We start from the raw sequence: 57,671 nt of genomic DNA on the forward strand, positions 1-57,671 counted from the left end.
ACATTACGATTTGGCTTGCCTCTGGCATTATTCCCACCATCGTTTATTACGGGTTCACCTATATCGATAGGGTCAATCTGTTATTTGTAACCTTTACTGTAACCGCACTTGTGTCGTCTGTCATGGGAACGGGACTTGGCACGCTCAGTACGATCGGCCTCGCATTTTTCGGTATCGGCATGGGTCTTGGATACCCGGCGCCTATCTTACTTGGAGCCATTGTTTCTGGCGCTTTCGTATCCGATAAGATTTCGCCGGTATCGGCACTCACTAATCTGACAATCGAGATTGTTGACGTATCTTATCGAAGTTATTTTAAAGTCGCAATGAAAACACTTGGTATCACACTTGTGTTGTCGGCACTGGTTTATTTTGTGATGAACGGTTTCGTAGTAAAAAGTGAGGTTGTCTCACTTCTTTCCTACAAGGAGGCGCTTGTATCAAACTACCGCATTTCATTTCTTTTACTGCTGCTTCCGGTGATGATGATCGTACTTGCCATGAGAGGTGTGAACGTGCTTGTTAATATGATGTTCGTCTTTGTGACGGGTAGCGTTATCACCTTGCTGTATCAGGGTGTCCCATTCGACGCGCTCGCAAACGCGGTAGCATTCGGATATAAGGCGTCCACTGACAACGCTTTTATCAATAGTATTTTTAAGGCTGGAGGCATGGTGCCTATGCTCGAAGTGATACTGATTGTTATGGGAGCGGTGTTTCTCAACAGTCTACTGATGTCGTCTAAGCTGCTTGATCCAGTGTTTGAACGCTTGCTTAGGAATACGACAACGCCTTTTAGCCTGATTCTTAAAACAGGACTTATCAGCATGTTTCTGACCTCTATGACATGCGACCAGACCGTCGGAATTGTGGTGCCAGGAGAGACGCTTGCGGATCGTTATGAGTCGATGGGGCTATCGAAAGAGGTTCTGGCAAGAACGATTTCCGACACCGGTACGATTATCGCTCCGCTGCAGTTTTGGAATGTCAATGCCCTGATCATCACAGGTATTACCGGTGTATCCGCTATTGAATACGCACCCTTTGCAGTGCTTTGCTACCTATCGCCCCTGATGACCTTACTCATTGCAAAACATGGCAATTCAAGGGGGTTCGCGCTAAAAAGCGACCAAGTGTCAAAAAAAATATATTTCAATTGAAGAAAGTGAATCCACATATGATAAAAGTTATGAAACAAGCGCTACTTGTCATGCTGCTTCTTTATGTCGGCAATGTCGTAAGTTCGCTGATAAGTCCTCTGGTGAGGCTTCCTGGCAATCTACTTGGAATGCTCATCCTCTTCTTGCTGCTTGCTACTAAAACACTTAAACTCACAGATATCGAGTCGCTCGCAAACCTACTGCTGGGCATCATGGGCTTTTTTTTCATACCGCTTGGAGTGAGTTTGATCAATTCGGCAGAACTTTTGAAACCGGTTTGGTTTCAGTTGTCCATGGTGCTTGTCCTCTCGTGTGTCCTCGTGATGTACGTGTCGAGTAAAGTGACAGATGTGCTAATTAAGCGCACCTCAAAAAAGGAGGTCGGCTAGTGGGTGAAATTTTTGGTATCATTTTAACTGTTTTAGCCTACTTTGTCGGTCTGACGGTTTATAAACGGACTAAGATCGCATTACTTAATCCTGTTTTGACTGCCATTGTCTGCATCATCGCCGTATTGAACGTGCTTGATCTTGATTACGAGTTTTACAACCGAGGCGGGAAGATGATCACCTTCATCCTTGGACCCATCGTAGTACTGCTTGCTGTTCCGCTCTATAAGAATATCGAAAGAATAAAGGGGCATCTTCTACCGGTTTTAGCGGGGGTCCTGGCTGGAATGGTCACCTCTGTGCTATCGGTCGTAGCGCTCTGTGGCTTGTTCGGTCTTGACCTCACCTTTATGAGGTCGCTGTATTCCAAATCGATCACCACTCCTTTAGCGATTGAAGTAACGAACCTTTCAGGAGGTATCGAGGGACTCACCGTAGTCGCAGTGATCATGACTGGAATCATCGGCGCCACACTGGCTCCTTTTGTGATGAAAATCGGCAAGATAGACGATGAACTGGCAAAAGGCATCGGCATCGGTACTTCATCACATGGCATTGGAACTTCAAAAGCCATTGAAATGGGCAGTGAGGCGGGTAGCGGAAGTGGACTTGCGATGGGACTCACAGGTATACTGACTGTACTTGCTGCAAGCTTGATATTCGGACTACTAACGTAAGTTGACAAGGTACCTCTCAAATTATTATTATCTTAAAACGCCACATCATGTGGTGTTTTTTTGTATACTGTAATAGGATGGAAGTCCCAATTTCAAAGAATATTTGAACAGAATAGGTGTCATGGATCAAAATCTACTTTTGATGAAATCGCATCTAAGGAGGCGTTATGTCGAACATTATCGAAATCAAGAATCTGACAAAGTATTACGGTAAGGCAAGGGGAATTGTAGATGTGAGTTTTGATGTCAAAGAGGGCGAGATCTTCGGGTTCATCGGTCCTAACGGGGCAGGGAAATCGACAACGATCAGGACACTCCTGTCGCTTATCTATCCGACTAGCGGGAGCGCGACGATTTTTGGACGCGACTGCATCAAAGACGGGCATATCATCAGAAAAGACATCGGGTATCTGCCTTCAGAGGTCTTTTACTACGACAACATGAAGGTGATCGACCTACTCAAGTATTCGGCTTCGTTTTATGGAAAGACGGATATGGCAAGGATCAACTACCTATCCGAGGTGATGGACCTGGACCTGACACGTAAGATCGACGACCTGAGTTATGGAAACAAGAAAAAGGTGGGCATCGTGCAGGGGCTTTTACATAATCCCAAACTGATCATACTGGATGAGCCCACAAGCGGCCTGGACCCTCTGATGCAGCAAAAGTTTTTTGACCTGATACTGGAGGAGAACAAAAAAGGCGCTACGGTGCTGATGTCCTCACATATCTTACCCGAAGTGCAAAAGCTATGTTCTAGGGTCGCCATCATAAAAGAAGGCAGGATCGTACGCATGGAGGATATCGCAACGCTTAGAAACACGACGTATAAGAAAATCAGAATCGAATTTAAAGACAAGGTGCCTCAGGAGATACTCTCGCTTGAAGGGACCAGCAATATGAGCTCTAAGAACAGCTTGGTTAGTTTTCTCTATAAGGGAGACATCAACAAGGTCGTGCAGGTCATGCACCGGTTTGAACTTGTGAACATCATCGTCGAGGAACCCGACCTTGAGGAGATCTTCATGCACTACTACAGTAAGGAGCTTTAGGATGAACATGATAAGGCAAGAGCTCAAAATGTCTGTGAAAACCATGATAGGCTATAGCCTTTCGATTATTGTTGTCTTTACCGTGTTTCTGTTTTTCTTTGATACCTTTAAGACCGGCGCGATTTTGATGAACACACTTCTTAAAAACTTTCCGCCTGAGTTTAAAGTCGCATTCGGATTTTCGGATGTGGATCTTGCACAGTTCAGCGGATACATGAGCTTTTTATACAGCTATATCGTCTTAATCGGAGCGGTGTTCGGAATGAAGCTTGGAGTATCTGTCTTGTCGGAGGAGGCGCGGGTGAAGACTTCTGATTTTTTGCTATCGAAGCCTGTGAAGCGAATGCAGATCGTGCACATGAAACTGTTGAGCGTGCTTATCTTGATCGTGTCTCAAAACATCATCACCTTTCTTTGCACGTTGGCGGCCGCTGTGATCATCATCGACGAAGGATTCAGCTTTATCGTCTTCACCCTCATGAGTCTTTCTGTGCTGCTTGTTCAGCTGTTTTTTGTGGGAGTGGGACTGTTTATTTCGGTGATAATCTCAAAAATCAAGAACGTGACACCGATCACACTTGGAGTTGTCTTCATGTTCTTTATCATCGAACTTGTGAACCAGTCGCTTCTTGACAGTAAGCTTACCTATCTGACGCCTTTTTCGTATTTTAAAGGGTCGTATATCATCAGTCATCAAGCCTACGACATGAAGTATGTATACCTTGATTTGCTGATCTTCATCTGTTTTACAGCTATAACCTATGTGATCTATCAAAAAAAGGATGTCCACGCGGTTTAGGAGGGCGATATGAACATATTGATAAGAGAATTAAAAGCAAACCTGAAATCGATGCTCATCTGGTCGGGTTCGATGGCTGCGCTCATCTACATGGGCATGATCAAGTATTCAGCCTTTGAAAAAACAGGGGCTGCGGTCAATGAGTTTTTTGAGCAGCTTCCAAAGCCCATACTCAAGATCCTCGGTGTGATCGGGGGAACCGACCTAACCTCGGTGGCCGTGTTTTACAGCATCTTCTTCTTGTATTTTCTTTTACTTGCTGCGGTGCATGCGACCATGCTCGGCACGCTGATTATCGCCAAAGAAGAAAGGGACAAGACTGCTGACTTTTTATTTGTCAAACCAGTGAAGCGGAGCCGTGTGATCCTGTTTAAGGTGGTTGCGGCAATGATAAACATTACTTTTTTAAACCTTGTGACATTTGTATTTTCGCTGATCTCGACCGCTCCATATACAAAAGGGGTTTCGATCACAAATTCCATTTTCTTTATCATCATCGGATTATATGTCTTGCAGATCATGTTCTTAGGAATAGGACTTTTCTTAGGTGGAGTGGTCAAGCGGTCGAAGGTGGCGACCTCGATAGGCTCCGGGATCATCCTGTCCACCTTCCTTTTAAAGGTGATCATCGACTTGAAAAGAAATATCGACTATCTGGATTACTTCACCCCATTCAGGTATTTCAAGCCGAGTGATCTGATGTTCAAGCACAGCATAGATGGGCTGTTCGTCGTGATCGCACTGATTAGTGCTGTAGTATCTGTGACATGCGCGTTTTACTTTTTTAAAAAGCGGGACTTGAGCAGCTGATACTTGAAGGCTAGAAAGTGATACCTTCAAATTATGGAAGCCTCGTAACACATCGAGTTGAAATTCGATGTGTTATGAGGTTTTTTCAGCTTTTTTTCAGATTCCGGAGGTAAAATATTCATAAAACACGGAGGTGGGAATATGAAAAAAACTGTCATCGCATTACTCTATCTTTTAAGCCCGTTTTTGCTGGTTTTCACAATCGGTCACAGCAGTCCTATAAAATACGCAAGCATAGGGCGTGCACTTCCTATGGTTGTCGGTGTGGTGGGATATACGTGGTTGTTGTGGCAATTCGTGTTGAGTGCTAGACCGAAGTTTATTGAAAAGCATTTTGGTCTGGATAAGATGTATCGATTGCACGGTGTAGTCGCCGTGGTCGCACTTTGCCTGGTGCTCGTGCATAAGACCGTCAACGAAAACCTATACGGGGAGACGATTGTAACAAGCCTGGAATCTGTAGCGTTTACCCTATTTGCAGGTGTGAGCGCGATATCGATGATGTTCATGTGGACGAGCGTGTTTTCAAAATTTGAGATACTCCAAAAGGTGATAAAAGGGGTATCGAGTATCAAGGCCTTTGCTTATGAGCGATTGAAGCTTATTCATAACCTAACCATAGTAGGCATGGTGTTCATGCAAATCCATGTTCTGATGTCGAGTTCTGCAAGTTCATCAAGGCTGATCTTTGACTTATACATGTTGTATTTTTTCATTGCGGTGGGGTCATACCTTTATCATAAGTGCATCAAACCATGGTTACTTGAAAAGAGATTGTATGAGATTTCAGACCTAAAGAAAGAGTCGGAAGACATACTGACGATCGTCATCCGACCAAAATCCGGCAGTAGTATGGAGTATCAGCCTGGCCAGTTCGGTTACTTTACGTTGATGTCCGATCGAATGCCTCTTGAGGAACATCCTTTTTCGATTTCATCGTCCCCTTCGGATGGAAGTGAGCTGTCGATCACAGTCAAGGAGCTCGGGGATTTTACGAGGTCGACAAGCAACCTGAAAATCGGAGATCGCGTCAAGGTGGAAGGACCTTATGGAAAATTCAGCTATCTACGATACAAAAACGAGGCTTCGAGCATCTTTATCGCAGGTGGCATAGGGATCACTCCGGTACTCGGCATGATCGATCAGATCAGTTGCACGAACAGGATGAGACCGGTGCTTCTGATCTGGGCGGTAAGAAGCGGAAGCGACCTGATAAGATATGAGTGGTTAAAAAAACTACAGACAGTAATGCCCAATTTTGTTTTCGTACCGGTTGTCTCTTCTGATAGAAACTGGACGGGAAGATCAGGAAGGCTTAACTATGATGTTGTCAAAAACATACTGGCTGAAGTCGATTTTATCGATGAGCGTACTGGGTATTATGTCTGCGCTTCACCGAATCTGACAGATAACGTGAGGCAATACCTAAAAAAACTGGGTACAAGTAAAAAACAGATTCATTATGAGAAGTTTACGGTATAAATAGAATATATGCGGTAATGATAATCTTTTTCAGTAATGCTTTCAGTTTCTTTTCAGATTGACAGAATACACTAATACTATAAAGAAGTGAATGTTAAGAAAGGTGGATGAAGATGAAAAAGAATGTTGGTTTTAGATTGATAGTCAGTATTTTAAGTATTAGTGTGATGTTCTTTGCAATATATCAAGTCGCATTTGCGGCTACTTACGGAGGAGGCATTTTTGGAAGAAGCGATGTCAAGCAATCAGTCGTACTGGACGCTGTGACTTCGGACGCTGCGATTACCTTCACTATTGAATCATTAAACAAGTTTGATGGGATGAACGGTAATCCAGCGTATGTCGCAGTGGACGGTATCGTGTACGATATGACAAAAATCGGTTCATGGAAGAACGGCAAGCATCAGGGTTTGTCGGCAGGAACAGATCTTAGCGTCGAGTTCGCCCAGTCGCCTCATTCCAAAACCATACTCGATCAAGCGGTGGTTGTCGGGAGATTGATCGATCTGGTCAAAGGAAGCGATTTTACGAACACGCCTGCTTCGGTTACTACTGTGGAGGAACCTGTAGATGCGGTGACTTCGGCATCTACTGCTGATAAAGAAGTAGCGCCTGCCAACGGTTCGGCGGATCAGCAAAAGCCCAAGTCTTCAGTAGCTGCTTTTACAATCGATTGGCTAGCCGCTTTTAACGGACAAAATGGAAATCCCGCATATATTGCAGTTAATGGAATCATTTATGATGTAAGTGACCTTGGAGCATGGGACGGCGGAACTCACAAGGGTATTACGGCGGGTAAGGACGTAACGTCTCAATTTGAAGGTTCGCCGCATAGCAAGTCTATTCTTGACCTTGCAAGGGTGGTAGGGAAACTTCAAAGCCCTACGGCTGCACCTATAGTTGATTCACCAACAGCCGCTAGCACGACTACCACTGAGACTACCACTACGACTACAGCAAGTGCGACATGGTCACTTGAAGCACTTGCCAGGTATAACGGAATGAATGGAGCCCGAGCCTATATCGCAGTCAAGGGTACCATTTACGATGTGTCGGGAATTGGCAGTTGGAGCAGTGGAAGCCATAAGGGAATAAAAGCGGGGCAGGATGTCACCGCAGCCTTTTCTTCTTCACCGCATTCAGCTTCACTTCTTAGCCAATTGCCTATCGTTGCAAGACTAGGCGATGTGATGGCTGAAAACGTGATCGCGATAAATCCATCAGTATCCATCGCCAATCCGACGACTATCGGTGTGGACGATGAAGACGATGATGATGACGACGATGATGACGACGATGATGACGACGATGACGACGACGATGACGATGACGATGACGATGACGACGATGACGACGATGACGACGATGACGATGATGACGATTAAAGGAGTATCCAATGCTCATTCTACTAGCGGAAGACGATGTTAAGATAGCAAGGCTTCTAATCCATCTGTTCAAAAAGGACGGATATCAGATCGATCATGCCAAAGATGGCGAAGAGGCTATTTTATACGCACAGTCAAATCATTATGAGGTTGTGGTCTTAGATTGGATGATGCCGAGAAAATCAGGAATAGATGTGCTGAAATCTCTCAGAAGCAGTGCTTATCAAGGTGGTATAATCATGCTCACTGCAAAAGATACGATCGATGATAAGATCGAAGGACTAGAACTTGGTGCGGACGACTATTTGAGCAAACCTTTTGAATATCGTGAATTGCTTGCAAGGGTCAAGGCGCTAGGCAGGAGAAGTACAAAAAAACTTGCGAAAGACATTGTTAAAGTCCAACAGTTTGAACTCGACCGCATACACAAGACCGTGTCTGTCTTAGGTGAGGATTTGGGACTGACAAACCGTGAGTTTCAGTTGTTCAGTCTACTGCTTGAGAACAACCATCAGGTGGTGACAAGAGAGCTTATCATCGACAGGATATGGGGCCTTGATCAAGAGGTCAGTCAGAATAATCTGGATGCTTTTATCAGACTTTTACGAAAGAAAATCGCAAAAGTGGTAGATGGTACGGTAATCGTCAATGTAAGAGGGATAGGATACAAAGTGGAGGTCTGACATGTTTAGGAGACTACAGCTGAAAATGACGGTTTACTATACGCTCATTCTCATCGGAATCCTTGTGGCGACCAATCTAAGTGTCTATTTGCTGATGGTCAATTATAACAATTATCAGATCGCATCAGAAATCAAGTTTATGCTTGAAAGTATTGAAAGTTCCGAGTGGTTATACGAAACAGATACTGATGCGGATGATTTGCCAGAGGCGGATGAAGCGAGTATCAGACCGATGTTCCTCTCAAGTGGCGATGAAACGAGTAATGATAAGGATGACGATGAGGATGACGACGATGAAAAAGAGGATGACGACGGAAAATACGATGACGATCTAGACGTTCCTAAGCAAACCGACAGCGAGCCAGAAATCGAAACTTCAACGGCGATTGATGAAACTCAGACATCGGGCGAGGATGAATCTGGACCCGAATCGATTGAGCAACTCATTCTTCCTAAAACGGAAGATCTGCTGATACCAAAGATCCTTGATTCCTTTTCGTTTTACGCGATTTATGACAATCAGGATCATCTGGTGCGTCGAAAGTCCGACAACGAGGATGTCTTCAATCAGCTGGTGGATAAAAGCATGTTGATTAAAGAAGGGGACACACCAAGTGTTGCTGAGGTTCGATCGGAGCGCGAATTATATTACTTGATTGCCAAGATGCCGATTATCATCCAAAACCAAAGATTAGGACACTACGTCGTATTCAAGGATGTCACCCTAGTGTTCGAGACCTTAAGAAACCTGGTGAAAATACTCATCTATAGCTTTATCGCAGGTGTTATCGTTTCGGTTGGTATAGGATACCTTATCGCTGGCAGAAGCCTTAAACCAATCATTCGGGCTTATGAGTCGAAGCAAGTGTTTTTAGCAAACGCGTCACATGAACTTAAAACTCCGCTGAGCATCATCATGCTGTCGACAGAAACCCTAGAAGGTGAGGTTGATGAAAGCAAGACTTTTGAACGTGGAATCATCACCGGTATAAAAGAAGAGACGATGAAGATGAACGAGCTTGTTAGAAACCTGCTGTTTTTAGCAAGAAGTGACAATCACACAATCGCTTCGGCAAAGGAGGAGCTTGATCTATCGGTACTTCTATCAGGCGAGTCAGATAAGTTTAAACGCTTTGCTACGGCAAAAGCCATAGCGGTGGAAGAAATCATAACCCCTGGTATTAGATATCACGGTGATAAGCGACTACTCGCCCAAGCATTTGGTATTCTCATTGATAACGCAATCAAATACACGAAAGAGCATGGCCAGGTCGTTATCAAAATTGAAAATGTCCAAAGCGTTAAACATGTTAGCGCGAGGGTGACGATCAGTGATTCAGGTATCGGTATTCCAACTGATGAGCTTGCCAATATCTTTGATAGGTTCTATCGACTGGATTCTTCAAGGTCGAAGGAGACAGGAGGACATGGTCTTGGTCTTTCAATCGCTAAGGAGATTATCGAGGATCATGGGGGTAGCATTCGTGTTAACAGTATTGAGAACATCGGTACTACCTTTATGGTCGATTTGTAAAATCACATACTCATTGAATGCGGTCGCAGTTTAAGTTGAATGCGGCCGTTTTTATGTTCAAGTTAAGGGAAAACGTTTATGTTCGTAAATTCATTCGAATTCATTGGAAAATATACGATGTAGTGTTAAAATACTATTTGAAACACTTTAATAACGAACGATAAACGATGTGAATGTTACAATGTTCGCTTAATGGAGGTCTGATATGGAGCAGTGGAATGGTTTTGTAGAAGGTATATGGCAGGAAAGGATCAATGTAAGAAGTTTTATCCAAAAAAACTATGCAAGCTACTTAGGTGACGAGTCATTCTTAGAGGGCATCAGCCATAAGACTGAAGCGGTTTGGAAAAAATGCGAACAACTGCTTAGGGAAGAACTTGAAAAAGGTGTCTTGGATATCGATGTGGAGAACATCTCGGGGATCGACAACTTTGAACCGGGATATATCGATAGGGACAATGAAGTGATTGTTGGTCTGCAAACCGATGCTCCGCTAAAGCGGATGATCAACCCTTATGGTGGGGTAAGAATGGTGCAGACTGCCCTTGAAGCCTACGGATTTGATCATAGTAAAAAGGTGGAGGAGATATTCGGCAAGTACAGAAAAACACATAATCAGGGAGTGTTTGACGCCTATTCTAAAGAAACGCTTCTTGCTAGAAAAACAGGACTTTTGACCGGTCTTCCCGACGCTTATGGAAGAGGACGCATTATCGGCGATTACCGTAGAATTGCTCTTTACGGGCTTGACAGGCTGATCGAGGAAAAAATCAAAGACCATGATAAGCTCAGCGGGGTCTTTAGCGAGGAACTGATTCGCTTAAAAGAAGAAGTTAAGGATCAGATACGCGCCCTTAAGGAGACAAAAAGCATGGCGCTTAAATACGGGATAGATCTCTCTCAACCCGCAAACAATGCCAAAGAGGCGGTTCAATTTGTCTACATGGGATACTTGGCAGCTATCAAAGAAAACAACGGTGCTGCGATGAGTCTAGGCCGCATCAGTTCGTTTTTAGACATCTATTTCGAAAGGGACCTGAAAAAAGGAGCGATCACCGAATATGAAGTCCAGGAGCTGATCGATCAGCTGGTGATCAAACTGAGACTTGCAAGACATCTGAGGACGCCGGATTATAACGAACTTTTTGCAGGGGATCCTACATGGGTGACAGAAGCGATCGGCGGAATGAGCATTCATGGAATCCCTCTTGTGACCAAGACCTCCTTTAGGTTTTTACATACGCTAACCAATCTAGGAGCTGCTCCAGAACCTAATATGACCGTGTTGTGGTCTGAGAACCTTCCGGAGAACTTTAAGAGCTACTGCGCGAAAATGTCGATCGAGACGGCTGCGATCCAATACGAAAATGATGACATCATGCGCGGTGTCTACGGTGATGATTATGGAATAGCATGCTGCGTTTCAGCAATGGAGCTTGGCAAGCAGTATCAGTTTTTTGGAGCAAGGTGCAATTTGGCAAAATCGCTGCTTTACGCCATTAACGGTGGAGTGGATGAAATGACTGGGATCAAGGTGATCGAAGGCGTTAAAAAACTCCATGCCGACAGGCTTGATTATGAAACGGTGAAAGATAATTTCTATAAGGTGATCGATGAGGTTGCAAAGCTCTATGTCAGCACGATGAACACCATTCATTATATGCACGACAAATACGCATACGAAGCCGGTCAGATGGCGCTGCACGATACCGATGTAGATCCGATCATGGCATTTGGGGTCGCCGGCATGTCTGTGGTGGCAGACTCCTTAAGCGCCATAAAATACGCGGCTGTAAAGCCAGTGGTGGTCGACGGGGTCACGGTCGACTTTGAGATTGAAGGAGCGTTTCCTAAGTTTGGCAATGACGATGACAGAGTGGACGATATCGCAGTAGAGGTGCTTAAAGTATTCATAAGATCCCTTAGAAAGCATAAGGCGTATAAGAACGCAGAACACACACTTTCGGTGCTTACAATCACGTCGAATGTGGTGTATGGCAAAAAAACAGGTGCCACCCCAGATGGAAGAAAACAAGGTGATCCTTTTGCCCCTGGTGCGAATCCGATGCATGGAAGAGATGAGAATGGAGCGCTTGCCTCCCTCAATTCGGTGGCTAAACTTCCGTACAGAAACGTCTGTGAAGACGGTATCTCGAATACGTTCACAGTGGTGCCGGGTGCGCTTGGAAAAACTCTTGATGAAAGAAGGGTCAATCTTTACCGAATTATGGACGGTTACTTTGCCCAAGCGGCGCATCATTTGAATGTGAACGTGTTCGATAAGGAAATGCTGATTGATGCGATCGATCATCCTGAGAAGTATCCGAACTTGACGATCAGGGTTTCAGGATATGCGGTCAACTTCAATAGACTATCCAGGGAGCAGCAACTTGATGTGATCAACAGAACGTTCCATAGGAGCGTATGATAGGCAGGAGGGGACGCTGTGGGAAGAATACACGCGATTGAGTCGATGGGGCTGCTTGATGGTCCTGGCATTAGGGTGGTCGTATTTTTTCAGGGGTGCGAGTTGAGATGTGACTACTGCCATAATCCGGATTCATGGAACATGGATGGCGGGACAGAATATTCCTATGAGGAACTGGTAAAAAAAGTGAAAAGGTATCAGCCGTATTTCAAACGTTCTGGCGGTGGTGTGACCTGTTCTGGAGGCGAGCCTCTTTTACAAGGGGAGTTCTTGTATGAATTTTTAAAATCCTGTAAAGAGGCCGGTATACACACAGCGATAGACACCGCCGGCTACAGTTATGACTCAAGATGGATCGCTAAAATCCTTGAACAGACCGATTTGGTGATTCTCGATATCAAGCATACCCATGAAGAGGGGTTTTGTGAACTGACAGGAGGCGCTTATCCGGTTCTCTTAAAGTTTATCGATTTGCTGAACGAGGGTGGGTCAAAAGTGTGGGTCAGGCACGTCGTAAGACCGGGTGTATCCGATGCTTCAGAACATCTAAAAAGTGTGGAGCACCTTGCGTACAGGCTCAAGAATCTTGAAAGGATCGAGTGGCTGCCTTACCATACGATGGGACTTGAAAAGTATGAAAAGATGGGAAGAACCTATCTCAAAAAATAAAGACAGCCGAAATCCATTAGGAGATCGGCTGTTTTTCATATTTCTCTCAAGTCCTGTAAAAGTTTTGTCTTCTCCTGAGTCTTGGCGTCTTTCATTTTAATGACTTTTGCAGGCGAACCGGCCACCACGGCACCAGCTGGCACATCAGAAGTTACGACAGCGCCTGCTGCCACAACAGAGCCTTCACCGATACGCACGCCTTCAAGGATAACCGCGTTAGCGCCTATCAGTACGTCGTTTTCGACAATCACCGGTGTCGCTGAAGGTGGTTCGAGAACTCCTGCAAGTACTGCGCCCGCACCGACGTGGACGTTTGTGCCTACAGTGGCCCGCGCGCCTAGCACGGCATTCATGTCAATCATCGCACCTTCGCCTACTGATGCCCCTATATTGATTACCGCTCCCATCATGATTACTGCACCAGTACCGATATGGACTCTGTCTCTGATGATCGCGCCTGGTTCGATCCTTGCATTGATGGATTTAATGTCAAGTGTAGGAATCGCGGAGTTTCTGCGGTCGCCTTCGACATAGTAGTCTGTGATCATCGATGCGTTGTTGGCGATGAAAACTTTAATGTCATCGTATTCGCCGATAAGGAACCAGTAACTACCTTGTCCGAATATTTTTATCGATGGTGAAGTGATGGCGCTAAGGTCACCCTGAATATGAACTTTAACAGGCGTGGATTTCTTGGCATCCTTGATGAACTTGGCAATTTGGTATGGGTCTGTAAAATCATATTCTGGCATTTTTGTCCTCCTTTATTAAGTCGTGCATCGTATAAAGTCCTGGTTCTTTGTTCATTAGGAAATGAGCCGCTCTTAGCGCGCCTCTGGCAAACACCGCCCGCGACTGCGCCTGGTGTTTGATGGTGATGTCCTCTTCGCATCCTGCGAAAATCACCTCGTGCTCACCGACAAGAGTTCCGCCTCTAACTGCGTGTATTCCCAGTTCGAGGGGGAGGCGTTTTGCTTGATTGCCATGTCGGCCATATGTGTTATGAAGTCTATGGTCAGTCGCCCTGTGAACGGCATCAGCCAGCATAAGCGCCGTGCCAGATGGTGCGTCTTCTTTTCTATTATGATGTTTTTCGATGATTTCCACATCGAAGCTGTCTGTCATAAGGGCTGCGTACTCCTCTAAAATACTCTCGATCAGATTAATACCGTAGGACATGTTGGCAGATCTGAAAACCGGAATTTTCTTCGAGGCTTCATCGATCAGACGAATTGTCTGCTGTGAAAGTCCTGTCGTACAGATGACCGCCGGTCGATTCATTTTCAGTGCGAATGCGATAAGCGCATCTACCATGCTATGGTGTGAGAAGTCGATGATGACATCGAATGTAGAGACCACTAGGTCAAAGGACTGGTATACCGGGTAATCACATGCCGCATGCCGTAAATCGGTACCGACTGTGATCGTCGCTGCTTCGTCTTCTTTGACGAGGCCCTCAACGACCTTACCCATGGTTCCTGTGCAACCGTTTAAAAGGATGTTCATTCAGACCTCCAATCCGTATGCAAGTAAGACCTGGTCAAGCGCTCTATGCTCCTGATCGTTTAACGGTATCAGGGGAAGTCTCAGATGATTATTGATTTTACCGAGACTGCTAAGCGCAGCTTTGACAGGAATCGGATTCGTTACTGAAAAGAGCGCATCGACCAAAGGTTTGAGTTGAAATTGAATTTCAAGCGATCGCTTGTGGTCGTTGTTGAAATAGCTACTGCAGAGTTCAGCTACTTTGCCGGGATCGATATTGGAAACCACCGAGATGACTCCGCTTGCTCCAAGGGAAAGGAAACTATGGATCATGTCATCGTTTCCAGAGTATAGCTTGAATCCGTCATCAATAAGCATTGCCACTTCGACGATTTCTGACAGATTGGACGTCGCCTGTTTGATGCCGACGATGCGATCAAAAGACTTAAGTCTTGCTATGGTGCGCGGTTCGATGTTGGCCCCGGTCCTGCTTGGCACATTGTAAAGGAGGATCGGCAGATCCGTCTGATCGTGTATCGCCTGATAGTGGCGGTAAATGCCTTCTTGCGAGCTTTTGTTGTAATATGGATTTACAATTAGGGCCGCATCAGCTCCGACAGCTTGTGCGAATTTAGTCATTTTGACGGCGGTAAGCGTATTGTTGCTTCCTGTGCCGAAGATCACCGGTACGCGTTTATTGATCCTTGCCACTGCGAATACCATCACCTCTTTGAGTTCCTCCTCTAAAAGTGTGGCTGCCTCGCCGGTGGTTCCTAGAATGACAAGAGCGCTTGTTCCGGATTCGATTTGCCAGTCGATTAGGTTTCCAAATGATTCATAGTCGATGCCCCCGTCCGGTTCGAACGGGGTGACTAGCGCTGTAGCTGAACCTGTAAAAATCATAGTTGCTTCCTTTCTTATGAAAGGTGCCTTAAATCAAATTGTTCTCAATCATATATTGAGCGATTTGAACTGCATTGGTTGCCGCACCTTTACGAACGTTATCGGCTACACACCACATGTGTAGTCCGTTGTCTACTGAGTTGTCGCGGCGAACTCGACCAATAAACACTTCATCTTTTCCTGTAGCGTCTAGCTGTGTAGGATAAATGTTGTTTTGAGGATCGTCCTGCAAGATGATTCCAGGAGCATCCGCCAAGTGTCGTACCGCATCTTGTAAGTCAAATGGACGATTGAATTCGACTGCGATCGTCTCTGCGTGTGAGTTGGTCACAGGAACCCTTACTGTAGTCGCTGTGACGCGTATGTCGTAATCATCCAGAATTTTTTTCGTTTCCTCGATCATCTTGATTTCTTCTTTTGTATATCCATCTGCCATAAAGACATCGATATGCGGAAGACAGTTGTTTGCAATCGGGTGAGGATAGTTTTTTGGCGCCTCGCCCTTTAGTCCGTTCTCAAGGTCTGCGATTCCTGCAACACCAGAACCCGACACCGACTGATAGGTGGAGTAGATCACACGTTTCAGGCCGTATGCCTTTTGTAGGGGTTTAAGTGCCACCATGGCTTGTATCGTAGAACAGTTTGGATTCGCGATGATTCCCTTGTGTCCTTTGATCGCTTCAGGATTGACTTCTGGTACGACTAAAGGTACCATCTCGTCCATACGCCATGTGCTTGAGTTGTCGATGACAACGACTCCGTTCTTAGCGGCGATTGGAGCGAACTTTAAGGAGATGCCCCCGCCTGCGGAGAAGAGGGCGATGTCGATGTCCCTGTCAAAGGAATGCTCGTTGAGTTCTTCAACAGTGTGTTCCTTTCCGTTCACCATCAGTTTTTCGCCAGCGCTTTTTGCCGACGAGAATAAGTATAAGTTGTCATAAGCGAGTTTTCTTTCTTCAATTACCTTAATGAATGTTCTTCCGACCATGCCTGTGGCACCGACGATTGCTAAATTAATTTTCTTCATGTGATCACCTCATCTAGATTATGGTACACTGTGGTAAACAACTGATGTAAGTCTGCGCAGACGTTGATATATCAATGGTTTAACCGTATTTTGTAATTCATTGTATCACAGTCACGAAAAGGTACAATAAAAACTGTGAAAAAACTTTAAATTTTAAAAAACATCTGTACCAGTACAGAGATTGAAAGCTGATACAGCTTAAACTTGCTAAAATGTCAGTCGAAGTTTAGAATGGAATGAGTTAAGGAGGATACTATGAACGAACTGAATAAAATAACAACGATAAGAAGAGAATTACATAAGATACCCGAAATAGGATTTCATGAACTGAAAACCAGAGCGCTACTTACTCATTATCTAGAGGAGACCGGCGCTCAGATTCACCACGGATTTTGTAAAACGGCTGTGATCGCTTATTTTGAGTTCAAAAAGGGAGCGCCCACAATCGCATTTAGGTCCGATATGGACGCACTGAGCCTCAGTGAAAATACGGAACATGAATATAAGTCGGTTCATGAGGGTATGATGCACGCATGTGGACATGATGGACATATGGCCATGCTTTTGATGCTTGCCTACCGATTAAAGGACATGAAGCTTAAGAACTATAATGTGGCACTGGTCTTCCAGCCTGCCGAAGAGGGACCAGGTGGTGCCGAGGAGCTTGTAAAGACCGACCTGTTCAAGTCGCTGAACATCACTGCCATGTACGGTTATCATGTGTATCCTGAGTTGCCCGCCGGTACGATCGGTACGTCTAAAGGGGCGCTTATGGCGGCCACCAGTGAAATGAAAATTGAATTTTGTGGTGTCGCAAGCCATGGGGCACAGCCTCAACTTGGAAAAGACAGCCTTGTGGCAGCTGCGGAGTTCCTCTTAAGCGCACAGAGCATCATCAGCAGATCGGTTAACCCGCTAGACCCTGCCATACTCACTTTTGGGACCTTTAGCGGTGGTGAAAGGCTCAATATCATTGCAAGGAACGCGGTGCTTGAAGGAACGATGAGAACGTACAGCGACGAGGTTCACCGCCTGATTAAGACTCAGGTGGAACTTAGGGCAAAGCATATCGCCGCAGCACACGGCATGTCTGCAAATGTCGAATTTAGGGACATGTATCCTGCACTGATCAACGATAGGACGCTTGCTGAAGAGGTGATAGGGCATTTTGAACATATCATCGAAATTGAACCGGTCATGCTCGCAGAAGACTTCTCTTATTATGGAAAGGTCGTTCCGTCGCTGTTCATGTTTCTGGGTATCCGTACTGAATCCAATGGGACCCATCCGCTTCACAGCGATAAGTTCGATTTTGATGAGCAGGTTCTACTTGTAGGTGTCGATACCTATGAGTCACTGCTCCTATTCAAGGACAAGCAGTTCAAGCTTGACAAATAAGTCCCCTAGGAGTACTATGAATCCTTAGTAAAGTCGATAATGCTAAGATGTAGGAGTGATGGTATGTTACCTTATGAACTGATGGCGATCGTATATGACGATCTGACAGATGATATTGACTATGATGAGTGGTATGACCATGTGAAACATCAGTTGATCGATATGAAGATAAAGCCTTACAAGGTACTGGAAATCGGATCGGGTACCGGCAATATGACAAGGCGACTGGTGGATGACGGACTGCATGTGACTGTCGTTGAACCAAGCGAAGCCATGCTCTCAGTGCTACAGGAAAAAATGGTCGAGAATATGGGAAAAATGCAGTTTTTCAACGGACCGATCGCGACCTTCAAATCAAAGCAGCGCTTCGATGTATGCATGGCGTTTTTAGATGTTGTGAATTATATCGAGGAAGGCGAGTTAGACGCGTTTTTCGCGCGTGTGCACGAGCAGCTCTGCGCTGCGGGTGTATTTGTACTGGACTGGTCAACCCCTTATAAGCTGAGAGAAGTGATCGGTCAGAATACTTTTTCTGAAAATCATGATGACTTCGCCTATATCTGGGAGAACGATTATGTAGAAGAGGACAAGACCCTCTACTTTGATTTTGTCATGTTCACTGAGCTTGAAAACGGAACATTTGAGAGACATATCGAAACTCATCGACAGTTTGCTCATGATTTAGACACAATTATAAGGTACGCTAGTAAGTACTTTGAGGTCGTAAGCATTTTTGGCGACCATCATCATGATCCTAGTGAAAAGGATCATAGGGTTCATCTGTATTTAAGAGCGTTGGAGGAGTTATAATGGGAAAATATTTAAGAGTACTCGCCGGAAAGGCCAAGGATCTGTCTATCTCCTTATCGGATAGCACAGATGTGGTCTATGAGGCGTGGAAGATACATAACACAACACCGGTGGCCACTGCCGCACTTGGCAGAACCTTGACTGCGACTCATCTGATGGGTACCTTTATCAAGGACGAGAAAGCGAGCGTATCTCTACAGATAAGCGGAAGCGCTGTACTTAAGCGCATCTATGCCTATGCGGATGGAGCAGGTTTTTTAAAAGGATATGTATCTGATCCGAACATTCCACTGATGGTAAAAGACAATGGAAAACTCGATGTCAGTGGTGCTGTTGGAGTACACGGCAGTCTGATGGTATCTAGAGATACAGGATACGGCGAGCCTTTTGTCGGTCAGTCGGATCTTGTAAGCGGAGAGATAGCTGAGGACCTGGCCTATTACTATGCCCACTCGGAACAGCAACCGTCTGTCATCTCACTTGGCGTGTTTGTCGATTCAGAAGGCGTTCCGACTGCCGCTGGGGGACTTATGATACAGACGCTTCCGGATGTCAGCGAGGAATCCTTATCGTCCCTTGAAAAAAGACTACCTATGATACGGCCGATGAGCGAGATGATAGGCGAGGGCATGTCTCTTGAGGCGATCGTAGAAGAGATTTTAGGTGACATACCCTTTACCATCATGGTGGAGAACACCTTTGAGTATCGATGTGATTGTTCGCGCGACAAGGTTGAACGCGCCCTGATCACTATTGGAATCAATGAGCTTAAATCGATTTTGAACGAGGATGGACAAACTGAACTCAGTTGCCATTTTTGTGGTAAAAAATATCTTTACAATAGCAGTGACTTAAAATGGATTATCAAAGAATTAGAGCAGGGGGCAAAATAGGATGACGATTCTTTTAATGGCCTTGATCGGCGGTATTATCGGTTGGACGACCAACATCGTCGCGATCAAATTGTTATTCAGACCGATTGTCGCGTTTAAGATTCCACTTATCGGATTTACGATACAAGGTCTGATACCAAAGAGGCATCATGAAATAGCGAAGTCCGTTGCGGATACGATTGAAGAAGAATTATTGAGCCTTGAACAAGTGCTTGACCAAATGATCGAGCACCTGGATAAGAAAGCGGTACTGGCTCTATTAGAGGAAAGAATCGGTAAAGCGATCATCGAACACTTGCCGCCGCTAGCCAGATCCTTTAGCGGCAGTATCTTGGGGTATCTTCACGATATGGTCGTCAAGCAGGGAGACCAGCTGCTTAATGAAATCACTGAAGCGCTGGTTCATCAAGCGGTAGAAAAAATAAGTGTAAGTGCGATTATCGAGCAAAAAATCCTTGAGTTTGACCTGGAGGATCTTGAAAAGATTATCATTGATCTTGCAAGGACTGAATTGAAGCAGATTGAAAGACTCGGTGGAGTTTTGGGAGTGCTGATCGGTATCATTCAAGGACTCTTGGTAGTATTCATCCTATAAGAAATTACAGGACTCATAAAAACAAAAAACCTACAAACGGAATTGCAAAATCCCGATTGTAGGTTTTATTATTTTTTTGCATTGGGATAAAGCTCATAAAAGTCGCTGAGGGCTTCATCCATCAGACGTCTGTCCAAAGGCGAAAGCCTATTGATTTCTGGCGGGTCGATTAGGGGAATGATCGTGTAACTTATCTGATTGTACTCGTCCTCCTTATCCACCCAGAATGGAAGATAGTCGACATCGGTGTAGAGAGAATCATTGAATTTTTCTATGGTCAGACTCAAGATCAGACCGGTGTCTGAATAACGCCAGCGCTGATTCGAGATAAGGTTTCCGAGCGAATAGTTGACATAGGTGACTTTCTTTTCAGTTGCGACATACCCATCCGGTTGAATGCTATGAGGATGGGACCCGATGATCCAGTCCACACCTTTTGAAGACAGTAGATTTGCCACTTCAACCTGACTGCTGTGCGCTTTTCGTTGGTATTCGTGTCCCCAATGGACGAATGCGAGTATGCCGTCGACTTGCTGTGATTTCAAATAGGCGATCTGCTCGTCGATAAGTTCTTCTGTTGTGACATTGACCATGTGAGGATAGCCGGAAGGCACCGGCATGCCGTTGGTGCCGAAGGTACTGCTGAAAATTCCGATTTTCATCCTTCCGTTATCGATGATGATAGGCAGGTTCTCCTTGTCGCCATAGGCCGTTCCAACAGGTATCAACCCATTGTTCTCCAGGTGTTTGAGGGTCGTCTCGATACCGTAGAATCCGTTGTCCGCGCTATGGTTGTTTGCGGTCGCGATGACATCGAAGGATGCGTTTTTAAGCGCTTTTGCGATAGCGACAGGTGATCTAAACCTAGGAAAGCCGCTGTAACTTGTTGGGTCTTCTGTCAGGGTGGTTTCTAGGTTTCCAATTAGGTAGTCGGACGAAGTGAAGTGTCCCAAAATATAATGAAACCAGGGGCTAAAGTCATATTCGCCGCTTGATGCCTTATATGCTGACAAGTACTGTGTGCCGTGAACCATGATGTCACCGGTGAACATGAGCGTTAGCGAGTGGTTATCTTCTTTACCATAAAATAGATCATAGTCACTATGGGCAAAACCTACATTGCCAAACAGGAGTACAATCATCAATAGTACAAGTATTTTCTTCATAATACCTCCATTTCTCATCCTCTATTATGTCACAAACAAAGAAAGAATACATCTCAGAAAATTTATATGGCTTTCGGTCTTAGTTACAAAGTTGTAACTTGTTCGAAATGCCGATTTTTTCTCTTTTTTTATCGATGATGGCAGTGGCGCTGTTTGCACCATATAAATAATTTGATATATTAAATAATTTAAAACGCCATTGCGTAAACATTCTGAAAATTGCTCAAAATATTACGGTAATGTAGTAAACTATTTCTCGTAAGGCCAACTCAAAACAACTTCTAAGGGGGAGTAAAATGTTTAGAAAAATTACCGCATTACTTTTAGCTCTTGTCATGATGCTTAGTATGGCAGCATGTACAAGCACATCAGAAGCGAAGTCTTCAGACGAGTGGAAAATCGGTATCCTAACTGGTACTGTATCTCAAAATGAAGAAGAATACCGTGCTGCTGAAAATGTTGTAAAAAAATACGGTGAAGACAAGATCGTTGTTAAGACGTATCCTGACAAGTTCATGGATGAACAGGACACGACTATTTCAAACATCGTAGAACTTGCTTCAGATCCACAAATCAAAGCTCTTATTATCGTTCAAGCGGTTCCTGGCGTTTCTGCAGGTATCGAAAAAGCTAGAGAAATTCGCGGAGATGACTTACTGATTATCGCGGGCGTTCCTGGTGAAGATCCATCTATGATCGCTGATAAAGCGGACATCGTATTCGCACTTGACGAACTTACAATGGGTAAAGCGATTCCAGAACTTGTAAAAGAAATGGGCGGCACAACATTTGTTCATTATTCTTTCCCACGTCATATGTCTTACGCGCTTCTTGCAGCAAGACGTGACCTTTTCAAAGAAAACTGTGAAGCTTTAGGAATCGAATTTGTAGATGCTACTGCTCCAGACCCAACAGGTGATGCTGGCGTTCCTGGCGCTCAACAGTTCATTCTTGAAGATGTGCCTAGAATGGTTGCCAAATACGGTAAAGACACTGCATTCTTCTCAACAAACTGTTCAATGCAAGTACCTTTGATTGAAGCAGCACTTGAGCAAGGCGCTATGTTCCCACAACCTTGTTGTCCATCTCCAACACACGGATTCCCATCTGCGTTGGCACTTGAAATTGATGCTGACAAGACTGGCGACATGCCATACATCATCGACCAAATCTCTGCAGCAATCGCAGAAAAAGGCGGCGAAGGCAGATTCGGAACATGGGCGGTGCCAGTATCGATGATGTTCATCGAAGGCGGCGTTGAGTATGCGGTAGCATGGATCAACGGCGAAACTGATCCAGCAGCTGGCGCACTTGACATGGATGTGTTAAGAGCTAAGTTCGAAGGATACGCAAAAACAGAAATCAACATCGAAACGCTTACAGATAACGGCGTAACGTATGATAACTATTTAATGATTCTTTTAGATGCATACATCTTCTAAAAATTTGTTAAAAGCAAAGTAAACAATAATCAAGGTTGCCTATTCGGCAACCTTGACTTATGAAACTAAGGAATAAGGGGGATGCAAATGTACGCACTTGAAATGAAGGGGATTATCAAAGAGTATTATGGTAACCGCGTATTAAAAGGTGTGGATTTATGCGTAAAGCCAGGTGAAATTCACGCACTACTTGGGGAAAACGGTGCTGGTAAGTCGACCTTGATGAATATTTTATTTGGCATGCCGGTGATTCATGGTACTGGTGGGTTCCAAGGTGAAGTGAAAATGGGTGGGGAAGTCGTTGAGATCAAATCACCTATGGAAGCGATGGCACGCGGAATCGGTATGGTACACCAGGAGTTCATGCTTGTACCTGGATTTACGATTACTGAAAACATAAAACTCAACCGTGAGATAAAAAAACATAACATCGTATCAAGAATTACAAAAAATGAAAACCTGATGTCACTGGATATGCCTCAAATGAAAAAAGATGCAAAAAAAGCGATAGACACTCTTGGTCTTGATATTGAGGAATGGGCGCTTGTTTCAGGACTTCCTGTAGGTCACATGCAGTTTGTCGAAATAGCACGTGAAATAGATAAACTTGGAATCAAGATGCTTGTATTCGATGAACCGACCGCGGTACTTACAGAATCGGAAGCGGACAATCTGCTAAAAGCGATGAAGCACCTTGCCAGCACGGGTATTGGAATCCTGTTCATCACGCATCGTCTAGATGAGGTAATGGATGCGGCTGACTCAATCACAATCTTAAGAGATGGTGAACTGGTTGCGACAAGAATGAAGACGGACACAAACGTCCTTGAACTTGCAGAACTTATGGTAGGACGAAAAGTAGAAATGAAACGCAAATCGAATGAAACGCTGACAAACATGGCGTCACCGATTGTGTTGGAAATAAATGATTTACGTGTCAAAATGCCTGGTGAAGAAGTCAAAGGCGTTAACCTGCAGGTGAAAAAAGGTGAGATATTGGGCATTGGAGGTCTTGCTGGTCAAGGTAAGATAGGCATCGCCAACGGAATCATGGGTCTTTATGACTCAAAAGGTACTGTAAAGTTGAATCAAAAGGTCCTAGATATAAGTAATACGACAGCAGTACTAGATGCGGGTCTCGCATTTGTCTCTGAAGATAGAAGAGGAATCGGACTGCTTCTGGAGACTTCGATCGAAGATAATATCGCTATCTCTGCGATGAAAGTGAAACAGGAGTTTTTAAACCATTATGGTCCTGTCAAGTTAAGGGACAGCAAGACGATTAGAAAACACGCACTCGATATGATCAAGGATCTGGACATTCGTTGTACCGGACCTACACAGGCAACAAGAAGACTAAGTGGCGGAAACCAGCAAAAGGTGTGCGTCGCAAGAGCGCTTACACTTAATCCAGAAGTACTTTTTGTATCAGAGCCTACAAGAGGGATCGATATCGGCGCAAAAAAGTTAGTGCTTGACACGCTTGTCGAACTCAACGAGAAACATGGAATGACAATTGTGATGACTTCATCGGAACTTGCTGAACTCAGAACCATTTGCGACCGTATCGCGATTGTCTGTGAGGGTAAGGTAGAAGGGGTATTGGAACCGGACGCGTCCGATGTGGACTTTGGACTGATGATGTCAGGTGATTATCATAAAGTCAAAAGAGAAGGAGGTATAGCCTAGTGGAAATTAATCGTGAACGAATCACACTTGGTGACAGGTGGAAAAAACTGGCCTCTAGCTCGACTTTCCCGAGAATGATCATTACCCTATTCTTTGGATTAGTGTGCATTATGGCGATAGCTCAAGGGCTTCAGTTTCCACAATTGATGTCTAGCTCTCTTGGACGTTTTGGCATGAATGCAATTTTAGTGCTTGCGATGGTACCGGCGATTCAGTCGGGTATCGGACCTAACTTCGGACTACCCCTTGGTATCATCACAGGACTACTTGGTGCGCTTATCAGCGTTCAGCTAGGCTTTACCGGGATTTTCGGATTTGCGGCGGCTCAAGCGATCGCCCTACCTTTTTCGATTGGAGTAGGTATCCTGTTCGGTATGATGCTCAATCGTGTAAAAGGCTCTGAGATGATCGTATCCACTTATACTGGCTTCGCAGTGGTTTCACTCATGAGTATCGGTTGGATTTTCCTTCCCTTCACAGATGCTAGAATGAAATGGCCTTTAGGACCTGGTTTAAGAAACGTCATCTCTCTTGACGGCGTCTATGCTGGAATTCTGAATGATGCCTTTTCACTGAAGTTCCTTACTGAAAAAGCGTCAGGTAAGATGATAGTGCTCTTTAACCAGACGGAATCCTATTTGACACAAAACTATGATTCGACACTGTATGTGAACAACTTCAATATTCCGTTTTTACTGATCGCTGTCGTGTTCTTCGCATGTTACCTGATGTGGCTGTTTACAAAATCAAGAACAGGCATGATGCTTAAAGCTGCTGGTGACAATCCGAGATTTGCTAAGGCGAACGGAATCAATGTAGACAAATACAGAGTGCTTGGAACGACACTTTCTACGGTGCTTGCTGGTGCTGGAATCATCGTATTTTCGCAAAGCTACGGCTTTATGCAGTTGTATCAGGCACCGCTTATGGCGGCGTTCCCGGCTGTTGCTGCGATACTGATCGGTGGAGCGAGTGCGAAGCATGCGAAAATATCACATGTTTTGATCGGGGCTTTCCTGTTCCAAGGTCTTCTGACTATTTCGCTACCGGTTGCCAATGCGATGTATCCTGAAGGAAACTTATCAGAAATCCTCAGAATGATCGTTCAGAACGGCGTAATTCTTTATGCGCTGACTAAAGTAGGAGGGGAGAGCTAATGTCTGAATTTGTGAGTGTGCCATCAAAAGAGCTTTCTTTTAAAACTAAAGTAAAAAATTTCGTGATGCACCATATCGTGATGTTGATTTTCCTGACCATCTGTATCGCAGGTATCATCTTGGCGAATCAGTCTCCTTTTTACCTGGTGAGCCAGCTGCTTGAGCGTATTTCAAGGAATACCTTCCTTGTACTTGCACTAATTATCCCGGTAATCGCAGGGATGGGGCTCAACTTCAGTATCATCATCGGTGCCATGGCGGGGCAGATCGCTGTGGTGATCGCCAAAAACTTCGGTTTTGGCGGTGTCGGAGGCATGATCTTCGTTATGGCGGTTGCCGTTCCGATCGCTATTCTTTTCGGTATCCTGATCGGAAAACTGCTTAACAAGACACGTGGCCAGGAGATGATTGCAAGTATGATCGTCGGATTCTTTGCCAATGGATTGTATCAGCTGCTGTTTTTAGTATTCGTGGGACTTATCATTCCGATGAAGAACACGGATATCCTGTTGAGAACGGGAGTGGGCCTAAGAAATACGGTTGACCTTGCAGGTAAAAATCCTGTGAACGATATCGGTCTGACCAGCGACGGATTGAAGTATTCTATCGATTCCATCTGGAAGATGGGAATATTCAATATCATGTTCTTTGTGGGTTTGGTAGTATTCCTGTTCGCACTTGGATCAATGTTTAGAAATAACATTGCAGCTGCGCTAAGGCTTAAAGAGGATCATCTGATCACTCGAATCCTGACTCCTTCTAAAGAAAAATCAAAGAACGTTCAAATCATCGGTATGGCAATAGCCGCATTTTTCGCAATCTGGGGATTTGTCGTTCACTATTTGAAGATCGGATCACCGGACATCCTTATGATCAGATCGCTGAAGTTTCCGATTGTAACTGCTATCCTGATCGGTCTTGTTGCCTTATTTAATGTTATTATCCAAAAGACAAAGCTCGGCCAGGACTTTAGAACGGTAGGGCATGATCAGCACGTCGCGAAGATATCGGGTATTCAAGTTGATAAGGTGCGTGTCGTAGCGATTACGATTTCGACTGTGCTTGCGGCATGGGGACAAATCATTCTTCTACAAAATGTAGGTGTGTTAAATACCTACGGTTCGCATATGACCATCGGTCTTTTCTCTGTAGCGGCACTTCTTGTAGGTGGAGCATCGGTTTCTAAAGCGACGAACGGTCAGGCGTTTTTAGGTGTGCTTTTGTTCCATACCCTGTTCATCGTTTCGCCGACAGCCGGCAAGAACCTGTTTGGAGATCCTCAGATAGGAGAATTCTTCAGGGCCTTTGTCGCTTATGGAGTCATCGGCTTATCGCTTGGTCTTTATGCATGGAAAAGGGCGATGGCCAAAAGAAGTGCATGACGACTTGATTTAAGCGTTTGTTAAGGATATACTTAGAGGACCCGGTCTTTTGGGATCGGGTCTCTTTAAAAATAATGCTAAAATGAGTTTTTCTATTGACGAAGCTTTCTATGCGTGGTAGAATACTCTAGTAAATCAAAGCAGAACTTCGGTTCTCACCTTGCAAGACAATGTCTGCGGGTTAATCACACTTTACAAGCAGATTTTAAGTAGGTTCCTACTTCAGACCTGTGACTTCGTGTAATTAATCGAGCAGCCGAAAGCTGCTCGTTTTATATTGTAAACAAAGTATATTTAACGCAGGAGGTGTTAATATTAACAAGAAATTTGATCGTAGACCACCAGCAAAAAAAGATAACACAGAGCTTAACGAAGATATTCGTGACAGAGAAGTACGTCTGATTGGTGCGGATGGAGAAGCATTAGGGATTGTTGATGGGCGTGAAGCGCTTCGCTTAGCACAAGAACAAAAGCTTGACCTTGTAAAAATTGCACCAACAGCAAAACCTCCAGTTTGTAAAATCATGGATTACGGTAAACACCGCTATGAGAAGCAAAAGAAGGAAAAAGAAGCGCGCAAGAAGCAGAAGACTGTCACTCTTAAAGAAGTCAGACTTTCGCTAAATATTGAAAAGAACGACATGGAAACAAAAGCTAAAAACGCAATTAAGTTTCTACAAGCTGGCGATAAAGTAAAAGTATCACTAAGACTTCGTGGTCGTGAAATGGCTAACGCTGGTGCCGCTACTGAAGTAATCAACAGATTCCTTGAAGCTGTTGGTGAAGATTTAGCAACACTTGACGCTAGACCTAAACTTGAAGGACGTAGTGTAATCGCTATTTTATTACCAAAGAACTAAGTCGGAAGGAGGACTAAAGTTATGCCAAAAATGAAAACACATAGAGGTGCTGCAAAGCGCGTTAGAAAAACTGGTTCAGGAAAATTAAAACGCTCTCACGCATTCACTAGTCATATCTTAACTAAAATGACTACTAAAAGAAAAAGAAAACTTAGAAAATCAGGAATGATTTCTAAAGGCGACATGAAACGTGTAAAAACATTGGTTCCATATTTATAGAAATTTGATTAGAAGGAGGTATTTAGAATGCCAAGAATTAAAGGCGCGGTAAACGCGAAGAAAAAACATAAAAGAATACTTAAGATGGCTAAAGGTTACTACCAGTTAAAGTCAAAAGTATTTAGATCTGCTAACCCACAAGTACTAAGAGCCTTAAGATCTGCTTTCATCGGTAGAAAACTTAAGAAACGTGAGTTCAGAAAACTTTGGATCACTCGTATCAACGCTGCAGTTAGACCACACGGCTTGTCTTACTCAAAATTCATGCACGGTCTTAAGCTTGCTGATGTAAACATCAACAGAAAAATGCTTTCAGAAGTGGCTATCCACGACGCTGAAGGTTTTGCAAAACTTGTTGAAACTGCAAAAGCTAAATTAGGTTAGTTAAAACGTATAAATCCTCATGATAAGTCATGAGGATTTTTTGCGTGTATAGGAGAAATCGACTTGTATCTGAATATGGATACTTTCAGCAGTCGGCTAGCTCTTTTTCCCTTTAAATGGTATAATAAGCGGGATATCATTTTGGAGGTATTACATAATGAGTATTGTAAGTCTAATAGAAAGATCCAAACTGAAGCCGGCACAGGTTTTTGTCGTGGGCTTCGCAGCAATTATAATGATAGGAGCGATACTGCTCAATTTACCTATAGTCACGGTGTCCGGTGAAAGAATAGGTTTTGTCAACGCGCTGTTCACTGCCACATCGGCCGTGTGTGTGACAGGTCTTGTAGTCGTGGACACAGGGACTTACTGGAATGTGTTCGGGCAAAGTATCATTCTTCTTCTGATACAGATAGGCGGGCTTGGTTTCATGACCATGGCGACCCTGATTTCATTACTGATCGGCAGACGAATCTCGCTGCAGGGCAGGTTGCTGATGCAGGAATCCCTGAACCACTTTAACATATCAGGTGTCGTACGTCTGACAAAATATGTCGTTTTGATGACCTTTTTGATTGAAGCGGTGGGCGCCTTCTTGCTCTCATTCAAGTTCATACCCTTGTTCGGCAGGTCGAAAGGGATCTTCCTTAGTGTGTTTCACGCGGTGTCGGCCTTCTGTAACGCCGGATTTGATCTTATGGGTAATTTTACAAGCTTAACCGGTTTTGTAGACGATGTGTTTGTCAACACGGTCATTTCCCTTTTGATCATCATCGGTGGTCTAGGATTCGCCGTGATTCTTGATCTTTTAAAGTCAAGAAGCGTGAAGCGGTTGAGTCTGAACACCAAACTGGTTCTTTCCACATCCGCAGTACTTCTTCTTGCAGGTTTTGTGCTGACCTTGATCTTTGAATGGACGAATCCGGGTACTTTGGGTACACTTTCACTTAAAGGTAAGGCGCTCGGTGCGATGTTCGTCTCTGTGACGACTCGAACAGCCGGGTTCAACACGGTTCCGATGGAACTTTTAAGACCGAGCACCCTTATTCTCGCGATGGCGCTGATGTTTATCGGGGGTTCGCCCGGTTCGACTGCGGGTGGTATCAAGACCACTACGATAGCCCTTGTGTTCTATACGATCTATTCGGTTACACAGGGTAAGCAGGATACCGAGGTGTTTAGAAGAAGAATCAACAGAGATGCGATAAACAGGGCTCTTGCAGTGCTGGGTATAGGTATCACAGTCGTAGTCATCGTCATGATGGTCCTGTCCTTCACAGAACACGGGCAGTCACTGACGAGCATCATGTTTGAAACGTTTTCGGCGTATGGAACGGTTGGGCTTTCGATCGGTCTGTCCGGAAAATTATCACTGTTTGGAAAACTGATTGTTGCGGGTACGATGTTCATGGGAAGACTCGGTGGACTTACAATCGTATTTGCACTTGCCAATAGACAAAGGGCCCATACGGCCAATTTAAAATATCCTGAAGAAAAAGTGACGGTAGGTTAGGGAGAATTTGATGAAAAAACAATTTGTAATTCTTGGAACAGGCCGATTCGGCTCGAGTATTGCCATGAAACTCATGGATCTAGGCGCTGAGGTGATGGTGGTGGATAAGGACGAGGACATCATTCAGAGTATGGCGGATAAGGTTACTTATGCTGTACAGGCCGATGTCACCGATGAAAACTCGATTCAGGCACTGGGTATCAGAAACTTTGATACTGCCGTCGTCACAATCGGTGACGATATCCAGTCGTCGATTCTTGTGACGCTGATGGTCAAGGAACTTGGACTCAAGAGGATCATCGCAAAAGCGCAAACGGAGCTTCATGCCAAGGTGCTTTATAAGATCGGCGCGGACCGTGTGGTCTTCCCTGAGCGTGAGATGGGCATCAGGGTCGCCAAGAACCTGATGTCGTCAAACTTCATGGATTTCATCGAACTCGCTCCCGATTACAGTATCGTTGAAATCGCGCCTCTTAACGATTGGTTGGGTCAAACACTCCTTAGCCTCGATATCAGAGGTAAGTTCGGCCTTAACGTCATGGCGATAAGAAAAGGAACCGACATCAACATTTCGGTGATGGCTAATGATGTCATCGAAGCCGGCGACATCATGGTTGTGATCGGACATAACGACGATTTGAGAAAATTGGAAGGAAACTGATATGCTCATCGCCTCCAATCAGAATAAGCAGTACAAATGGCTGAAGTCATTGACTAAAAAGAAATACAGAGAACGCGAAAACGTGCTGCTCATAGAGGGACGCAGGATGGTGCAGCACGCGCTTGAGGTGGGAATAAAGCCTAAGTTGATTGCTGTAAGCGAAGCCCATCAAGACGAGTACGCTGATTTCAGTGTTGATTTTGTATTTAAAGGTGACTTGTTCGAGTCAATCACAGACACGGTCAATTCACAGGGCATCTTGGCTGTGCTCGAACTGTCTGTGATCGAACAGCTTGAAAAACCTGAAGGTAGACACGTGGTGGTCTGCGACAATATCCAGGACCCGGGAAACCTTGGAACGATCATTAGGACTTGTGATGCGCTTGGTATCTACGAAGTGTATCTGACCAAGGGCTGCGTGGATCCCTATAGCGCCAAGGTGCTCAGATCGACGATGGGGTCGCTCTTTAAGGTCTCGATATTTAAAAACTGGGATGCTGTCGAGCTGATGAACCTGCTTCATGAGCACGAGTACCATGTCGTCGCAACAGCCCTTAAGAACAGCGTTTCGATTGTCGATTTCAAGCCTGAAGACCCGGTCGCCATCGTCTTTGGTAACGAGGGCAACGGAGTCAGTGAGGAAGTGCTCGACTTGATTGATACTGCGGTGCATATTCCCATGGTAGGGAGTGCCGAATCGCTCAATGTAGGTGTGGCGGCAGGAATAGCGCTCTATCATCTAAATACGTATTGCGCAGGCAAACCGACTGTGCTATAATCAAACAATCAATAGTTATGACTGAGAGAGTAAGTTGTTTAACGGGTCAAGAGAGAAGCTGGTTGGTGAAAAGCTTTCCTAGAGAACAAGTGAAGTTCACTCACGAGCTGTGTTCCTGAACGAGTAGTAGGGAATGCCGGGTTACACCGTTAACTGTAATCAAGAGACCGCTACGGCGGTAATTTGGGTGGTACCGCGGAAGTTACACTTCGTCCCTATTTGGGATGGAGTGTTTTTTTATTTTCTTAAGGAGGTCAAGTATGAAAGAACGGTTAGAGGCACTTTTAGCACTTGCTAAAGTAGAAATCGTCAGTGTGGAAGATTCGGTTACGCTTCAGAACTTTAGGGTTAAGTTCTTAGGTAAAAAAGGCGAACTTACTGCGATTATGAAAGAAATGGGCAAACTTTCCAGTGAAGAACGCCCAGTCATCGGACAAGTGGCCAATGAAGTCAGAAACGGAATTGAAGCCCTTATCGCCGATAAGGCCGAGGGGATCCACAAGAAGGAGCTAAACGCGAAGTTTGAAGGCGAAAGCCTAGATGTGACGTTACCAGCAAAGCAAAGCCAGTCAGGCACCTTCCATCCCTTATATAATGTACTTGATGAGATCAAATCGATCTTTATCGGAATGGGCTATGGCATTGCCGAAGGCCCTGAAGTGGAGACGGTATACAATAATTTTGACGCGCTTAACGCACCGATAGACCATCCGTCACGCAGTGAGTCGGATACGTTTTATATCACGGACAACTTGCTTCTTAGGACGCAAACTTCTCCTGTGCAGATTCGTACGATGATGAACGGAGAGCCGCCGATCAAGGTGATCTCGCCAGGGAGATGCTTTAGAAAAGATGAAATCGATGCGACTCATTCACCGATGTTCCACCAGATAGAAGGTCTGATGGTAGCGAAAGATGTGACAATGAGCGATTTAAAAGGAACGCTGAATACTTTTGTAAAAGAACTGTTTGGTGACAATGTAAGAACAAAGTTCAGACCTCACTTTTTCCCGTTTACTGAGCCAAGCGGCGAAATGGACGTTTCGTGCTTCAAATGTGGTGGAGACGGATGCAGGTTCTGCGGCGGAAGCGGCTGGATCGAAATTTTAGGCTGCGGAATGGTTCACCCGAACGTGTTGAAGGAATGTGGTATCGACCCTGAGATCTACACGGGTTTCGCATTCGGAATGGGGCTTGACCGAATTACGATGCTTAAATACGAAATTGACGATATCAGACATCTGTTCGAGAACGATGTCCGTTTCTTACAACAATTTTAGGAGGTTGCGATGTTAGTACCAGTTAAGTGGTTGAATGAATATGTTGATATCTCTACTATCGACATTAAACTATTGGAAGACAGACTTGTGATGACAGGCTCGAACACCGAAGGCGTTGCCGATTTGAAAGCCAATGCAAGCAGTGTCGTTGTCGGTCATATCACAAGCATCGTGCAGCACCCTAATGCCGATAAATTAGTGGTATGTCAAGTGGATATAGGAGCAGATGCACCTATTCAAATCGTGACAGGCGCTAAAAACATGGTGACAGGCGATTATGTGCCGGTTGCCCTTCACGGTGCCGTTCTTGCTGACGGATTAGTGATTAAAAAGGGAAAACTCAGAGGCGAAGCGTCAGAAGGCATGTTCTGCTCCCTTCAGGAGCTGGGCTTCGATGATAAGGTGATTCCAAAGGAATTCGCAGACGGTCTTCTGATCCTGGATAAGCCGTATCCTCTTGGACAAGGCATTTTTGAAGCTATCGGGCTAGACGACCATGTGATCGAGTTTGAGATTACTCCAAACAGACCGGACTGCCTGTCGATGATAGGGATGGCTAGGGAAGCTGCCGCTTCATTCGGACTTGGTTTCAAGGCACCAGACACCACGATCAAAAGTGAAGTGGAAAATATAAAGGACTATGCTAAAATAAGCGTCCTGGCGGCGGATAAGTGCCCTCGTTACGCGTGTAGGGTGGTTAAGGATGTTACGGTTGCTTCTTCTCCCCAGTGGTTGCAATCAAAATTGATAAAAGCGGGAATGAGACCGATCAACAATATCGTGGACATCACCAATTATGTCCTACTTGAGTACGGTCAACCGATTCATGCCTTTGATCTGGATAATTTAAGCGGTAGAGAAATCATCGTAAGAAACGCAAATGACGGTGAGGTGCTCACTACCCTTGATGATCAGGAAAGAAAGCTTGATGAAAGCATGCTTGTGATCGCAGACGGTGAAAAAGCGGTTGCCATAGCAGGTGTGATGGGCGGAGGCAATTCAGAAGTCAGCCCTGAGACAAAGACGCTTTTGATCGAGGTGGCAAACTTCAACAAGTCGTCAATCAGAGAGACATCTAAGAAGATCGGTCTTCGTACGGAGGCGTCTGCAAGATTCGAGAAAGGCGTCAGTCCGGAGCTGGTGATCGACGCACTTAACAGAGTCTGCAATTTGATCGAACTCTTGGGAGCAGGTCAAATCGTCGGCGGAATACTGGACGAATATCCTGTCAAACAGGTCATCAAGCCGGTCGTTGTTAGACCGGCTAGGATCAATAAGGTGCTAGGCACTGATCTTACAGCGCTTGAGATCATAGAGATACTTGAGACTTTAGGGTGCGGTATCGAAACAAATTCAGGCAGTAATATGAACATCATCGGATCGAGCTTTAACGAGATCAGTGTGAAACCGCCTTACTATAGAATGGATCTTGTAAGCGAGATTGATTTTGTAGAAGAAGTGGGTCGTATCTTCGGTTACGATAAAATCAACTCTACACTACCAAACGACCACGCGATCGGTCAGCTGACTCAAAGACAAAGCGCTGAGCAAAAGGTGCGTAGCGCGCTTACCGGTGCGGGTCTTAGTGAAATCTGCACCTACTCCTTCATCAGTCCTAAGACGCTTGACCTACTCAATATCGACAGCGACAGCGAAATCAGAAAGACTGTGATGATCAGAAACCCATTAGGTGAGGAGTTCAGCATGATGCGACCTACCCTGATGGCGAACATGCTACAGGTCATGAGCAGAAACATCAAGCGCCAGGCGGATGAAGTGAAGCTATATGAGGTTGGTAACGTCTTTTTACCTAAGGAATACCCGGTGACTGGCGAACCGATCGAAAAGCGTAAAGTGATTGTCGGCGTGGCTGGCGAGCATGAGGACTTCTTCACACTAAAAGGAGCTGTTGAAACTCTCCTTAGCAGAATCAAGGTGAGCGGTGTCACTTATAGCACTGAGAAGAACGAGTCTACTTTCCACCCAGGAAGATGTGCGAACATCCTATTGAACAATGAGGTGATCGGCATCATGGGTGAGGTGCATCCTGCGGTTCAGGACGCCTACGAAGTAAGCAAAAGACTCTATCTTGCAGAATTCGACTTTGACGCGGTGGTTGCCGCATCTGAGTCGGACAAGCTGTTTACAGCGCTTCCTAAGTTCCCTACGGCTACAAGGGACATAGCAATCACCATCTCTAAAGAGGTACTCAACCAAGAGGTGCTCGACGTGATTTTAAAACACGGCGGCGACTTGTTGGAATCGGTCAAGCTCTTCGATGTTTATGAAGGCGAGCAAATCGAAGCCGGTAAAAAATCGATGGCGTATGCCCTTAGCTTTAGAGCGGCGGACAGAACGCTTGTCGAGGAAGATATCACCGGTTCTTTCGAAAAAATCAGAATCGCTCTTGAAGAGACACTTAAGGCTGAAATCAGATAATTCAATATAAAGACATCAGAGTAGACAAGGTCATCAGTGACTTTGTCTACTTTTTTTAGGTGTCATCGGCTGTTAGGGTGAATTAGTGTGACAAATACGTGATTTTTTGAGATAAGCCATTCCAATGCTTCTATTTGCTTGGTATAATGAGTAAGATAGCAACAAATCTAACTATATGTGAAATAGGAGCGTCCATATGTCGTCTAAAAATAGAGTCGAAGTTAAAATATTGGGTCAAGAGTATAAGTTGGTAAGCGATGATTCACGCGAATATATGCAAAGTCTTGCAAACTATGTAGATGACCGCATGCTTGAAATTGCAGAATCGAATAAAAAACTGTCTACTGCGATGACTGCCGTTTTGACTGCGCTTAATATTGGAGATGACTATTTTAAATTAAAGATGGAAAACGATACGCTTAAAAAGCGTATGACCAATCCCATGTTCGATATGGACAACACGAAGCAAAAGCTTGTCAATTTCAACACGGAGCTTGAAAAGCGAAATAAGGAATACGAAGTGATGATCGCCAAGGTGGAGGAACTGCTTGAAAGTTCAAGCGTTTACGAAGAAGAGCTCGAAGCGCTTAAGGAAAAACTGAATATTTTAAGTTATGAACTGGATACCAAAGAAAAGCGTATTATCGAGTCGGACTATACGATCAAGAATTTAGAGAGTCAGATTATAGATATTAAAAGAGGTAAACGTGATTCAATCACGATAACAGACGAAGATTAACGAACCCTCGGCGGCGCTAATAAGTGTTAGCCGAGGATTTTTATTAGGAGGCACTTATGCACGAACTTTTAGCACCGGTAGGAAATTTTGAAATGCTTATGGCCGCGATCGACGGCGGTGCCGATGCGGTTTTCCTGTCTGGCCCACAGTACGGCGCAAGGGCCAAGCAAGCGAACTTTTCAGAAGAGGATTTGATCAAGGCGATTGAAATCGCACATGACTATGACGTCTCTGTGATGGTTACGCTCAACACGCTGATAAAGGAACATGAGTTTGAAGCATGCAAAACCTATATCGGATGGCTATATGAGATTGGCGTTGACGCCCTGATCGTGCAAGACTTAGGTGTGATCAACTATGCGAGAACCGCCTTTAAGGATATGGAACTCCATGGTAGTACCCAGATGGCCGTATATGATATAAACGGTGTAAAGGCTGCAAAAGCCCTTGGTCTTTCAAGAGTGGTCGTAGCAAGAGAAACGCCTCTTAGTGTGGTGAAGGAAATGCTTGGTGTTGAAGGGATCGAGCTCGAGGTTTTTGTGCATGGCGCCTTGTGTTACGGTTATTCGGGCCAGTGTCTCTTAAGCAGTGTACAAGGAGGCCGCAGTGGAAACAGAGGGCAATGCGCCCAACCCTGCAGGCTCAAGTATAGTCTGGACGGCAGCAACCCCAACTATGCGATGAGTATGAAGGATTTGAGCACGATTGACGGAATCGATGCCTTAAAAGCGCTTGATATCGCTTGCTTTAAAATCGAGGGAAGATTGAGGCACCCGGATTACGTCTATCACACGGTAAAGGCTTATCGCAGCGCGATCGACGGCGTAGGTGATGAACTGCTTGACACGCTTAAAGACAAGATGTTCAAGGCCTTTAACAGGGACTATACGGGCGGACATCTGTTAAACGATTCAAAAAAACTGAATTTCGACCTTGGAACGAACAAGGGTGAGTATATAGGAAAGACGCTGGAGTCGAGATCGAAGTTTAAACTGAAGATTAAACTGGAGAACGCGATCTACAAAGGCGACGGATTAAAAATAATTATAGACGATCATTCCAAAGGCATCGAGGTCTTTAACATATATACTAAAGAAGGTGTGAAAACATCAGCCGAAGAAGGGGAGTACGTCGAAATAGATTTTAACGGCAAAGTCGGCAAGGGATGCGTGGTATTTAGGACACGGTCTGCAAAACTTACAGAGGACCGACTTGAAGCCGGTGCCAAGAAGATGCCGCTCGCACTTAGACTGACGGTTGATAATGACCTGAACATGACTCTGCATGCGAGCGCATATCATGAATCGGTATCGGTTACGAGCCCTGAAAAGGCGCAAATCGCCAACAATAGGCCTGCAGATAAAGAAAGCCTTAGGCAGAACCTTGAAAAACTTGGAGGCACACCTTTTAAACTGGTGGACTTCGAGTTTGAGTCTGAACATGAGCTGTTTATTCCAAAAAGTGTAGTCAACGAACTTAGACGCCTTGCGATCGACGAACTCTTAAGAATCCACCGCATGCGATACCTTCGAGTTTTAGGTGAGAATGTCCCACAAGAGACAATCGTACCTTCTTTCAACGAGAAGGTGCACTGTTACGTTTCGTCGCAGGAGCAGATCGATAGCTTACAAGGAATATTGCAAGTGGATCTTTTCTCTTATGACCCGGCGCTGGTTACAGCAAACGATGGGGTTGTAAGTCAAGCGATAAGACCCTTTAGCAACATGATCAGCAAACTTGTGAACGAACGGGCGATCAGTGTATCGAACATAGGTCACAAAGAGGTGTGCAGTAATGCGAAGATTTATGATTTTCATAGTACGGTGATGAACGGCTACGCTTTTTACCAGCTATCGAAACTTGGCATTGAGGATATCACATGGTCTGTGGAGCTAACGGCAGACGAGGTGATCCGATCGATTAAGAAGTATGGCGGCAGAGCCTTTGCCTACGGCAAGGTCCCTGTGATGTATACAAGAACCTGCCCCATGAAAGAAAAGGGTCAAGACTGCAAAACATGTGAGGAGCACTTTACGCTAAGGCAGAAGAACCACGGTACGCTTCATGTGACCTGTGCGAACCGCGTGCTTCAATATTTGACAGAACAGCCTCTTGTAAGAAACGAGTTATGGATGGAACATGCTATTCCTGTAAGCGTCTTCTTCACCGATGAGACAGAGGTGCAGATAGAACAGATCATCCACGCAATTCTAAATCACGAACCCCTAACACTGGATAAATTAAACGCATATGAGCAACCGATTAAGTAAAGGTGAGTCAGATGAATGAAAAAAGTTTGCGCGTACTCGAGTACGCTAAAATAAAGAACATGGTCAGGGAGTACTGCGTCTCAAACCATGCGAAAAAAACAGTCGATGAGCTGATGCCGTCGACTGAGGTGGAGGATGTCGTCAACTGGCAGGCAGAAACCACAGAAGCGTCGCGAGTGCTTCTGAAATCCAGCAATATCCATATGGGCCGAATCGGGGAACTTGAAGAGTATTTGAAAATCGCATCCATCGGTTCGACACTCTTTAACAGGTCGCTGCTTGAAATTGGCGACACCCTTAGGACGGCGAGGCTGTTAAAAAAATACATCGAAAGGCAACCTGATGAGACACTAGATATTCCAGTATTGCTTGGCTATTCAGGTCAGATGTATGAGTTTAAAACTATAGAAGAAGCTATCGAGCGTTGTATTATTTCAGATACGGAGATGTCTGACAACGCATCGGCAAAGCTAAGGCAGATAAGAAAATCGATCGACAGCAAGCATGCGCAAATAAGGTCGAGGCTTGATAAGATCGTTTCTTCGGACTCGATGCAAAAATACCTTCAAGATGCGCTTGTGACCATCAGACAGGACCGATTCGTCATCCCTGTCAAGTCGGAGCACAAGTCGCATATCAAAGGTCTAGTGCACGACCAGTCGGCAAGTGGAGCCACTTTTTATATCGAACCGATGGAAATTGTTGAACTCAACAATCAGCTCAGAGAACTCGGTATCGACGAGCAAAGGGAAATCGAAAGAATTCTTTTAGAACTGACAGGCATGGTGGCAGAGCATGTCGATGCGATCAGAAGCACCTATGAGGCGCTTGTGCATTTGGATTTTGTTTTTGCAAAAGCCAAGCTGTCGGTGAAGATGAGAGCGGTCGAGCCTGTGTTAAGCGAGACGCCCTACATAAGAATCAAAAACGGAAAACATCCTCTTATACCGAGCGATGAGGTAGTACCGACCAACTTCTATCTGGGAGACAGTTTTGAATCCCTACTGATCACAGGTCCCAACACCGGGGGTAAGACGGTAACGATAAAAACGGTCGGACTGTTTTCGCTTATGTATCAGAGCGGACTACACGTTCCTGCCGACCACGGAACCACCATGCCGATTTTAAGCGCAGTCTATGCGGATATCGGCGATGAACAGTCTATCGAGCAAAGTCTGTCGACTTTCTCATCGCATATGACCAACATCGTGGATATTCTGGACCATGTCAGTCCTAACTGTCTGGTTCTATTTGACGAACTCGGAGCCGGTACCGATCCAACTGAGGGGGCGGCGCTAGCCATGGCCATATTGAAGTATGTAAAGGCCTGCGGAGCGTTAAGTGTTGCAACTACCCACTATTCTGAATTAAAACAATTTGCGCTCACCAACGAAGGTTTTGAAAACGCGTCGGTGGAGTTTGATGTGGAGACGTTGTCGCCGACCTATCGTCTTTTGATCGGTGTGCCAGGAAAATCAAACGCATTTGAAATAAGCAGAAAGCTGGGTTTAAACCATCATATAATCGAGAGTGCGGGCCACTTTATCGATAACGACAGCATCGAATTTGAAGAGATCCTACATGCTATCGAGGAAAATCGTAAAGCCTCCGAATCGGATAGGGATACGGCTATCAGACTGAGGATGGACGCTGAAAAATTAAAAGAACGTATGGAAAAGGCAGAGCATAAGATCAGGGACCAAAGGGACAAGGTACTAAGAGAAGCGAAGCTTGAAGCCAAAGGCTTATTGAAAGCAGCCAAAGACGAAGCGGACACCTTGGTCAAAGAGATCAGATCCATGAAGTCGGCGACCAACATAGATAATAAGCGACTCGACGAAATCAGAAAAAATTTGAAGTCGAAGTCGGATCAGATGAACACAGGGCTGATGATCGGCGACCAGATGAACGGCGATGTGCCAGATTCCTTTAAGCTCGGTCAAAGCGTTATGGTCACGACGCTCGGTCAAAAGGGCGCCATTGTGGAGCTGCCGGATGACAAGAACATGGTCCAGGTGCAAGTGGGCATCATGCGCATGAGTGTGAAGGTAGACGATTTACGTACTATAGAGGAGCCAAAGGCTGCCATCAAAAAAAGCATCTATTCTCCTGCAAAAGGCAAGGCCAAGGGAGAACGTGCGATAAAAAGCACATCGATAAGAAATGAAGTGGACCTTAGAGGCCAAAACCTAGATGAGGCGATGATGGCGCTTGACAAGTATCTGGATAACGCGATGCTTTCGAGCCTCGAACAGGTGACAGTCATCCACGGTGTGGGAACTGGCGTCTTGAAGAAAGGCTTGACGGAGTTTATGCGAAAGCATCCTCATGTCAAGTCGCAAAGACCTGGCGCATACGGCGAAGGTGGAGCGGGTGTAACGATTGTGGAGCTGAAATAGGTCTGAATATGTTCATGTATTGTTCATAACTGCCTAGTAAACTCATTTTATGAGAGGTAAGAATGATGACAAAAAAGAATGTAGCTCCGTATATCATAGGAATCAATGTACTGGTATTTGTGATCATGTTTATCACAGATCCGTCAATCAGCTCAACGACACTGATTAATTTTGGTGCCAAGTTCAATTACCATATCGTCGAGGGACAGTGGTGGAGATTTGTAACTGCGATGTTCCTGCATCTGGATTTCATGCATATCCTGTTCAACATGGCCGCGCTCTTTATTTTAAGCAGGCCCCTTGAGCACTTGTTTGGCAAAGTGAAGTTCATCGCAATCTACATGCTGTCGGGCATTGGTGGTGTAGCACTTAGTTTCGCCTTTAACAACAGCCTGTCCGCTGGGGCCTCAGGAGCCATTTTCGGCCTTCTTGGAGCACACCTGTACCTATATTTTAGAAACAAGGACGCCTACCGTATGATCTTCGGGTATGACTTCCTGCTACTGATAGGAATCAACCTTGTCTATGGCTTTGTCAATCCGGGTATCGACAATCTCGGACATCTGGGCGGACTGTTTGCAGGCTTTGGAGCAGCCCACCTGCTTGGGATAAATAAGGAACCGATCAACATGAAAAAGGGACTTGCCGTCTTCTTGAGCATCTTCATCGCCATGTCGTCTTCTGTTGTGATCAAGTACAACCAGTATACGGGATCTGCCAACTACTACTACGTAAAAGTGATCGATCTGGCGTCTAAGGGGCAAAACGATGAGGCGATCGCCGCCTTGATAGAAGGCTACACGCTTCATCCTAGCAGTCCTGAACTGCAAAAGTTGATAGAAAGCTTGCAGTAGTTTTAATTTTATGGTATAGTGTTTTACTGAAAAGAATAAAAAAATGCTTTGATGAAGAGAGTAGATTAGGTTTAAGTTTTAGCGAGATGAGGATGGTGTGAGCTCATTACGGCACTTAATTGAAGCGCACTTCTGAGCTTTTGGTTGAACGGTTTAGGACTTAAGTTTTAAATTGTAGATCAAATGGTAACTCACCATTATTGAGTTTGAGTGGATGGATTTTTCATCAACGAGAGTGGTAACGCGGGTATTGACTCGTCTCTTATTTTAGAGACGAGTCTTTTATATTTTTGAGGAGAGTGAAAATATGTTATCTTTTAAACATGAAATTGCGAACAAATTGGCAACAGTCATTACGGATTTGACCGTGGAAGAATTGGTGGATACGCTCGAAATTCCAAAACATGACGACATGGGTGATTATGCTTTTCCGTGCTTCAAGCTTTCTAAGATCTTTAGAAAAGCGCCGCCGATGATCGCCACAGAACTTGCCGGTCAGCTCAATGACGAGTTGTTCGAGTCGGTGGCTCCTGCAGGCGGATACATCAACTTCAAGATCAGCCCTGCCATTTATGCGAAGGTCGTCCTTGAAGCGGTTGAAAATCAGGGAGAAAACTACGGTCACAGTACCATGGGTGAAGGAAAGAAAGTCATCGTCGAATATTCGTCGATCAATATCGCAAAACCTTTCCATATGGGACATATCAGAAGTACGATGATCGGTCATTCACTTAACCGTATCTACAAGGCGCTAGGCTTTGACACGGTTTCGATCAACCATCTGGGCGACTACGGCACGCAGTTCGGTAAACTGATTGTCGCATACAAGCTATGGGGCGACAAAGATGCGATCGAGGCTGATCCGATACCGGAACTGCTGAAAATCTATATCAGATTCCATGATGAAGCGGAGTCAAAACCTGAAATGGATGACGAAGCCCGTGCGTGGTTTACAAAACTTGAAAACAAAGATGAGGAAGCGGTCGCTTTATGGACATGGTTCAGAGAAGTGTCTTTAAAAGAGTTTATGAGAGTGTACAAGATGCTTGGCGTCGAGTTTGACTCTTTAGCAGGCGAATCCTTCTATTCGGACAAGATGGATGAAGTGCTTGATATCCTTAGAAGCAACAAGGTGCTTAAAAAATCAGACGGCGCAGAAATCGTAGATCTTGAACCCTACGGTATGCCACCAGCCCTGATCACTAAAAAGGACGGCTCAACGCTCTACATGACTAGAGACCTTGCAGCTGCCATCTACAGAAAAAGAACTTATGATTTTTACAAGAATATCTATGTGGTAGCCTACCAACAGGACCTTCACTTTAAACAGTGGTTCAAGGTGCTTGAATTGATGAAGCAGGACTATGCAAAGGATTGTATCCACGTCAACTTCGGTATGGTCTCACTAGAAGAAGGAACGCTGTCAACCAGAAAAGGCAGAGTGGTCTTCCTTGAGGATGTGCTTAAAAAGGCGACTCAAATGGCACTAGAAGTCATCGACGAGAAGAACCCGACCCTAGATAACAAGGAAGAGGTCGCTAAAGAGATCGGTATAGGCGCTGTTGTCTTCCAGGAGCTGTTTAACAACCGTATCAAGGACTATACCTTCTCTTGGTCTAAAGCGATGGCATTTGAAGGCGAGACGGGACCATATGTTCAGTATGCCCATGCAAGAGCGAACACGCTTATTGAAAAAGCCGGTACAGTCGATGCGTCTAAGCCTGTCGATTACAGCCTGCTGTCTGATGAAGCATCGAACGCGCTGATTCGTTCACTTTATCAGTTCCCACAAAGCGTTATCGATGCGATGGAAGCCAACGAGCCGTCAAGAGTGACTAGATATGTGGTAGGTCTTGCACAGGATTTCAACAAGTTCTATCAAGTCAACCATATCAACGTAGAAGATGAGGCGCTAAAACTTGCCAGACTATCCCTAGTAAAGGCGACAAAGCAGACAATCAAAAACGCCCTTTACCTTATCGGTATCAGCGCGCCAGAAAAGATGTAATGAAAGATAAGATTAAAAGTTCGAGCAGGTGCTCGAGCTTTTTTTTATTCCTAGTGCAAACGGTTGCACTATCGGTTATAATAGTACTAGATTAAACCACAAGGGGGAAACGATGAAACGATATTTAACATGGATTTTAGTTATTGCAATGCTTGTAAGCTTTATACCTGCTCAACCTGTCTTTGCTGACGGGGATGAAACGCTCACCATCCACTACCTGCGACCCGAAGCCGATTACGAGGGCTGGACAGTATGGTTATGGGCGGAAGGTGGAGAAGGAAAAGCCTACGAATTTGAAGGCGCCGACGAAGACGGAGCCTATTTTACTACTGAAATCGATACGGATGCGCAAAAATACGGCTACATCATTCGATTCGGCGAATGGGAAAAGAAAGACGTCGATGCCGATCAGTTCATCGATGTGACAAAAGAGACCAACATCTACATAACAAGCGGCGTTAAGGGATATACTGCATCTGAAACCACGACTGGCGATATCGTCGTGGGATCAGAACAGACACTAGTGCGCGTCCACTACCACAGATACGACAAGGCCTATGACGGGTGGAACCTTTGGATGTGGCCGGAAGGCGGAGAAGGTGCCGCTTATCCCTTTACAGGCAGTGACGATTTTGGCGTCTATGCGGATGTGACCATCCCGGGCACCAAGGATCTTAGTCAGATCGGAATCATCGTTCGATTCGGCGAATGGGAAGCAAAGGATATCGAAGAAGACCGTTACTTGAAGATAGCCAAGACTAACGAAGAGGGAATTCTAGAAGCCTTCCTGGTGCAGGCTGACGAGAAAATCTATTATGACCTAAGCAAAATCGACACGACCCCTAAGGTGATGAAGGCTCAGTGGACGGACTTCAACCTTCTTGAGCTGGAGACGTCGATCCTACTGCCTGAGGATGTCAGCACGCTAAAGCCTCAAGTGACGGACCATTTTGGAAACAACTTGGATATACTATCGGCGCTAAGGTCTGCTGACCAGAAATTGCTGCTTGAGGTCGGTTCGCCAATCGATATGGGTAGCGCCTATACCGTGCTCCTAAACGAGTATCAGGTAAGTGACACGAATACGACATCGCTGTTCGACACAGACGCCTTTAACGAGCAGTTCGAGTACGACGGAGCGCTAGGAGCGCTTTATGACAGTGAGCAGACAGAATTCGTACTTTGGGCTCCTACGGCTCAACAAGTACGCTTAAATCTTTACCAGTCAGGTCACAACGACGATCTGATCGAATCCATTCCTCTTGAAAAGGGGTTGAAGGGAACATGGCTTGCTGCGGTGCCCGGTGACATGCACGGCATCTACTATACGTATTCTGTAACAGTCGGCACAAGCACAAACGAAGCGGTGGACCCTTACGCGCAGGCGGTAGGCGTCAACGGCGACAGGGGTATGGTGATCGACCAAAAACGTGCGGAACCGGAGAACTGGCAGGATGACAAGCGTCCTGCGATAGTGTCAAAAGACGATGCCATCGTTTATGAGGCGCACATCAGGGATTTGTCTTCCAGTGACAGCTCCGACATCAAGCAAAAGGGAAAGTTTGTAGGACTGACTGAAACAGGAACGGCAACGAAATTTGGTGACGCCACAGGCCTTGACCATTTGGTCGATCTTGGAATCACCCACCTTCAGCTGTTACCTATCTTTGACTACAACAGCCTGGACGAGACAAAAGGCTTTGATGCGGGCTTTAACTGGGGTTATGACCCGAAGAACTACAATGCTCCGGAAGGAACCTATGCCACAAACGCCTATGACGGTGTGGTAAGGGTGAAAGAGTTAAAAAGCATGGTACAGGCGCTTCACAATAAGGATATCAGAATCATTATGGATGTGGTCTACAACCATACCGCGCTCAGCACCGGATCGAACTTTGAAAAGATCGTGCCCGGCTATTATTATAGAAGCGTCGCAGGCACATTCTCAAACGGTTCGGGTTGCGGCAATGAAACCGCATCGGAACGTGCGATGATGAGAAAGTTCATCATCGATTCCACAGCCTACTGGACAAACACCTACCATCTGGACGGATTCAGGTTCGACCTGATGGGGCTTCACGATATAGAGACCATGAATCTAGTGGCTGACAATCTAATGAATATTGACGATTCCATTCTTGTCTACGGAGAAGGCTGGACTGGCGGAAGCACACCGCTTTTAGAATCTATGAGGCTTGTAAAGGTCAATGCCGAATCAGCACCTAAGATCGGTGTGTTCAACGACGATGTCAGAGACGGTATAAAGGGTCATGTGTTTACAGATACTGAACCCGGCTTTGTCAACGGCGGGAAAGGTTTTGAAGAAAGCGTTAAATTCGGTGTGGTCGGTGCCATCCAGCACGATCAGATCAACAACATGGCCGTAATGTATGCAAAGGTGCCTTATGCCAGCTCACCGCTGCAATCCGTCAACTACGTGTCGGCACATGACAACTTGACACTTAGGGACAAACTGGCGGCTACCCTTCCTGATGCGACAGAGGACGAGTTAAAGTCCATGCAGATGCTCGCCAATGGAATCGTCCTAACCTCGCAGGGATTACCGTTTTTACACGCTGGCGTGGATTTCATGCGTACAAAAGATGGTGATGCCAACTCCTACAAATCACCAGATGCAGTCAACCAGCTAAACTGGAACGACAAAGACAAGTACAAGGACGTGTATGAGTTCTATAAGTCGATGATTGCCTTTAGAAAAGAACACCCCGCATTCAGCCTTGGCGATGCGGATCTAGTAAGAGAACACGTCGTCTTTTACGGTACTGAAGCTTTACCGCTTGAAGAGAAAAACGTAGTCGCTTTTCTGATCACAGATCACGCGGGTGGAGACGTGGCTGGCACGATCTTTGTCGCGTATAACGCGAATAGGACGCCTGTATCCATAGACTTACCTGCAGGTAAATGGTCGATGGATGTCTACGGAAGCGATATCGACAAAAAACCGATGAACGAATCCTTTAACGCGATCGATGTTCCTGCCATCGGCATGGTCGTACTGACATCACAAGAGGTGTTAAAGCCTCAGATAATTCAGGAGGATGAAACAGAAGAGTTACCATCAGATGGTGAGCCGATTCCAGAAGAAGAGGATAATACGGCGATCTACATCAACGTCGGACTACTTATGATCGCTGCTGTAGCAGGCGTTTGGTGGGTAAGAAAGAATAAGAAGAATTAGGAAATAATTAGACATAATTAAGACCTCAGGAGTGATTCTGAGGTCTTTTTACGCGTTTTGTCAAGAGAGGAATTATATTAAGTTTATCTTAAATAGAGTTGGAAGCATGGATTTTTAGTAAAATAGTATTGATGGCAAGGCATTCTATGAGCCACTAATAGGGAGCAGCATGAAGAAAAAACTACTGATGATAACACCAGAAAATAAGGAAATCAACGCTTTTAGAAAAAGGCAGTTCAATAATTTTGTTCAACTCACAATGCCCTATCTAGCTGCATATGTCGATGAAGACCAATATGAGATCACATTGGTGGATGAATACAATCAAAAAATTCCATATGAGAAGACGTTTGACCTGATAGCCATAACTGTAAATACACCCAATGCCATACACTGTTATGAAATGGCTAGGCGACTGATGGGGAATGGAAGCAAAATAGTGCTTGGTGGACCGCATGCCACATTGCTGCCGTTTGAAGCTCAGCAGTACTGCGATTTCATCTTAATTGGTGAAGGAGAAGAAATCTGGCCTAGGTTTTTAAACGATTTTTATCATGACAGGGCAAAAGAATCTTATGAATGCACTGAGACCCCTTCGCTGAGCAAGATTCCGGATGCAAGAAGGGACCTGATCACAGGACGCTATCTGACAAAAGGTGCGGTCTTCGCTTCAAGGGGCTGTACACACCACTGTGCGTACTGCAATCTTAAGCAGATCTACTGCAAGGAATACAGAACGCGGCCGATTGATGAAGTCATTAAAGAAATTGAACACATCAAAAGCAAGTATTTTGTTTTTTGGGACGACGACTTCTGGGGTGACACCGACCATGCAAAAAAGCTGATGGTCGAACTTATAAAGCTTAATAAGAAGTGGGCGGCACAAGTCACGCTAGATACCTGCATTGATGATTCACTATTAAAACTCGCCAAGGAATCCGGATGTATGTACTTGTTTTTAGGGATAGAATCATTTTCTACCCAAGGACTAACTAGTGTGAACAAGACCTTTAACCGAGTCGAAGATTACGAAGCAATTATTAAAAAAATCCACAATGCGGGCATTGCGATACAGGCTGGCATCATCTTCGGCTTTGACACGGATGACAAGGACGTTTTTAAAAGAACGCTTGAAGCATGCGAGAACCTAGGCATCGATGGAGCCACAGTCAGCATATTGACACCCTTTCCACGGACTCCGCTTCATAAGAAATTATTGGACGAGGGCAGACTAAAAGACGTAGACTGGAGCCACTACAATGCCAAAACCAGAGTGACTTATCTACCAAAAAATATGACTGAAGAGGAACTACTGGAAGGTTTCATGTGGTTTAGGAAAAAATTCTACTCCTTTGGGTCAATCATAAAGCGGCTTAAAGTGTCAAAAACCAATATAATTCATAATCTGATTATCAATATTGGATATAAGATTTCTAGGTGAGTTCAATTATCATTGGAGATTCATACTAAGCGATAGACCATGTATTAGTATTGGAATGTCACCGCTGTGTTTAGGAGTCTGATTTGAAGGGTAGAGGTTGTTTACAAGATGTTCATGTATAATCCATAGATTGATTTAGTGTGGCCTCACAGTTCATAGAAAGAGCAAAAATAACCATGGGGGTGATAGGGTGGAAAGGTTATTATTCAAGTTTAAACGTTTCTTTTTCAGTAAGAGAAAGCTGGTTCTATTCTACTTTATGGCTTTTTTAATTCCTATAGCTATTATCTTGATTGCATTCAATCGTTTGGAGGTTTATCCTTTTGGAGATAAGTCGCTTCTTTCCTTTGATTTTTGGGCACAGTATTTCCCAATGATGTCTCAGAAACACTTCAATAAACTGAACTTTATATCAAATGCTCATACTTGGAATGGTGCGATGGGGAATAATATATATGCCCAAAACGTCTATTACACTGCAAGTCCTTTAAATGCACTTCTTTTACTTGTTCAACGTGATTATTTGATTCAGGCCGTTGATTATATCATTCTTCTTAGGTATGGTTTGGCTTCTGTCACTTTTTTATTCTTTCTCAATGACAAGTACAAAAAAGTCAATGCTGCAATGGTAGCTGTAGCTATTACATATGCCTTATCATCCTATGCCTTGGCCTACATTCATCAACCGATGTGGCAAGATTCATATGTATTATTACCCTTGTTAGTAGTAGGATTGACAAGACTTGTACGTGAGAACAAGGTCTTGTTTTATATTGGGACATTAACACTAACCATTTATACGAACTTCTATATCGCTTTCAGTGTTTCAATATTTATAGCATTATACTTTGTGGTTCTCATGGTTATCAATTTGGAACAATTCGACCTGAACGAAGTGAAAGCAAAAGTAAAGATTTTTGGTGTTTCATCATTAATTTCAGGTGGATTGAATGCTTTTATGATTCTTCCAGTAGTGATAGCGGTGAATCAAACGATTCAGGGAACAGGTGGATTCCCAAAACCTATGCGGTTTTATGACTCTGCAGTAGATTACTTAAGTCATCTACTGCCTTATACTGAACTGACGAATCAAAGTGGGATTCCCAATATTTATAGTGGTACTTTAATTTTGATTTGCATACCTATTTATTTTACTTTAAGGAATATTAAGTTGAAGGAAAGGGTTGCACACGCAGCCTTGCTTTTAGTTTTGTATCTTTCTCTCAACTTAAATGTGCTCGACTATGTGTGGCACGGATTCCATATCCCAGATAATTTTGTTGGGAGATGGTCTTTTGTTTTTTCCTTTTTAGTTCTAATACTAGCGTATGAAGTAATTGAGCATATGTCATACATCGAAACAAGGGTACTGATCATTATCTACATAAATAGCATAATTGTACTGAGCATATTCCATGAAATACGTGAGAGTTTAAAAATACAAGCTAAATCTGTCTTGATGACGGCAGTGATAATTACTCTTTTTGTGATCCTATTCCTGTCTAGCAGGTTCTTCATATTCAACAACAAAAAAAAGAGTGTGCAACTACTTATCGCTCTACTCATTATTACGAATCAAACGCGTATAACTCCTGATCTATTGGAAAGAGATGGACATACTAGTGGTATTGAATTATATAATCGGAATAATGAGTCAATGAGCATTATAAGAAACTTATATGATGATGAAGAAGAATTCTATCGAATGGAGATGGCTGATATGTGGACATTTAACCCCTCTCAGTTATATCAATACAAAGGGATTACCATGTATACTTCCATGATGCGCGGGGATGCTTACGAGTTTTTCAAGAAATATGGTAATGGAAATTATGGCTATAATAAAAGTAGTATATTTTATGAACCCTACTCACCTGTGTTTAATTCTTTGATGGGAATTAAGTATATAACGAAAAGAGATGGCGTTTTTGATGCGCCTTACTTTGAAAAGATTTATCATATTGGAACAACAACTGTCTATAAGAACAATAGGGTTCTTCCGGTAGCGTTTATGATGCATAAATCAAAATTTAATCTCCAGACCTCAGAGCTCTACCATCTTGAAAATCAAAATAAATTGATTAGATATTTGGCAGATATCGAAGAAGATGTTTTTGAGAGAATTGAGTTTGATACGACTGAGGTTGTAAATGCAGAAGTTGACACTGAGTTAGCTTGGGAATCCAATTACTATACAAGGGTGGATCAAAGTCAACCAATCGTGTTTAATTATGTCTATTCACCAAGGGACGGGGAATATTTATATCTTGATGATAATTTTAGAGCGGGCAAGATAACCGTTACCATAGGTGAGGAAGTTCACACAGAGGATATTTCATTTAATCAGTATATCTACCTTGGTGAACAAGATGAAGGAGTACCTGTAAATATATCAATAGAGGTAGATAATATTAATCTTGGCCTATACGGGATTCATCTATACAAATACAACCTAGAGGCCTTAGAAGGGGCGTTTAATAAGTTAATGGAAACTCCTGCTCAGAACATTCATTATGACGAATCAAGTTTGAACTTTACAATAGATGCAAGAAAATCAGGAATACTTTATACATCGGTACCAGCGGATGAGGGGTGGAGAGTTAAGATAGATGGTGAAGTTGTAAAGCCAATAATAATTGACAATTACTTGATCGGTTTAATAATGCCTGCGGGTAAACATACTGTAGAAATGTCATATTGGGTACCAGGATTATTGGAAGGTGGTATAATATCTTTGTTATCAATGATTGGGTTTCTCTTTTTCATGAGGCATTTGCTTTCGCACAAAGCCAATGAAGGGGTGGAACTTGTCGTATCACTTGAAGAACTTGATAATTGAGAGCGTGTAAACGTAGGGAATATAATCGCTGTTTGGTTTTGGACCATATTTTTTGACATATTCACAAGATGCAACAATTAGTTTGAGTAAGAAAGTTACTCAAACTTTTTTGGTTCTTTAGCAGAACTGCGAGAAACTTGTAATGTGCCTTCGTATCCTCTTTTGGTGAAACTATACTGAAGATATTCTGCTGCATGCTGATAGTTATCTAAAGTGGGTATTTAAAACAGGAATGGGTAATAACTAAGTATAATCGGATGGGTTTTTAACGCAGTTTTGTGTTAAACCAGTAGTGATACGGCAGTCCAGCTGAAATTGGAGGTCAACATGAAAACTAAACTGATCATTGCATTTGTTGCATTAGCGGCAATAGGAGGGGGCATATTCTACTTTTTAACCACAGGCAACATCGGAGAGAAGTACAATACGGTTGAAGTGAAACGCACTGAAGTCGAGAAATACGTTCAGGATACGGGAAGGATCAGTTCTGAAAACATCAGAAGGTATTTCGGAAGTGGTCTTATGCGTGTCGAGGAAATGACTTTGACGCTTGGAGCTTCTGTTAAAAAGGGCGAGTTGCTCGTCAAGTATGAGGATTCTCTTGATCTTGAGATGCAAAAGGTTGAAAAGCAGATGGAAGCCTTGAGTGCCGCCTACGATGAGGCTGTGTCTGGTACGGCTTCAGAGAGTGTCAGCAGTGCCAGTGTGGAAGTGGCTAGAATTAAAAACTTGATTGAAACAGCGACAAAGACGAAGCAGAGAACTGAAGCCCTTTACAATAGCGGTGTGGCATCTCTTGCGGAGCTTGAGCAGGTCGTGAATAATGTGGAACAGCTTCAGAGCAGCCTGAAAATCGCGCAAAACACCTATAATCAGCTTGCAAAAGGTGTTTCGAAAAATATTAGGGAACGATACGAGGCGGAACTTGAGGTGCTTCATTTAACGCTTGAATCTCTCCAAAACAGGAGAGAGGATTATGTCATTTATGCCGATGTCGACGGAATTGTCACAGAACTGAATACCTTCGTAGGGGATATTCCTGCTCCTGGCATCATGATCATTGAGATTCAGGACCCTACTGAAAAGGTCGTTCTGGTTGACTTTATGGTGGAGGACGCAATCAATATCAGACCTGATGCCAAGGCGGTGGTTAAGGACCTTAACCTTGGCCTCGACATTGGTGACCTAAAAGTTGACTTTGTTTATCCAAAGGCTTTTGTAACCTTGTCGGAGCTTGGTGTTAGAGAGAACCGGCAGACTGTTGAGATCGATCTGCCTGAATCCGCTGCGAACCTTGCCTTTGGACTTGAGGTAGAGACGCTTGTGATCACCGAAGAGACTAGAGTTCTACTTATGGTACCTGTAGGTGCGGTCTTTACAGAAAGTTCAAAGCAGTACGTGAATGTGCTTGAAGACGGTGACCTTGTGGAAAGAGAAATCAAAACCGGTATTGAAGTGGACGGCAACATCGAGGTGATCGTTGGGCTGGAAGAAGGAGAACTGGTCTTGCAGAATTATCAAGAAGATTAGGTTTGAGTAGAATAGATGGATGAAAGGATGAGTAAGATGATAAAAGTCAAAAATCTGTACCATTCATATAGTAATGATGATAATTTTGCAGTGGATGATGTGAACTTTGAAATAAAAAAAGGTGAGATATTTGGATTTTTAGGTCCGTCGGGCGCTGGAAAATCGACGACCCAGAACATTCTTGTCGGACTTTTGGAACTTCAAAAAGGCGAGGTCGAGGTCGCAGGATATGATGTTAAGCACATCAAGAACAAGATGTTCAACAAAATCGGCATGTCCTTCGAGCAGTCCAATGTCTATAACAAGATGTCGGGCCTTGAAAATCTTGAGTTCTACAGAAAACTATTCGATGTGGAGACAAAAGACCCCATGGAACTGATTAAACTTGTGGGACTTGATGGAAAGGAAAACATCAAGGCAGGAAAGTATTCAAAAGGAATGAAGCACAGGCTGACCTTCGCAAGGTCCATGATCAACAATCCTGAGATGTGGTTCCTCGACGAGCCGACAACAGGACTTGACCCTGCGATCGCATCTCAAATAAAGGATATCATCAAGAAGGAGAACGAAAAAGGTGTAACGATATTTCTTACGACCCATAACATGTACATCGCCGACGAACTCTGCGACAGGGTAGCGTTTATTGTCGATGGGAAGATCAGATTGGTTGATTCGCCAAAAGCGCTGAAACTGAAATACGGTGAAAAGCTGGTGGAAGTCGAGTATTTCAAAGATGGACAACTCCTTAAGGATACCTTTTCCACTGTAGTTAAAGAGGAAAAGGAAAGGCTCGCTGAAGTGGTCCTTAACTGCGAGATTCAAACGATGCATACTAAGGAAGCCACTCTAGAGGAAATATTCATCAAGGTTACAGGAAGGGGTCTGGTGTAAATGAAACTCTGGTACAGTTTTGCAAAAGAGCTGAGCCTATCTTCAAAAAGCTGGTACTTCTATATCGAACTGGGGATGGCCGTCGTCATACTCTTGATTCTCATTTTTGTAGTCCCGGAGGAATTTGACGCCAAGGGCAAGGAATATTTCTACCTTGATTTGCCTCAGGTCGTCACAGATAGATTTACCAAAGATCTGCTTGATGAGGATCTTGACGAGACGGTAGAACAGGTTGAAGTTGAAGCAGACAAGCAGATGTTTTCGGCATCGCTTTACGAAACCGAAGAATCGAAGATCTACCTGCTGGATAGCATGGAAGCCTTGGATGCCTTTTCAAATGCCGAAAGGGTGATAGGGATTCACGTTCATGTAAATGAGGAAAATCAGATCGTTTTCACCTACTACCTGCAGGGATATGAAACGCAAAAGCTTCAAAATCTACTTCTCGTTTACCATAATAGGCTGGCCGGACATGATGTTATAGAGGAGTATTCCGACAACATTGCAGTCAGACGTCTTTATCAGGATATAGAGCCACTGTCTGATAGACAGAACATGATTCCCGTATTCTTGACTTTCAATGGAAGTCTGATGAGTCTGTTCATTATTGCAGCTTATATCTTCCTTGACAAGAATGAGGGAATCATTAAGGCATACGCGATAACCGCATCTTCTGTGTGGCATTACCTGCTGAGTAAGATCGGTGTTATCATCGTGACAAGTATCGTGACGAGCCTGATCATCACCGTACCGCTCATGGGGCTTCAGCCCAACTACCTTATGATGCTTTTGTTTATCCTATGTTCCGGTATTTTTGCCGCCTCGCTTGGATTGTTTCTTACAAGTTTTTATAAGGATATCGTCGAAGCCTTTGGAGCCATGTACATTGTCATCATGATTATGATCATGCCCAATATCTCTTACTTTACTCCAAGCTGGGATCCTGACTGGGTCAAAATCATCCCGAGCTATGTCATGCTGCAAAGTTTTAAGGAACTTATTTCTGTGGGTGGAAATATGACCTATGTCGCAGTCGCATCCTTGGGTTTTGCGGTATTGGGTCTTGATATTTTCATTCTTGCAACATATAGATTTAAAAGAACAATGGCCCTGTGAAGGAGTGTTATGAAATGATTAAAAAAATATTCTTAATATTTCAGAGGGATTTAAAGACAAGTGTAAGAAATTTCATTACCTTGTACATCATTGTCGTTCCAGTGATTTTCGCTATAATGATCAATGTCTTCTCGCCTGGTATCAATGACACGACGGTTGAGATTTTGTTGCTCGAAGGAGAGAATCCCCAGCAAAGCGAATACCTCATGCAGTTTGCTAAGGTTGAATTACTGGAAACCCTTGATGATATCGAGGACAGGGTTAGAAAAAGAGACAACATCATAGCTGTTCTTCCTGATCAAAAGGGTGAGTATTTCATTTTGACACAGGGCAACGAGCCCGACTTTGTTGTAGATTATGTGAGGAGTCTGACAGCTTTTGACCACTATGACATTGGAATAAAGGATTCGATGGCTGAGATTGTCGATTATGGTAGGGAAATTCCACCCCTGAAGAAGGTGATGGTCAATACGGCGATGATCTTCACCTCGATTCTCGGGGGTATGATCATTGCGCTCAACATCGTTGAAGAAAAAACGGATAATACCATAAGTGCGATTCACTTGACACCCATATCCAAAATAGGGTATATCGCAGGTAAGAGTATTATCGGTATGTTTGTTCCGATCCTGGGCTCCATGCTGCTGTTGTGGATCACGGGATTCAAGGGGATCAATTACTTTCATGTGCTGATCATGGTGGCGACCTCTTGCATCATGAGCATACTCATAGGCTTTATCGAAGGCATTAACAATGACGATGTCATGAACGCCGCAGGTAATATGAAAATGCTATTCTTACCGCTGTTTGGTGCAATTGCGGGTGAGGAGCTCTTAGCAGACAAGTGGCAGGTTCTATTTTACTGGATACCCTTTTACTGGACTTACAAAGGCAATGACCTTGTACTATTGAACAAGGGTTCATGGCTTGATATCATCAAATATGCAGGTATCGTACTCGGAATAAGTGCTGTGGTATTTGTCGTGCTGGCACCGAAAATAAGAAAAGGTTTGGAATAGTGAACAACCTGATACCTGAATCCAATGACTGGATTCAGGTTTTTTATTATGTCTTGTCTCACATGATACTTTCGGTCAATATAAGATGGCATCAACCTTAATTTAACCTTAAATCTGATATAAATACATAGAAATTGCATGGTTAATATGAGAGACTGGGTTCATGGTTTTATCATTTCGACCTATTATGAAAATCAGCAGTCAAAAACGAAAACAATGAATTGATAGTTTGACACTTGAAGGAGAAAGAAAATGACAAAAAAAACAATGGTCGGTGTCGCATGTTTACTGACTGCGGCGATCTTGATGATCGCTCATTTCGCATTTGGTATCAGTTATGATTTAGAATCAAGTGCATTTACGATTAATTTACGAAGTCATTCGTTTTCTATTCCTGATCCTTTGACTAAAGAGGATGTACTCTATCTAGAAAAAACTTTTCAAATGAGGTATTTGGACTACGAAACGATTTTAGAGAAGGATCCGACCTTTAAATCGTTTTCACAGATTGCGACTGATTTTGAAAGTCTTGATCCCTATGAGCGTGTACTCGCACTAAAAAAGAACTTCAGTAAAATTAACGATTTTCATACTTCTTTTAGCTACTATTTAAGCGGACGACAACTCCCGATTATCTTCGATATTATCGGTGAGGAGCTGGTGGTTGTAAACGCACATAAGGAATATGAAGCGCTTATAGGAAGGATTATTTACGAAATTGACGGAAGAGAGGCTCTCGCGTTCGTTGAAGAGGTTAAGTCATATAGTTCTGGTGACAACGAAAGAGGAAAGCTGTTGAGTGCGATTGATAGCATGCATAACGAGTCTATCTATATGCTGCTGAATGGCGGCTATGACAATCGTTTGAAGATGCTGATTGGGGAGGAGACGATTGAGTTCAGTTGGAGGAATTCTTCAACAAATCTAACCAAGTTCGTTAACAGTCCCAGCCACCCTCTTGCCTTTGGTTCTGTTCTACATTTTCAACGTGCATATGTTGACAATCTGGAACCTTTTACCTACACTTATGACAAAAATAGAAAATTACTACTACTTCATATCAATTATCTGTTGGGATATGAACCGCAGGTCGCCTACACATTAAGAGATGAGATTGATGCCTTTTTACTCGAGAACGAGGTTGAAACAGTCGTTTTCGACTTTAGAAGAAACCTGGGCGGAGCTACAACGGAAATAAGCAATGTGTTTATTAAACTGCTTAAGAACGATCAATATAAAAAATATAGCTTTGTGTCAAGACTCAGCTATTCTGCTGGAACTGTGACACCCGGTTATTTAAGGAGCCACTTCTCTGTGCCGATCATCGGAGAAAAAACAGGCTATTCTCCGAATACGTCTGGTGTTTCCCTAGCTATGATTGAAACTACGCAGTTTAAATCTTTGCAGGATAAGGGTGCGCACCTTTGGATGAGTAGTTCGTATGGTGATTATGATAAACGTTTAGCTGAACCCTATTTGACCTATGACCATGAAATTTCACCTGTGCTTGAAGACTTTACTGGTGAGAAGGACAGTTGGTTGGATGTGCTGGATGAGCTGATGGACAATTAAAGAATATTCTACAGTCACTGAGAAGAGGTACTACTGATCATGGTGGTACCGCTTTTTATTTGATATTATGATTGGTAGAATGATAGTGGTAACCATGGAAGCACCTTGACTGATAAAACTTAAAAATGAAAGGAAACACAACATGAAAACTGCAGGCGTTATGCACCCCCGCAAGAATTAAGCGATAAACTTATTTCTTGCCCACTTGTACTGGTTAATTTCACTACAAGGCTTACCAGATCTGAGTAAGCCCAAGTTTGGGGGTATAAAAATGAAACTTATGTATCGATCAGATGCATTATCAAAACGTATTCACGCGATTGCCATTCCGATGTTGTTCAACTACATCGCACATGTTCTTTATTCCATAAGTGACCAGGCCATTATTGGCAGAACCAGCCTTGCCGAATATGCGGCGGTTAGCGTGATCGCAAACCTGTTATATGCCATCACTGGAACCTTAGGGATTATTTCTGTTGTGCTTACTATTTTAGGTGCCAGAAAAATCGGGCAAGGGAATGATGAAAGCTACGAGAGGTTGTTCAATTCGATATTGACCGTAGTCGCAGCACTTGGTGTGATCTTCGAAGTGCTATGCATCATAGGCGGTAGAGTGATTTTAAAACTGCTGTTTGGCATGCA

Annotated in this window: 47 protein-coding genes and 2 other annotated features (2 of these 49 cut by a window edge); of the genes, 42 read left to right on the top strand and 5 right to left on the bottom strand. The window is 44.2% G+C overall.

The features are described from left to right. The 12 genes from DWB64_RS07860 to pflA all read left to right on the top strand — a co-directional run. On the top strand, nucleotides 1–1,160 hold the 3' portion of the coding sequence (locus DWB64_RS07860) for a Na+/H+ antiporter NhaC family protein (RefSeq protein WP_129487673.1). It extends 208 nt beyond the left edge of the window; 1,160 of the gene's 1,368 nt are visible here — the last part of the coding sequence; the start codon falls outside the window, past its left edge; it ends in the stop codon at nucleotides 1,158–1,160. A 17-nt stretch (nucleotides 1,161–1,177) separates the two neighbouring features. Further along, the gene (locus DWB64_RS07865; RefSeq protein WP_129487674.1) at nucleotides 1,178–1,549 is read left to right on the top strand and encodes a CidA/LrgA family protein; all 372 of its coding nucleotides are present in this window, start codon (nucleotides 1,178–1,180) and stop codon (nucleotides 1,547–1,549) included. Beyond that, entirely contained in the window at nucleotides 1,549–2,226 is a 678-nt protein-coding gene (locus DWB64_RS07870; protein ID WP_129487675.1) for an LrgB family protein, read from the top strand. Before DWB64_RS07865 ends, DWB64_RS07870 begins: the two co-directional genes overlap by 1 nt. 167 nt (nucleotides 2,227–2,393) lie before the next feature. Continuing rightward, nucleotides 2,394–3,281, top strand: a complete 888-nt coding sequence (locus DWB64_RS07875; protein WP_129487676.1) for an ABC transporter ATP-binding protein — start codon at nucleotides 2,394–2,396, stop codon at nucleotides 3,279–3,281. 1 nt (nucleotide 3,282) lies between these two features. Further along, nucleotides 3,283–4,080, top strand: coding sequence for an ABC transporter permease subunit (locus tag DWB64_RS07880; protein WP_129487677.1), 798 nt, complete (start codon nucleotides 3,283–3,285; stop codon nucleotides 4,078–4,080). Between the two features lie 9 nt (nucleotides 4,081–4,089). After that, entirely contained in the window at nucleotides 4,090–4,890 is an 801-nt protein-coding gene (locus tag DWB64_RS07885; RefSeq protein ID WP_129487678.1) for an ABC transporter permease subunit, read from the top strand. A 141-nt stretch (nucleotides 4,891–5,031) separates the two neighbouring features. Continuing rightward, nucleotides 5,032–6,372: a ferric reductase-like transmembrane domain-containing protein gene (locus tag DWB64_RS07890; RefSeq protein ID WP_129487679.1), complete on the top strand. Its 1,341-nt coding sequence runs from the start codon at nucleotides 5,032–5,034 to the stop codon at nucleotides 6,370–6,372. A gap of 113 nt (nucleotides 6,373–6,485) precedes the next feature. Then, the gene (locus DWB64_RS19440) at nucleotides 6,486–7,757 is read left to right on the top strand and encodes a cytochrome b5 domain-containing protein (RefSeq protein WP_243118959.1); all 1,272 of its coding nucleotides are present in this window, start codon (nucleotides 6,486–6,488) and stop codon (nucleotides 7,755–7,757) included. Nucleotides 7,758–7,768: 11 nt separating this feature from the next. Beyond that, nucleotides 7,769–8,440: a response regulator transcription factor gene (locus DWB64_RS07910; RefSeq protein WP_129487680.1), complete on the top strand. Its 672-nt coding sequence runs from the start codon at nucleotides 7,769–7,771 to the stop codon at nucleotides 8,438–8,440. Nucleotide 8,441: 1 nt separating this feature from the next. Next, nucleotides 8,442–9,974 carry a cell wall metabolism sensor histidine kinase WalK gene (locus tag DWB64_RS07915; protein WP_129487681.1) on the top strand — a complete coding sequence of 511 codons (1,533 nt, stop codon included), beginning with the start codon at nucleotides 8,442–8,444 and terminating at the stop codon, nucleotides 9,972–9,974. A 205-nt stretch (nucleotides 9,975–10,179) separates the two neighbouring features. After that, nucleotides 10,180–12,402, top strand: coding sequence for a formate C-acetyltransferase (gene pflB, locus DWB64_RS07920; RefSeq protein ID WP_129487682.1), 2,223 nt, complete (start codon nucleotides 10,180–10,182; stop codon nucleotides 12,400–12,402). Between the two features lie 18 nt (nucleotides 12,403–12,420). Continuing rightward, on the top strand, nucleotides 12,421–13,071 hold the full coding sequence (gene pflA, locus DWB64_RS07925; protein WP_129487683.1) for a pyruvate formate-lyase-activating protein: 651 nt from the start codon (nucleotides 12,421–12,423) through the stop codon (nucleotides 13,069–13,071). A 35-nt stretch (nucleotides 13,072–13,106) separates the two neighbouring features. Here pflA and dapD read toward each other — a convergent pair whose 3' ends face one another. From dapD to DWB64_RS07945, 4 genes are read right to left on the bottom strand one after another with little or no spacing between them, the layout of a single operon-like run. Continuing rightward, nucleotides 13,107–13,823: a 2,3,4,5-tetrahydropyridine-2,6-dicarboxylate N-acetyltransferase gene (gene dapD, locus DWB64_RS07930; RefSeq protein WP_129487684.1), complete on the bottom strand. Its 717-nt coding sequence runs from the start codon at nucleotides 13,821–13,823 to the stop codon at nucleotides 13,107–13,109. Then, nucleotides 13,810–14,577 (bottom strand): 4-hydroxy-tetrahydrodipicolinate reductase, encoded by a 768-nt coding sequence (gene dapB / locus DWB64_RS07935; RefSeq protein ID WP_129487685.1) that lies wholly within the window; start codon nucleotides 14,575–14,577, stop codon nucleotides 13,810–13,812. Before dapB ends, dapD begins: the two co-directional genes overlap by 14 nt. Then, nucleotides 14,578–15,459: a 4-hydroxy-tetrahydrodipicolinate synthase gene (gene dapA, locus DWB64_RS07940; protein ID WP_129487686.1), complete on the bottom strand. Its 882-nt coding sequence runs from the start codon at nucleotides 15,457–15,459 to the stop codon at nucleotides 14,578–14,580. A gap of 28 nt (nucleotides 15,460–15,487) precedes the next feature. Then, entirely contained in the window at nucleotides 15,488–16,486 is a 999-nt protein-coding gene (locus DWB64_RS07945) for an aspartate-semialdehyde dehydrogenase (protein ID WP_129487687.1), read from the bottom strand. A 255-nt stretch (nucleotides 16,487–16,741) separates the two neighbouring features. Between DWB64_RS07945 and DWB64_RS07950 the strand changes: the two genes are divergently transcribed. The 4 genes from DWB64_RS07950 (at nucleotide 16,742) to DWB64_RS07965 (ending at nucleotide 20,182) form a co-directional block, all read left to right on the top strand. Next, nucleotides 16,742–17,884 carry a M20 family metallopeptidase gene (locus DWB64_RS07950; protein WP_129487688.1) on the top strand — a complete coding sequence of 381 codons (1,143 nt, stop codon included), beginning with the start codon at nucleotides 16,742–16,744 and terminating at the stop codon, nucleotides 17,882–17,884. Nucleotides 17,885–17,947: 63 nt separating this feature from the next. Further along, nucleotides 17,948–18,694 (top strand): bifunctional 2-polyprenyl-6-hydroxyphenol methylase/3-demethylubiquinol 3-O-methyltransferase UbiG, encoded by a 747-nt coding sequence (locus DWB64_RS07955; protein WP_164980311.1) that lies wholly within the window; start codon nucleotides 17,948–17,950, stop codon nucleotides 18,692–18,694. Further along, the gene (gene hslO / locus DWB64_RS07960) at nucleotides 18,694–19,587 is read left to right on the top strand and encodes an Hsp33 family molecular chaperone HslO (RefSeq protein ID WP_129487690.1); all 894 of its coding nucleotides are present in this window, start codon (nucleotides 18,694–18,696) and stop codon (nucleotides 19,585–19,587) included. Before DWB64_RS07955 ends, hslO begins: the two co-directional genes overlap by 1 nt. Nucleotide 19,588: 1 nt before the next feature. Continuing rightward, the gene (locus tag DWB64_RS07965) at nucleotides 19,589–20,182 is read left to right on the top strand and encodes a DUF445 domain-containing protein (RefSeq protein ID WP_129487691.1); all 594 of its coding nucleotides are present in this window, start codon (nucleotides 19,589–19,591) and stop codon (nucleotides 20,180–20,182) included. Nucleotides 20,183–20,250: 68 nt separating this feature from the next. On the opposite strand, the gene DWB64_RS07970 is transcribed toward DWB64_RS07965, so the two are convergent. After that, nucleotides 20,251–21,348: a CapA family protein gene (locus tag DWB64_RS07970; protein WP_164980312.1), complete on the bottom strand. Its 1,098-nt coding sequence runs from the start codon at nucleotides 21,346–21,348 to the stop codon at nucleotides 20,251–20,253. Between the two features lie 296 nt (nucleotides 21,349–21,644). On the opposite strand from DWB64_RS07970, the gene DWB64_RS07975 reads away from it, so the two are divergent. The 26 genes from DWB64_RS07975 to DWB64_RS08100 form a co-directional block, all read left to right on the top strand. Continuing rightward, a complete protein-coding gene (locus tag DWB64_RS07975) occupies nucleotides 21,645–22,790 on the top strand; it encodes a DUF3798 domain-containing protein (protein WP_129487693.1) in 1,146 nt (381 codons plus the stop codon). A gap of 87 nt (nucleotides 22,791–22,877) precedes the next feature. Continuing rightward, a complete protein-coding gene (locus tag DWB64_RS07980; RefSeq protein ID WP_348983817.1) occupies nucleotides 22,878–24,479 on the top strand; it encodes a sugar ABC transporter ATP-binding protein in 1,602 nt (533 codons plus the stop codon). Then, complete coding sequence (locus DWB64_RS07985) at nucleotides 24,479–25,636, top strand: ABC transporter permease (RefSeq protein ID WP_243118960.1); 1,158 nt, start codon at nucleotides 24,479–24,481, stop codon at nucleotides 25,634–25,636. Before DWB64_RS07980 ends, DWB64_RS07985 begins: the two co-directional genes overlap by 1 nt. Further along, the gene (locus DWB64_RS07990; RefSeq protein WP_129487695.1) at nucleotides 25,636–27,018 is read left to right on the top strand and encodes an ABC transporter permease; all 1,383 of its coding nucleotides are present in this window, start codon (nucleotides 25,636–25,638) and stop codon (nucleotides 27,016–27,018) included. The genes DWB64_RS07985 and DWB64_RS07990 overlap by 1 nt, the downstream gene beginning before the upstream one ends. Nucleotides 27,019–27,332: 314 nt before the next feature. Next, complete coding sequence (gene infC, locus DWB64_RS07995) at nucleotides 27,333–27,878, top strand: translation initiation factor IF-3 (protein ID WP_129487696.1); 546 nt, start codon at nucleotides 27,333–27,335, stop codon at nucleotides 27,876–27,878. A gap of 21 nt (nucleotides 27,879–27,899) precedes the next feature. Then, nucleotides 27,900–28,097, top strand: coding sequence for a 50S ribosomal protein L35 (rpmI, locus tag DWB64_RS08000; protein WP_129487697.1), 198 nt, complete (start codon nucleotides 27,900–27,902; stop codon nucleotides 28,095–28,097). Between the two features lie 27 nt (nucleotides 28,098–28,124). Beyond that, entirely contained in the window at nucleotides 28,125–28,481 is a 357-nt protein-coding gene (gene rplT / locus DWB64_RS08005) for a 50S ribosomal protein L20 (RefSeq protein WP_129487698.1), read from the top strand. 157 nt (nucleotides 28,482–28,638) lie between these two features. Next, on the top strand, nucleotides 28,639–29,994 hold the full coding sequence (locus DWB64_RS08010; protein WP_129487699.1) for a TrkH family potassium uptake protein: 1,356 nt from the start codon (nucleotides 28,639–28,641) through the stop codon (nucleotides 29,992–29,994). A gap of 7 nt (nucleotides 29,995–30,001) precedes the next feature. Beyond that, entirely contained in the window at nucleotides 30,002–30,655 is a 654-nt protein-coding gene (locus DWB64_RS08015) for a TrkA family potassium uptake protein (protein ID WP_129487700.1), read from the top strand. Between the two features lies 1 nt (nucleotide 30,656). Beyond that, nucleotides 30,657–31,433 (top strand): RNA methyltransferase, encoded by a 777-nt coding sequence (locus tag DWB64_RS08020; protein WP_129487701.1) that lies wholly within the window; start codon nucleotides 30,657–30,659, stop codon nucleotides 31,431–31,433. Nucleotides 31,434–31,441: 8 nt separating this feature from the next. Continuing rightward, nucleotides 31,442–31,653: a binding site (T-box leader), on the top strand. 40 nt (nucleotides 31,654–31,693) lie between these two features. Then, nucleotides 31,694–32,713: a phenylalanine--tRNA ligase subunit alpha gene (gene pheS / locus DWB64_RS08025; RefSeq protein WP_129487702.1), complete on the top strand. Its 1,020-nt coding sequence runs from the start codon at nucleotides 31,694–31,696 to the stop codon at nucleotides 32,711–32,713. A gap of 9 nt (nucleotides 32,714–32,722) precedes the next feature. Next, nucleotides 32,723–35,152 carry a phenylalanine--tRNA ligase subunit beta gene (gene pheT, locus DWB64_RS08030; RefSeq protein WP_129487703.1) on the top strand — a complete coding sequence of 810 codons (2,430 nt, stop codon included), beginning with the start codon at nucleotides 32,723–32,725 and terminating at the stop codon, nucleotides 35,150–35,152. A gap of 196 nt (nucleotides 35,153–35,348) precedes the next feature. After that, a complete protein-coding gene (locus tag DWB64_RS08035; protein ID WP_129487704.1) occupies nucleotides 35,349–35,891 on the top strand; it encodes a cell division protein ZapA in 543 nt (180 codons plus the stop codon). Between the two features lie 56 nt (nucleotides 35,892–35,947). Then, nucleotides 35,948–38,161, top strand: a complete 2,214-nt coding sequence (locus DWB64_RS08040) for a U32 family peptidase (RefSeq protein WP_129487705.1) — start codon at nucleotides 35,948–35,950, stop codon at nucleotides 38,159–38,161. 11 nt (nucleotides 38,162–38,172) lie between these two features. Further along, nucleotides 38,173–40,560, top strand: coding sequence for an endonuclease MutS2 (locus tag DWB64_RS08045; protein ID WP_129487706.1), 2,388 nt, complete (start codon nucleotides 38,173–38,175; stop codon nucleotides 40,558–40,560). A 62-nt stretch (nucleotides 40,561–40,622) separates the two neighbouring features. Continuing rightward, nucleotides 40,623–41,414 (top strand): rhomboid family intramembrane serine protease, encoded by a 792-nt coding sequence (locus DWB64_RS08050; RefSeq protein WP_129487707.1) that lies wholly within the window; start codon nucleotides 40,623–40,625, stop codon nucleotides 41,412–41,414. 39 nt (nucleotides 41,415–41,453) lie between these two features. Beyond that, nucleotides 41,454–41,680, top strand: a binding site (T-box leader). 41 nt (nucleotides 41,681–41,721) lie between these two features. Further along, nucleotides 41,722–43,422, top strand: a complete 1,701-nt coding sequence (argS, locus tag DWB64_RS08055) for an arginine--tRNA ligase (protein WP_129487708.1) — start codon at nucleotides 41,722–41,724, stop codon at nucleotides 43,420–43,422. A gap of 112 nt (nucleotides 43,423–43,534) precedes the next feature. Next, nucleotides 43,535–46,621, top strand: coding sequence for a type I pullulanase (gene pulA, locus DWB64_RS08060; RefSeq protein ID WP_129487709.1), 3,087 nt, complete (start codon nucleotides 43,535–43,537; stop codon nucleotides 46,619–46,621). A 169-nt stretch (nucleotides 46,622–46,790) separates the two neighbouring features. Next, nucleotides 46,791–48,062, top strand: coding sequence for a B12-binding domain-containing radical SAM protein (locus tag DWB64_RS08065; protein WP_129487710.1), 1,272 nt, complete (start codon nucleotides 46,791–46,793; stop codon nucleotides 48,060–48,062). Between the two features lie 190 nt (nucleotides 48,063–48,252). Then, entirely contained in the window at nucleotides 48,253–50,901 is a 2,649-nt protein-coding gene (locus DWB64_RS08070) for a YfhO family protein (RefSeq protein WP_129487711.1), read from the top strand. A 327-nt stretch (nucleotides 50,902–51,228) separates the two neighbouring features. Further along, nucleotides 51,229–52,431: an efflux RND transporter periplasmic adaptor subunit gene (locus DWB64_RS08075; RefSeq protein WP_129487712.1), complete on the top strand. Its 1,203-nt coding sequence runs from the start codon at nucleotides 51,229–51,231 to the stop codon at nucleotides 52,429–52,431. A 36-nt stretch (nucleotides 52,432–52,467) separates the two neighbouring features. Beyond that, nucleotides 52,468–53,322, top strand: a complete 855-nt coding sequence (locus DWB64_RS08080) for an ABC transporter ATP-binding protein (protein WP_129487713.1) — start codon at nucleotides 52,468–52,470, stop codon at nucleotides 53,320–53,322. After that, complete coding sequence (locus tag DWB64_RS08085) at nucleotides 53,323–54,438, top strand: ABC transporter permease (RefSeq protein ID WP_129487714.1); 1,116 nt, start codon at nucleotides 53,323–53,325, stop codon at nucleotides 54,436–54,438. A 14-nt stretch (nucleotides 54,439–54,452) separates the two neighbouring features. Then, nucleotides 54,453–55,457: an ABC transporter permease gene (locus DWB64_RS08090; RefSeq protein WP_129487715.1), complete on the top strand. Its 1,005-nt coding sequence runs from the start codon at nucleotides 54,453–54,455 to the stop codon at nucleotides 55,455–55,457. Between the two features lie 252 nt (nucleotides 55,458–55,709). Further along, nucleotides 55,710–57,029: a hypothetical protein gene (locus tag DWB64_RS08095; RefSeq protein WP_129487716.1), complete on the top strand. Its 1,320-nt coding sequence runs from the start codon at nucleotides 55,710–55,712 to the stop codon at nucleotides 57,027–57,029. Between the two features lie 271 nt (nucleotides 57,030–57,300). Then, nucleotides 57,301–57,671, top strand: partial view of an MATE family efflux transporter gene (locus tag DWB64_RS08100; RefSeq protein WP_129487717.1) — the 5' portion only. It continues 994 nt past the right edge of the window; 371 of the gene's 1,365 nt are visible here — the first part of the coding sequence; it begins with the start codon at nucleotides 57,301–57,303; its stop codon lies off the right edge, out of view.

The organism is Fusibacter sp. A1 (assembly GCF_004125825.1).
Lineage (GTDB): Bacteria > Bacillota > Clostridia > Peptostreptococcales > Acidaminobacteraceae > QQWI01.

Excerpts from the sequence above, each read along its gene's own strand:
- DWB64_RS07865 (WP_129487674.1), top strand. The coding sequence starts at position 1,178 with ATGATAAAAGTTATGAAACAAGCGCTACTTGTCATGCTGCTTCTTTAT.
- DWB64_RS07875 (WP_129487676.1), top strand. The coding sequence starts at position 2,394 with ATGTCGAACATTATCGAAATCAAGAATCTGACAAAGTATTACGGTAAG.
- DWB64_RS07880 (WP_129487677.1), top strand. The coding sequence starts at position 3,283 with ATGAACATGATAAGGCAAGAGCTCAAAATGTCTGTGAAAACCATGATA.
- DWB64_RS07885 (WP_129487678.1), top strand. The coding sequence starts at position 4,090 with ATGAACATATTGATAAGAGAATTAAAAGCAAACCTGAAATCGATGCTC.
- DWB64_RS07890 (WP_129487679.1), top strand. The coding sequence starts at position 5,032 with ATGAAAAAAACTGTCATCGCATTACTCTATCTTTTAAGCCCGTTTTTG.
- DWB64_RS19440 (WP_243118959.1), top strand. The coding sequence starts at position 6,486 with ATGAAAAAGAATGTTGGTTTTAGATTGATAGTCAGTATTTTAAGTATT.
- DWB64_RS07910 (WP_129487680.1), top strand. The coding sequence starts at position 7,769 with ATGCTCATTCTACTAGCGGAAGACGATGTTAAGATAGCAAGGCTTCTA.
- DWB64_RS07915 (WP_129487681.1), top strand. The coding sequence starts at position 8,442 with ATGTTTAGGAGACTACAGCTGAAAATGACGGTTTACTATACGCTCATT.
- pflB (WP_129487682.1), top strand. The coding sequence starts at position 10,180 with ATGGAGCAGTGGAATGGTTTTGTAGAAGGTATATGGCAGGAAAGGATC.
- dapD (WP_129487684.1), bottom strand. The coding sequence starts at position 13,823 with ATGCCAGAATATGATTTTACAGACCCATACCAAATTGCCAAGTTCATC.
- dapB (WP_129487685.1), bottom strand. The coding sequence starts at position 14,577 with ATGAACATCCTTTTAAACGGTTGCACAGGAACCATGGGTAAGGTCGTT.
- dapA (WP_129487686.1), bottom strand. The coding sequence starts at position 15,459 with ATGATTTTTACAGGTTCAGCTACAGCGCTAGTCACCCCGTTCGAACCG.
- DWB64_RS07945 (WP_129487687.1), bottom strand. The coding sequence starts at position 16,486 with ATGAAGAAAATTAATTTAGCAATCGTCGGTGCCACAGGCATGGTCGGA.
- DWB64_RS07950 (WP_129487688.1), top strand. The coding sequence starts at position 16,742 with ATGAACGAACTGAATAAAATAACAACGATAAGAAGAGAATTACATAAG.
- DWB64_RS07955 (WP_164980311.1), top strand. The coding sequence starts at position 17,948 with ATGTTACCTTATGAACTGATGGCGATCGTATATGACGATCTGACAGAT.
- hslO (WP_129487690.1), top strand. The coding sequence starts at position 18,694 with ATGGGAAAATATTTAAGAGTACTCGCCGGAAAGGCCAAGGATCTGTCT.
- DWB64_RS07965 (WP_129487691.1), top strand. The coding sequence starts at position 19,589 with ATGACGATTCTTTTAATGGCCTTGATCGGCGGTATTATCGGTTGGACG.
- DWB64_RS07970 (WP_164980312.1), bottom strand. The coding sequence starts at position 21,348 with ATGAAGAAAATACTTGTACTATTGATGATTGTACTCCTGTTTGGCAAT.
- DWB64_RS07975 (WP_129487693.1), top strand. The coding sequence starts at position 21,645 with ATGTTTAGAAAAATTACCGCATTACTTTTAGCTCTTGTCATGATGCTT.
- DWB64_RS07980 (WP_348983817.1), top strand. The coding sequence starts at position 22,878 with ATGTACGCACTTGAAATGAAGGGGATTATCAAAGAGTATTATGGTAAC.
- DWB64_RS07990 (WP_129487695.1), top strand. The coding sequence starts at position 25,636 with ATGTCTGAATTTGTGAGTGTGCCATCAAAAGAGCTTTCTTTTAAAACT.
- rpmI (WP_129487697.1), top strand. The coding sequence starts at position 27,900 with ATGCCAAAAATGAAAACACATAGAGGTGCTGCAAAGCGCGTTAGAAAA.
- rplT (WP_129487698.1), top strand. The coding sequence starts at position 28,125 with ATGCCAAGAATTAAAGGCGCGGTAAACGCGAAGAAAAAACATAAAAGA.
- DWB64_RS08010 (WP_129487699.1), top strand. The coding sequence starts at position 28,639 with ATGAGTATTGTAAGTCTAATAGAAAGATCCAAACTGAAGCCGGCACAG.
- DWB64_RS08020 (WP_129487701.1), top strand. The coding sequence starts at position 30,657 with ATGCTCATCGCCTCCAATCAGAATAAGCAGTACAAATGGCTGAAGTCA.
- pheS (WP_129487702.1), top strand. The coding sequence starts at position 31,694 with ATGAAAGAACGGTTAGAGGCACTTTTAGCACTTGCTAAAGTAGAAATC.
- pheT (WP_129487703.1), top strand. The coding sequence starts at position 32,723 with ATGTTAGTACCAGTTAAGTGGTTGAATGAATATGTTGATATCTCTACT.
- DWB64_RS08035 (WP_129487704.1), top strand. The coding sequence starts at position 35,349 with ATGTCGTCTAAAAATAGAGTCGAAGTTAAAATATTGGGTCAAGAGTAT.
- DWB64_RS08040 (WP_129487705.1), top strand. The coding sequence starts at position 35,948 with ATGCACGAACTTTTAGCACCGGTAGGAAATTTTGAAATGCTTATGGCC.
- DWB64_RS08045 (WP_129487706.1), top strand. The coding sequence starts at position 38,173 with ATGAATGAAAAAAGTTTGCGCGTACTCGAGTACGCTAAAATAAAGAAC.
- DWB64_RS08050 (WP_129487707.1), top strand. The coding sequence starts at position 40,623 with ATGATGACAAAAAAGAATGTAGCTCCGTATATCATAGGAATCAATGTA.
- argS (WP_129487708.1), top strand. The coding sequence starts at position 41,722 with ATGTTATCTTTTAAACATGAAATTGCGAACAAATTGGCAACAGTCATT.
- pulA (WP_129487709.1), top strand. The coding sequence starts at position 43,535 with ATGAAACGATATTTAACATGGATTTTAGTTATTGCAATGCTTGTAAGC.
- DWB64_RS08065 (WP_129487710.1), top strand. The coding sequence starts at position 46,791 with ATGAAGAAAAAACTACTGATGATAACACCAGAAAATAAGGAAATCAAC.
- DWB64_RS08075 (WP_129487712.1), top strand. The coding sequence starts at position 51,229 with ATGAAAACTAAACTGATCATTGCATTTGTTGCATTAGCGGCAATAGGA.
- DWB64_RS08080 (WP_129487713.1), top strand. The coding sequence starts at position 52,468 with ATGATAAAAGTCAAAAATCTGTACCATTCATATAGTAATGATGATAAT.
- DWB64_RS08085 (WP_129487714.1), top strand. The coding sequence starts at position 53,323 with ATGAAACTCTGGTACAGTTTTGCAAAAGAGCTGAGCCTATCTTCAAAA.
- DWB64_RS08090 (WP_129487715.1), top strand. The coding sequence starts at position 54,453 with ATGATTAAAAAAATATTCTTAATATTTCAGAGGGATTTAAAGACAAGT.
- DWB64_RS08095 (WP_129487716.1), top strand. The coding sequence starts at position 55,710 with ATGACAAAAAAAACAATGGTCGGTGTCGCATGTTTACTGACTGCGGCG.